Below are 55,525 nucleotides of genomic sequence, written 5' to 3'. Positions count from 1 at the left end.
TGGCTTCCAGCAATACCGGTTTTACAACAACGCCGACATCACGGCGCTGCTCTACAAGCTGGTGCGCATCGGTTTCGACTCGTCGCGCAACAAGGATATTCTGGCCGACCTCACGGTGAAGGAGCTGGTGCTGCGCCTCATGCAAACCCAGAGCCTGCACGAGCTGGAAACCCAGGGCCCGGCGCTGGCCACGTCCAACCGCTTTGCCCACATTTTGCAGTACATTAAGGAGCATATTGCCGAAAAAATCAGCATTACTGCCCTCAGCGAGCGCGTGCACATGAGCCAGGCCAGTTTCCACCGGGCCTTCCGGCAGGAGTTTGGCCTGTCGCCGCTGGAGTATATTATTAAGGAGCGGATGCGCCTGGCCAAGCAGTGCCTGCAAAACCCGGCGCTCAGCATCACGGAAATCTGCTTCCGGGCGGGGTTCAACAACCAGGCGTATTTCACCCGCATGTTCCGCCAAATGGAAGGCATGACGCCCACCGACTACCGCGCCCTGGCCACCGCCTAGCCCGCCCGCTACCGAAAGGCCACCGGCGTGGCCAGCGCCAGGCCAGCAGCCCTAGCCCCACCAGGCCCCAGGCCACGCGGGTGGGGTAGTCCCAGCGGCCCGGCACGTAGGCTCGCCGCGCCATAAGCATCTGCGCCGCCTGGTCGATGAAATTGACGACGAGCCAGGCCAGCAGGTAGCAGGCCGTGGCGTTGAGAAAGAGCTTGCTAAACTTGCCCCGCGCGCTCGGGCTGGTGGCAGGGGAGGTATGGGGCAGGGCAGGGGGCATGGTGGGAAAAGGAAGGGGTAGGGCGCACCCCAAACATACGTGCCGCCGCAAAACGGCCGTATCTTCGCAGTGCTAAAAACCGCCCTCCGTTGAAGAATATTCGTAATTTTTGCATCATTGCCCACATCGACCACGGTAAAAGCACCCTGGCCGACCGGCTCCTCGAGTTCACGAGCACCGTGGCCAAGCGCGACATGCAGGCCCAGCTGCTCGATAACATGGACCTGGAACGCGAGCGCGGCATCACCATCAAGAGCCACGCCATCCAGATGCAGTTTCCCTACAAAGGGGAAACCTACACGCTGAACCTGATTGACACCCCCGGCCACGTTGACTTCAGCTACGAAGTAAGCCGCAGCATCGCCGCCTGCGAGGGCGCGCTGCTCATTGTGGATGCGTCGCAAGGTATTGAGGCCCAGACGATTTCCAACCTGTACCTCGCCATCGGGGCCGACCTGGAAATTATTCCGGTGCTCAATAAAATCGACCTGCCGCACGCCATGCCGGAGGAAGTGACCGACGAGATTGTGGACCTCATCGGCTGCAAGCCGGAGGACATTATCCACGCCTCGGGCAAGGCCGGCATCGGCATTGAGGCTATTTTGAACGCCATCTGTGAGCGGATTCCGGCGCCGGTAGGCGACCCCGAGGCGCCGTTGCAAGCGTTGATTTTTGACTCGGTTTTCAATTCTTACCGGGGCATTGAAGTCCTGTTCCGCATCAAAAACGGCACCATGCGCAAGGGCGACAAGGTGAAGTTTATGGCCACGGGCAAGGAGTACGGCGCCGACGAAATCGGTATCCTGGGCCTCAACCAGGAGCCGCGCCAGGTGATGAGTGCCGGCAACGTGGGCTACCTCATCTCGGGCATTAAGGAAGCGCGCGAGGTGAAGGTGGGCGACACCATCACGCACGTGCACAACCCCACGGCCGAGGCCATTCAGGGCTTTGCCGACGTGAAACCGATGGTATTTGCCGGCATCTACCCGGTCGATACCACCGAGTACGAGGAGCTGCGCAGCAGTATGGAAAAGCTGCAGCTCAACGATGCCTCGCTGGTTTGGGAGCCCGAAACCAGCGTGGCGCTGGGCTTCGGTTTCCGCTGCGGCTTTTTGGGCATGCTGCACATGGAAATCGTGCAGGAGCGCCTGGAGCGCGAGTTCAACATGACGGTGATTACCACCGTACCGAGCGTGCAGTTTCACGCCACCGGCACTAAGGACCAGCTGCTGACCATCAACGCGCCGAGCGAAATGCCCGAGCCGAACCTGATTAAGCACATCGAGGAACCCTACATTAAAGCGCAGATTATCACCGCCTCCGAGTACGTGGGGCCGATTATCACGCTCTGTATGGAGAAGCGCGGCATCATCAAGGGCCAGAGCTACCTCACCAGCGAGCGCGTGGAGATGAGTTTCGAGCTGCCGCTGTCCGAAATCGTGTTCGACTTCTTCGATAAGCTCAAAACCATCAGCCGCGGCTATGCCTCGCTTGATTATGAGTTGATTGGCTTCCGCGAGTCGGACATGGTGAAGCTCGACGTGATGCTGAACGGCGAGAAGGTAGATGCTCTCTCGGCCATCGTGCACCGCTCGAAAAGCTACGAATGGGGCCGCCGCCTCTGCGAAAAGCTGCGCGAGCTGCTACCCCGCCAGATGTTCGACATCGCCATTCAGGCCAGCATCGGGCAAAAAATCATTGCCCGCGAAACCATCAAGGCGCTGCGCAAAAACGTGATTGCCAAGTGCTACGGCGGCGACATCAGCCGCAAGCGCAAACTGCTCGAAAAGCAGAAGGAGGGCAAAAAACGGATGCGTACCGTGGGCTCGGTGGAAATCCCGCAGGAAGCGTTTCTGGCGGTGCTTAAAATTGACTGATACTAAAAGCGCGGCTCCGAAAGGGGCCGCGCTTTTTGGTGAAATAGTCAGTGAGAAAGTGCCCGACGTCAATGCTTCTTGAAGCCTGTTAGCGTTGGGGGTGGAAATTATAGGCGTTGGCACCTTTGCTGCCTGGAAAACAGGCCAGCAGGTGGCTATAAACCGGAATTAAGGCATAAATACCGTATTTCCCTAAGTCATGCATTCTGCGCATTCCAACGGCCAAGCCTGGTAAAAACATGGCTACCGCATAAGTTATAACAATGAAATGGGTATGCACGCGGGCTTCAATAATTGCCAGAATAAAAGATACGATATAATTAAAAAGCAGAAAATTCCAGTATTCGGCCCGGCTGGCTCTTCCTTCGACGCTTGCGTATTTTCTTAGGACAGTAAAGTAGTGCTTCATAGAGAGTAAAAGGGTAGTCAAAATTGCTGGCTAAGATACTGTTTCATCTAAAGACTTTGAATGCGTTTATCAGTTTTTGCCTTGCGTTTTCGGTTGCTGCTGGCGTGCTTACTACTGAGCCAGGTAGGGGTAAGGGCAGTAGCGCAGGCCCCGGCGCGGGCCGCCGCCCGCACTAAAGCACGCCCTACCCCCCCCGTGCTGCCCGATTCGCTGGCCCAGCGCATAGAGAAAGCCTATTTCACGCTGAGCCGCATCAACGGGGCGGCCCGCCGCAACGCCGATACCCAGGACCTGAGCGACGACCTGCCCCAGGTGGAGGAAAACCTCGAAATCATCCGCCAGAATTTCGAGCAGTACGCCGACGTGGTGGACGTGAAGCAGCTGCAGATGTACCGCGTGCTGCTGGCCGATATGCAGGAGCAGCTCGGCGCCTGGCGCACGGCCCTGGCCGCCAGCAGCCAGCAGCTAATCGCCACGCAGGCCCGGCTCGATACGCTGGCCACCCAGCTGCCGCCCACCGCCGCCCTACCCCCCGCTACCACGGCCATCGGCCGGGCGCTGGCCCGCCTGCGCACTAAGCAAACCCGCGCCACCGAGCTGCTGGCCCGCCGCCGCCATACCGTAACGGGCCTGCAAACGCGGGTATCGGAGGCCTACATCCAGGGCCTGGAGCTGCAAGACGTGCTGCGCGAGCAAATGGGCCGCTTCAACCGCGCCAACCGCCAGGCCGAGCTGCCGCCGCTGTGGCAGCCCGGCCGCATCGTGGCCGATGAGCAGACGAGCGCCCTGGTGCGGCAGTCGTACGCCGCCCAGCGCTCGCTGGTGGGCTACTACTTTGCCGAGCACTGGGATTACTGGGTCTGGATGGTGGTGCTGTTCGGCGGGTTCTTCGGCTGGGTTTTTCGCAACTTCCGGGCCCTGCGGCCGGCCGCCGCCGAGGGGGTAGGGAACGCCGCCGTAGCCCCCGTGCCGCTGGTGCTGCCCGAGCACCGCCTGCACTACCTGCGGCCGGTGCCGGTGGCGGCGGCGCTGCTGGTGGTGTTCAGCCTGGCCCCGTTTTTTGACTTGCAGCCGCCCGCTACTTACACCGATTTGCTGCAGCTACTGCTGCTCGTGACGCTCACGGTGCTGGGCTGGCGCAGCTGGCCGCGGCCATTGTTCTGGTACTGGGTGGCCATTGTGGTGGCGTTTTTTGTGCTCAACGTGACCTATGCCCAGCGGGCGCCGGGGCTGGGCGTGCGCTGGGCCATGCTGCTGCTCAACGCGGGCGCGGTGGCATTGGGCTGGCGCTTCTGGCGCTACCTGCGGGCGCACCGGGTGCTGGCGGGCTTCGTGCAGCCCGTGGCGCTGCTCTTCATGGGCCTGAACGCGCTGGCCGGCCTGGCCGATGCCTACGGCCGCGTGAGCCTGGCCAAGATGTTTACCACCACGGCCATCTTTGGCCTCACGCAGGTGGTGGCGCTGTCGGCCTTCGTACGCATCGTTACGGAGGCGTTTTACCTGCAAGTGCAGCGCAGCCGCACGGCCGGCGCCGCGAGCGGCCGGTTGGGCTTCGATAAAATCGAGAGCGGCCTGCGCAAGAGCCTCACCGTAGTAGTGGGCGTGCTCTGGCTGATGCTGTTCACGGCCAACCTCAACCTCTACAACCTCTTCTACCGCCTCATCGAGCGCACGCTCACAACCCCGCACCTGCTGGGCAGCACCACGTTCACGCTGGGCAGCATCCTGCTGTTTGTGGGCATCATCTTCCTCACTATTCAGCTTCAGAAATACGTGGGCTATTTCTTTGGGGAGGCCGACGACGAATTCAACACCGAAGCTGATTACAAGGGCTCCTGGATGGTAGCCATCCGGCTGGCTATTCTGGCGGTAGGGCTGTTTCTGGCCACGCTGGCCTCGGGCCTGCCAGTCGATAAAATTGCCATCGTGCTGGGTGCCTTAGGTGTTGGTATCGGCCTGGGCTTGCAGAATATTATCAACAACCTGGTGTCGGGCGTGATTCTCATCTTCGAGCGGCCATTTCAGGTGGGCGACTATATCGAGGTGAAGGGCCAGACGGGCCGCGTGAAGGACATTGGCATCCGCGCCAGCAAGCTTATCTCGCAGGCCGGCTCCGAAATCATCCTGCCCAACGGCGACCTGCTCAGCAACCACGTCATCAACTGGACGCTCAGCAACAACCACATCCGCACCGAGTTGGCCCTCAACCTCGGCCCCGACATCGACCTCACCGAAGCCCGCCGCCTCATCAGCGAGGAGATTTTACAAAACCCCAACACCCTGCACAAAGTCGCCCCCGAAATCCTGCTCAGCAACGTCACCACCACCGGCTACGACCTCAAGGCGCTGTTCTGGATAAATAACATCCGCCAGGAGCAAGCCCTGAAAAGCGAGCTGCTGGCCGGCATTTACCAACGCCTCACCCAGGCCGGCATCGCCATGCGGTAGGGCAGTAGCGCGAACTTTGTAGTTCGCGTTTCCGCGCTGCTGTGGTCGTTCTGGGCCGCGAACTACAAAGTTCGCGCTACTACCTACTCGTCATTTCCCTAATCTTCCCCATGCCCCAGACTGCCCCGCACCTCATTGACGGCAAGCAAACCGCCGAAGAAATCAAAGTTGAAATCGCCGCCGAAGTGGAGGCGCTGAAAGCCGCCGGCCGCAAGGTGCCGCATCTGGCCGCCGTGCTCGTGGGCCACGACGGCGGCTCCGAAACCTACGTGCGCAACAAGGTGCTCGCCTGCGAGCGCGTGGGCTACGCCAGCACCCTGTTGCGCTTCGAAGACGACATCACCGAGGCCGAGCTGCTGGCCGTGGTGCAGCGCCTGAACGAAGACGCCGACATCGACGGCTTCATCGTGCAGCTGCCGTTACCCAAGCATATCGACGCAGAAAAGGTCATCGAAGCCATCCGGCCCGAGAAGGACGTGGACGGCTTTCACCCCATGAACCTGGGCCGCATGGTGGCCGGCCTGCCCGCGCTGCTGCCCGCTACCCCCTCCGGCATCGTGGAGCTGCTGGCCCGGCAGGGCATCAAAACCAGCGGCCAGCACTGCGTGGTTATCGGCCGCTCAAACATTGTGGGTACGCCAGTTAGCATCTTGCTGGCCAAGAACTTGGAAACGGCTAATTGCACTGTTACTTTATGCCATTCCCGTACTAAGAACCTGCCCGAAATCGTGCGCCAGGCCGACATCATCGTGGCCGCCATTGGCCGCCCCGAGTTCGTGACGGCCGACATGGTGAAGCCGGGTGCGGTGGTTATCGACGTGGGCACGACCCGCGTCACGGATGCCAATAAGAAGAGTGGCTACAGCCTGAAGGGCGACGTCAACTTTGCCGAGGTGGCGCCGCTGGCTTCGCGCATTACGCCCGTGCCGGGGGGGGTAGGCCCCATGACCATCGCCATGCTGCTGCTGAACACGCTGCGCGCCGCCAAGGGCACGGTGTATCCCAAGTAGTAGCGCGAACTCTGTAGTTCGCGGCCCCGCGCCGCTAAGGTCGTTCTGGGTCGCGAACTACAAAGTTCGCGCTACTCTATTCTCTTCGTAAATTTGAGTGACCGGAACCCCCGGTCACGCCTCGGGCGTTGACGTAAGTCGCGCCCTTTTTTATGTTGCTTATGTCTGCTGTGTCTGATTTTTTAACGGCTCTACCCGTCCTCTCTTCGCCCAAGAGTGATTCAATGCTTCCTGTAATGGAGCAGTTTTATACTATTCAAGGAGAAGGGTTTAATACGGGCCGGGCAGCCTACTTCATCCGCCTAGGCGGCTGCGATGTGGGCTGCGTGTGGTGCGACGTGAAGGAGTCGTGGGACGCCGACGCGCACCCCCGCCAGCAGGTGGCCGACTTGGTGGCCGCCGCCAGCGAGTACCCCGGCCGCCACGTCGTCATCACCGGGGGCGAGCCGCTGATGCACGACTGCCTACCCCTAACCAAAGCCCTGCAAGCGGCCGGCTTCCAGACCTGGATTGAAACCAGCGGCGCGCACCCGCTCTCCGGCAACTGGGACTGGATTTGCGTATCGCCCAAAAAATTCAAAGCCCCGCGCCCCGACGTGCTGGCCCACGCCGACGAGCTAAAAATCATCGTCTTCAACGACAGTGACTTTGCCTGGGCCGAGGAGCACGCCGCGCTGGTGCCGCCCACCACCCGCCTCTACTTGCAGCCCGAATGGAGCCGCGCCGCCCGCATGACGCCCGCGCTCATCGACTACGTGAAAGCCCACCCGCGCTGGCAGGTATCCTTGCAAACCCACAAATACCTCGACATTCCGTAGCCTGGGCCGGTACTATGCCGGTAAAAGGTAGGAGATAAAGACTAAAAACCCCGATTTCAGCACGAAATCGGGGTTTTTGCGTGTTAGGGCGTAGCTTTTGCCTGCTAATTTACCTGCGTCGGGCGCGCGGGCCGCCGCTGAGTGCCGGCTTCCCGCCCTACCAGCGCCCGCAATCAGCCCGCGCTTCTCTTTGCTTATGTTGCCCAAATCCCTGCTTCCCGCCACCTTGCTCTTCGCGCTGGCTACCGCGCCCACCCTGGCCCAGCAAGCCCCGCCGTCCATCACCGATAGCAAGGCGCGCAGCCTCTACGAGAAGGCCCAGAGCCTGTACTACCAGGACCGCCAGACCCAGCAGGCGCTCCTGGTATGGCAGCAGCTCATCGATAGATTCCCGGACTACGGCGAGCCGTATCTGCGCAAAGCCTCGTTGCAGCTTACCCTCGGCGACCATCCCAACGCGCTGCAAGCCTACAAGCTGGGCCTGAGCAAGCTGCCCGTGGAGGCCGCGCGCGGCGGCGATTACCTCATCCTGGGTAAGCTGGCCGGTGAGGTGGGCGACTACGCCACCATGCGCCTGGCCTACACCAATTACCTCAGCACCAACCCCACCAGCAAAACCCAGGTGGCGCTGGCCAAGCTGCAATTGCAAAACTGCGACTTTGCGGCCGAGGCCATGGCGCACCCCACCGGCACCGCCCCCGAGCGCCTGGCCGCCCCGCTCAACCAGTTTCGAGACCAGTACTTCCCGGTGCTGACGGCCGATAATAAGTCGCTCATTTTCACGGTGCAGCGCAACCCCGAGAAGCTGGGCCAGGAAAACGAGGACGTGTTCATTAGCGCGCTCACGGCCGAGGGCACGTTTGGGGCGCCGCAGTCTATTTCACAAAATATCAATTCGCGTGAGAACGAGGGCACGGCTACCATCTCAGGCGATGGCAACACGCTGGTATTCACGAGCTGCGGTCGGCCGGGGGGGGTAGGAAATTGCGACCTCTACATCTCGCACCGCCGCGGCAAGCAGTGGACCGCCCCGCGCAACCTGGGCCTGCTAGTCAACTCCAAAGCCTGGGACTCGCAGCCCTCGCTCTCGGCCGACGGGCGCACGCTCTACTTCTCGTCGCAGCGCGGCGGGGGGGTAGGCGGCTACGACATCTACGTGACCACGCTGGGCCCCGACAATACCTGGACCCAGGCCCGCAACCTGGGCGCACCCATCAACACGCCCGGCGACGACCTGGCGCCCTTCATTCACGCCAGCGGCACCACGCTCTACTACGCCACCAACGGCCTGGTGGGCCTGGGCAGCAGTGACATCTTTCGCGCCGAGCTCGACGCCAAAGGACAGTGGGGCGCCCCGCGCAACCTGGGCTACCCCCTCAATACCTTCGCCAACGAGGCCTCGCTATTTATCTCTTCCGACAATAAGCGCCTCTACTGCACCCGCGCCGAGCCGCCCCGGCCCGGCGACCCGGCCAGCATGGCCCCGCCCATCCTGCTCTACGGCAGCGAAGTGCCCACCAGCGTGCGCGCCCGCGAAACCAGCACCTACACCCAGGGCCGGGTGTTCGACGCCGTGACGAAGAAGCCCCTCAACGCAATGGTGCAGCTATTTGACCTCAGCACTAACGCCCTCACCCAGCAAGTGTATTCCGATGCTGAAACCGGCGAATACACCGCCGTGCTCAACGAGGGGCGCGCCTACGCCATGTACGCCGCCGCGCCCGGCTACCTGCTCAAAAGCCTCAATTTCGACTATTCGGCCCCGCATAGCTTCGACCCGCTCACGCTCGATATTTACCTCGACCCGGCCAAAAGCGGCCGCAGCGCGGTGCTGAACAACCTGTTTTTCGATTCCAACCAAGCCGTGCTCAAGTCGCGCTCGCGCACCGAGCTCGACCGCCTGGTGGAATTTCTCCGCCAGGACCCCAATCTGCGCGTGGAAGTAGCCGGCCACACCGACAACGTGGGCACCCCCGCCAGTAACCTCACGCTTTCGCAGCGCCGGGCCCAGGCCGTGCTCACCTACCTCAGCGGCCACGGCGTGCCCGCCACCCGCCTGCGCGCCAAGGGCTACGGCGCAACTAAGCCGCTCGCTACCAACGACTCGGAGGCCCACCGCGCCCAGAACCGCCGCATCGAGCTGCGCATCCTCTAGCGCCCGTCCTAAAGTTGAGCGCCGTGCTTGTCGCCGTTAGTAGCGCGAACTTTGTAGTTCGCGTCGCCGCGTCGTTCGAATGGTTTTAACGGCGCGGGGACGCGAACTACAAAGTTCGCGCTATTACCTCTGCGCAATAGCTGTTACCACGGAGAAACACCGTGCGAATAGCTTTAACCGCTTTGCCAGCAACCCACTGATTTCAGTACCTTTTCCTACCCCCTCACTGCTAACCTAAGTCGAAGCTTGCAGCATTACCTTATCTAAGATAATTTACTTTAAGTAAGGCTTTAAAGAAGTGAAAATTTCGTAGGATTATTCAAATAAAATGAATTGCCCGCCTAAGCGCGGGCTTTTTTTTATCCTGTAGTAAAGCTTTTGATAAGACTCATAAAATACTGTAAATGAAGGTTAATTGATATTAAAGTAGAATGTGGCAATCAGAAAAGTACCACGTTCACAAGGTTTTGTTCAAAAAATAAAAAGCGTGTAGGTTTGGACCAATTCCGGCAGCCGCTGCTAGGCCAGCAGAGAGGACGCCGGTCATACCTGCCTTTTTTTCACCCAAAATCTTTTTTAACCCATGAAGAACCTGTTAGCTGCCGCCTGCCTCCTGACCAGCCTCACGAGTGCTACCCCCGCCCACAGCCCCGGCGACGAGCCCAAGGCGTATACTCGCTCAGTGGCTGCCCATGCTACCACGCTGACCCAGGCCCTGGCCCGGCGCATTCACTGCAATGAGGGGCAGTACCTGGCCATTAAGAAGCTGCACCTGCACTACCTGGAGCAGCGCCGCCAGCTCGTATTTGAGCAAAGTATTATCAACGCTCCTGCCGCCGAGCGCGACGAGCAGCTAGCCTCGTCGCAGCGCAGCTACGAGCAAGCCCTCAACAGTATTCTCGACCCCCAGCAGCGCCTGGCCTATCAGCAGCTGCGCGCCTCGTTCACGGCGCACCGGCTATAATGCATTTCGGTCGCCGCCGATGCAGGAGTGGCCTGCGTCGGCGGCAACCGAAATGGCTTGTCGAAATTTAGGAAGCACATGAAAAAGTTTGAATACCTCCTGCTGGATACTGTAAGCGGCTTCTTTAGCGGCATTGATTACCAGGAATTGACGAACCGGCTCAATCAGCTAGGTAGCCAGGGCTGGGAGGTGGTATCGGTGGTCGATACCATCTTCACTCATAATATGGTGCGTGGCCTGCTTTTCACCCTTAAGCGCGAAGTGGGGGGGTAGGGAAGGGGCCAAAAAAAGTCAGCCCACCAAAGGCGGGCTGACTCTAAAAAATCGTGAGCTGAAAAAAGCTTACTTGCGCTCGCTGATGGCTACGTAGTCGCGCTCGGTTTCGCCCACGTAAATCTGGCGGGGGCGGCCGATGGGCTCCTTGTTTTCGCGCATCTCTTTCCACTGGGCAATCCAACCAGGGAGGCGGCCTAGGGCAAACATCACGGTGAACATCTCGGTAGGGATGCCCAGCGCCTTGTAGATGATGCCCGAGTAGAAGTCCACGTTCGGGTACAGCTTGCGCTCGATGAAGTACTGGTCGGTGAGGGCGGCCTGCTCCAACTCAGTAGCAATTTTCAGCAGCGGGCTATCCTGCATGCCCAGGGCTTGCAGTACCTCGTCGGCGGCTACTTTGATGATTTTAGCGCGCGGGTCGAAGTTTTTGTACACCCGGTGGCCAAAGCCCATCAGGCGGAAGCCGCTGTTCTTATCCTTGGCTTTTTCTACCCATTTCTGGGTGTCGCCGCCATCACGCTCGATAGATTCGAGCATCTCGATTACCTCCTGGTTGGCGCCGCCGTGCAGCGGGCCCCACAGTGCGTTGATACCCGCCGAAACCGAGCCATACAGGCTGGCATTGGCCGAGCCCACGAGGCGCACGGTGCTGGTCGAGCAGTTCTGCTCGTGGTCGGCGTGCAGGATAAGCAGCTTGTTGAGTGCCTTAACAATCACCTGGTTGACTTCATACTTCTCAGTCGGGAAGCTGAACATCATGTATAGGAAATTGGCGCAATAGTCGAGGTCGTTGCGCGGGTAGTTGAGCGGGTGGCCCACCGAGTTTTTGTACGTCCAGGCCGCGATGGTGCTCATCTTGGCCATCAGGCGCACAATGGTCAGGTCGATGGCCTCGGGCGACTGGTTGGGGCTGATGCTTTCGGGGTAGAAGCCGGTGAGCGCGCAGGTGAGGCTGCTCAGGATGGCCATCGGGTGCGTGCTGCTCGGGAAGCCGTCAAAAATCTTGCGGATATCCTCGTGCACCAGCGTGTGCTTGGTGATGTGGCCGCTAAACTCCTTCAGCTCCGATTCGGAGGGTAGGTGCCCGTAAATCAGCAGGTAGGCTACTTCCAGGAAGCTCGACTTCTCGGCCAGCTGCTCGATAGGGTAGCCCCGGTAGCGCAAAATGCCTTCCTCGCCGTCGAGAAAAGTGATGGCGCTTTTGGTAGCGCCGGTGTTTTTGTAGCCCGAATCGAGGGTAACGTAGCCCGTAGTGTCGCGCAGCTTGCCGATATCAAAGGCTTTTTCGTGCTCGGTGCCCTCGAAGATGGGCAGGCTAATGGACTGTCCGCCCGGTAGGTTAAGTTCAGCAGTTTCTGCCATTGGTTGGGTAGGAAGAGGATGTAAAGTAGCCGCCTATTTCGGGCGCGAAGCTACGGCCCAGGCGGTGCGCCGGGCAACTTTTATTTGGCTAATGCCTCCTGTAGTACAACGCAAACCCCGCTCGGGTTTCCGTAAGTGGCACAGATTGGGGCTGCAAAGCGCATTGGTAACGTTTGCAATGATTTTTGGCCAGCTGCTTTATTTTCCAATACAAAATTGGGTAAAGATGCTCGTGAGCAGGTCATCTGAGGAAATTTCACCCGTTATCTCACCCAGCGCGCCCAGCGCATGGCGCAGGTCGGCGGCCAATAGCTCGGTGCCCCGGCCCTCGGCCAGGCCCTGGCGCACGGCGGCCAGGTGCTGCGCCGCCACCTCCAAGGCACGGGCGTGCCGCACGTTTGTGACGATGGTGGCCGTGCCGGTAGTGGCTAGCCCCGCCCCGCGCACCTGCGTCAGCAAGGCCGCTTGCAGCTCCTCCAGCCCCTGCTTTTGGGCCGCCGAGATGAAGACGAACGCACGCTTAGCGTCAGAATCCCCACTACCAGAAATTTCTACTTGATAATTGCTCACTGATACTTGCGAAGCTAAGTCGCGCTTGTTGCCCACGGCCAGCACCGGAAGCAGGGGTAGGGCAGCGGTTAGCTCCGCGATGTCGGCCTGCACCTCGGCGGGCGACAGCTCGGTGAGGTCGAAGAGATAAAGCAGCAGCGCCGCCTGGCCGATACGCTCGCGGGTGCGGCGCACGCCGATGGCCTCTACCTCGTCGGCAGGGTTGTCGCGCAGGCCGGCCGTGTCCACGAAGCGGAACCGCAGGCCGTCGATACTTACTTCATCCTCAATAAAATCGCGGGTAGTGCCCGGAATGGCCGATACAATGGCCCGCTCCTCGCGCAGCAGCGCGTTGAGCAGCGTCGATTTGCCGGCGTTGGGCCGGCCGGCAATCACGGTCGTGATGCCGTTCTTAATCACGTTGCCTAGCTCAAACGAGCGTAGCAGGCCGGTTACTACCCCCTCCACTTCGGCCAGGAGCCGCGCCAGCCCGGTGCGGTCGGCAAACTCCACGTCTTCTTCGCCAAAGTCCAGCTCCAGCTCCAGCAGCGCGGCAAATTTGATGAGCTGGGCCCGCAGGTCGCGCAGCTCATCGGAGAAGCCGCCGCGCAGCTGGTTGAGCGCCACTTGGTGGCTCAGCGCCGAATCGGCGGCGATGAGGTCGGCCACGGCTTCGGCCTGGGCCAGGTCGAGGGCGCCGTTGAGAAAGGCGCGCTTGGTAAACTCGCCGGCCTCGGCCAGGCGCGCGCCCTGGCGCAGCAGCGCGGCCAGAATCTGGCGCACGATAAAGTCGGAGCCGTGGCCCGAAATCTCCACCACATCTTCGCGGGTGTAGGAGCGCGGGCCGCGGTAAAGCGCCACCACCACCTCGTCGAGCACCTGGCCGGTGGCGGGGTCGCGCAGCGTGCCGTAGTGCAGGGTGTGGCCGGGCTGGGCGGCCAGGTTTCGTTTCGAAAACAGCGCCTGCGTGATGCTCACCGCCTCGGGGCCCGACAGGCGCACCACGGCCAGCGCCCCCACGCCGGGCGGGGTCGAGAGCGCCACAATGGTATCAGAATAAGCAAAAGCGGTCATCAGGCAGTAAATAAATTGCGCCCGACTTCGGCCGAAATGACGACGGTGCGCTCGTCGTTTATCTGCACCTCTAGGGAATTATCGAAGGCAATTTTTTCGAGAATGCGCACCCGCGCGCCCAGCGGCAGGCCCATTTTGTCGAGGTATTGCAGGAAGGGCGCGGAGGTATCTTTCACCGAAGCCAGTGTGCCGCACTCGCCTACCCCCAGCTCGGCCAGCAAGCGGTGAGCAGGCCGGCGTACGGCCCCGTTTTCGGCCGGGATGGGGTCGCCGTGCGGGTCGAGGGTAGGGAAGTTCAGGAACTCGTCAAGCCGCCGCATCAACAGCGGCGACTGCACGTGCTCCAGCTCCTCGGCCACGTCGTGCACCTCGTCCCAGTTGAAGCCCAGCTGCTGCACCAAGAATACCTCCCAGAGCCGGTGCTTGCGCACGGTGAGCAGCGCCAGCCGCCGGCCCTCGGGCGTGAGGCGCACGCCCCGGTACTTCTCATATTCAAGTAGCTGCTTGTCGGCTAGGCGGCGCAGCATGTCCGTGACGGAGGCGGCGCGCGTTGTCAGCGCCGCCGCAATGCGGTTGGTGCTCACATCCTGCCCCGGCTCCTCTTCGGCCAGCTTGTAAATGGCTTTTAAATAATTTTCCTCGGTAATCGTCATTTCAATTATCAGTCATCAGTTATCAAACGGCAATTATCTTGGAGTTATCAATGGTCGCAGGCGTCAGCTAACCTCTTGGAAGCCAAATGAAGTGATGACTGATACTTGATGACTGCTAACTGAAAAATTACCACTTAATGAGTGCCGAGGCCCAGGTGAAGCCCGAGCCGAAAGCGGCCAGGCACACGAGGTCGCCGCGCTTGATGCGGCCTTGCGCCACGGCTTCGCTCAGGGCGATGGGGATGCTGGCGGCGGTAGTGTTGCCGTAGCGCTGAATGTTGCTGAAAACCTTATCGTCGGCCAGGCCCATTTTCTGCTGCACGTACTGCGTAATGCGCAGGTTGGCCTGGTGCGGAATGAGCAGGTCGATATCGGCCGGCTGGTAGTTGTTCTGGTCCAGTGCCTCTTTAATAACCTGCGGGAAGCGCACCACGGCGTGCTTAAACACGTTCTGGCCGTTCATGTAGGGGTACATATCCTGCTCGTTGGCAATGGCGTAATTCACGCGGTCCTCGCGGTTCGAGCCCGGCTCCTTCACGATTAATTCTTCGGCAAACTCGCCCTGCGCGTGCAGGTGCGTGCTCAGAATGCCATTGCCTTCGGTGCGCGCCGGGCGCAGCACCACGGCGCCCGCGCCATCGCCGAAGATGACCGAAACGGCCCTACCCCGCTGGGTTTTGTCGAGGCCCGAGGAATGGATTTCGGAGCCCACCACCAGCACCGTATCGTACATGCCGGTGCGCACAAACTGGTCGGCCACCGACAGCCCGTAGATGAAGCCCGAGCACTGGTTGCGCACGTCGAGGGCCGGCACGTTGCCGGTCATGCCCAGTTCGCGCTGCATGAGCACGCCCGAGCCGGGAAAGAAGTAATCGGGTGATAGCGTGGCAAATACGATGAGCTGCACATCGTCCACGGTCAGGCCGGCATTAGCCAGGGCGCGGCGGGCAGCTTCGGCGCCCATGCCGGCGGTCGTGTCCTTGCCTTCCTCAAACCAGCGCCGCTCCTGAATGCCGGTGCGCTCCTGAATCCAGGCGTCGGTGGTAGACATCATTTCTTCCAGCTCGGCATTTTTAACAACGCGGTCGGGAACGTAGTGGCCAACGCCGGCAATTTCGGCGTGGCGCAAAGTGGTCGGAGAAGCCATGAGACAGGATGGGTAAGGGGTGGGAGGGTAGGGCGAAGGCACGCAAAAGCAGCCGCGTACCGACCTGCAAGTAAGAAAAAATTACCCGGACTACGGCCGGGCTCACGCGCGCGCCCCAGCCCAGTTAGGCCAACGGGGCCGCAAAGGTCGGGCCCAGCCCCAGGCTTTCCAGCAAATCCCCTAATTTTTTGCCTTCGCCCGCCCACAGCACCGGGCCCGCCGGCACGCCCGCCGGGTAAAACTGCGCCGTGGGCAGCGTTGCCGCCACGGCCGCCGCCGCCCGCCCCGGCTCGGCAAAATCTACCACCAGCCCCGCGCCGTGCGCTTGCACCACGCTGGACCAGAGCGGGTTGTCGGGCACCAGTACGGGCAACCCGTGGGCGAGGTACTCAAATAGCTTGGTGGGCCGGCAGCGGGCCGTGCTGGGGTGCGGCCGGTAGGGCAGCAGGCCCAGGTGGCTGCGCCCCATCGCGGCCACAATGCGGGCGTGCGGCACCAGTGCAGCCCCGCCTTCCAGTGTGAGCCAGGCGCTGTCGGCCGCCGCCGTGGCTTGCAGCTCGCGCAGTAAATCGGGCTGTTGGCAAAAACCGATGATGGTCAGCGTGGCTTCGCCGGGCCACGCCGCCCGTAGTGCCCGCGTCAGGGCAATGGCTTCCCACACCCCGTTTAGCGCTGAGATGGTACCCGAAAACAGCAGCCGCAGCGGCTCGGTGGCGGCGGGCATGGGCCGCGCCGAGGGGGGTAGGGATTCGCCGGAGGCGGGCTGGTACTTGTTTTCGAGCAACAATACCCGGCCGGGGGGTAGGGAGTGTAAAAACGGCAGCTCGTCGGCGTAGCTGGCTTCAGCTAGTAGCACGGCCGCCGCGCGCCGCGCCGCCGCGCCTTCCACCCAGCGCAGGCCCGCCGCCAGCGTGCGCTTCGTTAGCCCGCGGTACACTTGCTGCGTGCCCACGTTGAGCGCGTAGTTTTCGCGGATATCATACATGAACTGCCTACCCCCCCCCAGCGCCCGCCACAGCAGCGTAAGCGGCAGCAGCTCGGGCGCGTGCACGATGACCAAGTCGGGCCGCAGGTGGCGCAGCAAACGCCAGTAGCGCGCCTGCGCCAGCAGCCTCCCCAGGCTCAGCCGCGCACCGCTAAAAATGGGGTGCAGCGTGATGCCCGCGCCCGGCCACGCCGCCGCGCTAGCCTGCCCCGCCACGGCCACCCGCACGCCCAAGCCGGCCAGGGTGCGGGCAAACTTGCCTAGCATCCGCGTATCATCGACGGGCTTGAGCACTGAGGCGAGCAGAACGAGGGTAGCGGCCGGGTTAGGACTTGGCATGAGGTAAGTAGCGCCGGGGCAGAGTTGCCCACGCGAAGGGGGTAGGGGCCAAACGAACAGCTTCGTAACTCGCCCCAACCAGGGCGTGCCGCGCGGCCGGTAGCCTTTTCCACCCCTAAAGATGCTAGTTTTGCGCCCAATTCTATTTTACTCCTTCTCATGGACACCACCATCAACCACAGCCCCGTGCTCGACCGCTTTGCCGCCCAGGAGGCCATTGAAGCCGCCTGGACCGACCGCACGCTGCTCGACCAGCCTGAAACCAAAACCGCCATTGAGCACACTATCGAAGAGCTTGATAAAGGCCACCTGCGCGTGGCTGAGCCGCCCACTGAGGAAGGCGGCGAGTGGAAAATCAACGAGTGGGTGAAGAAGGCCGTTATCCTCTACTTTCCGCTGCGCCAGATGAGCACCCAGGAAGTCGGCCCCTTCGAGTACCACGACAAAATGGCCCTCAAAACCGACTACGCCGGCCAGAAAGTGCGCGTGGTGCCGCCCGCCGTGGCCCGCTACGGCGCCTACCTGGCCCCCGGCGTCATCCTGATGCCCAGCTACACCAACATCGGCGCCTACGTGGGCGAGGGCACGATGGTCGACACCTGGGCCACCGTGGGCTCATGTGCCCAGGTGGGCAAGCACGTGCACCTGAGTGGGGGGGTAGGCCTCGGCGGCGTGCTGGAGCCCGTGCAGGCTGCGCCCGTCATCATCGAAGACGGCGCCTTTATCGGCTCGCGCTGCATCCTGGTTGAAGGCTGCCGCATCGGTAAGGAGGCCGTAATTGGCGCCGGCGTCACCATCACCGGCAGCACCAAAATCATCGACGTGACCGGCGCCGAACCCAAGGAATATAAAGGCTACGTGCCGCCGCGCTCGGTGGTCATTCCGGGTACTATTCCCAAGCAGTTTCCGGCCGGCGAATACCAGGTGCCCTGCGCGCTGATTATCGGTCAGCGCAAGCCCAGCACCGACTTGAAAACGAGCCTGAACGATGCGCTGCGCGAGCATAACGTATCTGTCTGAACCGCGGATTTATCGGATTCTTCGGATTAGTCGGATTTTGTTGACGATTTCTTCTTTCCTTTAAATTAAAAAAGGCTGTCCATTTGGACAGCCTTTTTTAATTCTAGTCGGAGTACTTTTCCTCGTGTTAATCGTCAACAAAATCCGATTAATCCGAAGAATCCGATAAATCCGCGGTTCAGACAGTTTCCTTTAATTTCTCCCCAAATAGCGCCTTCACCTTATCTACTTTGGGCTTAGCCACAAACTGGCAGTAGGGCTCGTGGCCGTGCATGTTGAAGTAATTCTGGTGGTAATCTTCGGCCGGGTAAAACTCGGGCGCCGCCATAATTTCCGTCACCACGGGGTCGGGGAAGGCGTGGCCGTCGTTGAGCTTCTTTTTGTATTCTTCGGCAAGCTTTTTTTGCTCGTCGTTGTAATAATAAACGCCCGAGCGGTACTGAGTGCCCGCATCGTTGCCCTGACGATTGAGCGTCGTCGGGTCGTGGGTTTTCCAGAAGATTTCCAGCAGCTCTTTGTAGCTAATCACGGCCGGGTCGAAGGTGATGTTAATCACCTCGTTGTGGCCCGTCATGCCGCTGCACACTTCGCGGTAGGTGGGATTTTTGATGCGGCCACCGGCATAGCCGGAAACCACTTTCTCTACCCCCTTTAAATTTTGAAAAACGGCCTCGACGCACCAAAAGCAGCCGGCCCCAAACAATGCATATTCCATAAAATCGCAGATTTGCGCAGATTAAACTGATTGCGCTGATTCTGACGTCAGCGTGCTTGGTTAACGAAGTTTGGGGTAATACCGTTCGGTGAAATGAGGCGTGGCGAAACGGCTCTACTTGCGGAAGTGGCTGGCCACCACCAGGTCTTTCGAGCCGGCCGTGTACTGATAAAAGCCCTCGCCCGACTTCACGCCCAGGCGGCCGGCCATCACCATATTCACCAGCAGCGGGCAGGGCGCGTACTTGGGGTTGCCGAGGCCCTCGTGCAGCACCCGCAGGATGGCCAGGCACACGTCGAGCCCAATGAAATCGGCCAACTGCAACGGGCCCATCGGGTGGGCCATGCCGAGCTTCATCACCGTGTCGATTTCTTCGACGCCCGCTACCCCCTCAAACAGGCTGATAATGGCCTCGTTAATCATGGGCATGAGAATGCGGTTGGCCACGAAGCCGGGGTAGTCGTTGACCTCAGTGGGCGTTTTGCCGAGCTGGCGCGACAGGTCCATCACGCGCTGCGTCACCTCATCGGAGGTAGCGTAGCCGCGAATTACCTCCACCAGCTTCATTACCGGCACAGGGTTCATAAAGTGCATCCCGATTACCTGGATAGGGCGCTTGGTAACGGCCGCGATTTTGGTAATCGAAATCGACGACGTGTTACTGGCCAGGATGGCCCCGGCCGGCGCGTACTGGTCGAGGTCGCGAAAAATCTGAAGCTTGAGGTCCACATTTTCGGTGGCGGCCTCTACTACTAGCTCGGCGTTGGCTACGCCCTCGGCCAGGCTCGTGAAGGTGCGCAGGCGGCCCAGGGTGGTGGTTTTGTCCTCCTCGCTCAGCGTGGCTTTGGCTACCTGGCGGTAGAGGTTTTTGGTGATGGTGCCCAGCGCCCGGTCGAGGGCCGGCTGGTTGATATCAATGAGGGCCACGGAAAATCCGTGCTGGGCAAAAACGTGGGCAATACCATTGCCCATCGTGCCCGAGCCAATAACGGCAACGTGCATAGGGTGGGAGAAAAAGGGGGGTAGGGAAAACGGCCGGCTGGGGGCCTTCACCGCTCCGCAAAGTTACTGAAACCGGCAGGCAGAAGCCGTCAGGCGAATTTTTTTAGCATCAACTTCATCCTTTTTCCAGCCACACCGTACAAAGCCCTACCAAGCCGTAAAGGTTTGTTTCCATCCCTTTCACCACTCTTCTTTCTTTTTTCACTCATGGGCAATTTGTTGTATATCATCGCCGTAGTTCTCATCCTCATTTGGGCCCTCGGCTTCTTCGGCATCTTAGGTGCTGGTCTGGCAGGCAACAACCTGCTGCACATCCTGCTGGTGATTGCCATTATTGCCATTTTGTTGCGCGTTATCAGCGGCCGTAACCCCGTATAGTCAGGGCTACCTGCTTGCACATAAAAAACCCCCGCCGTTCTTACGGCGGGGGTTTTCTTTTGTCAACACTCAGCAATTACTTGCCGATATTAAACAGGAAATTAAAGCGAATTACCGGGTTGGGATAAATGCTGTTGTAATTATCCTGAAAATTATAGAGCAGCACAATATCAGCGGCTGCGCGGTTGCTGATTTGCGAGCGGTAGCCGATGCCGGCCAGCGGCGTCTGCACCGAGCGGTTGATGGTGCTGAAATTACCGTAATTATCCTGCGCCAGCAGCTGCGCCTTCGTCACCTCATACTCGGCGTGCAGGAAGAAATTATTATACACCATGAACTGGGCAAAGCCCTTCACGCCAAAGCTGCTGGTGCTGAAATTAGTGCTGCTGTTGGTGTTGTAGCCGTTGCTGATGCCGTAGTTGCTATACGCGTAGCTGATGCCGGGCCCAATGGAGAGCCGGTCGTTTACGCGGTAGCCAATGGCCGGCGAAATGCTGAAGTTGAACTGGCTGTAGCCCGCGTAGGAGCTATAGCCCAGGCCAAAGCCCGAGTACACAAACAGCTTGGTATACTGCTCAGCGTGCTGCTGCGCGGCCTTGCGCGCCTGCTCACGGCCCGGCAGCTCAAAGCCCGAAGGGCTGTCCTGGCTGGGGGGGGGGAGGGCCTCAGCCTGCTGGGGTTGGGCCGGCGGCTGAGGCGTTGCTGCAGGTGCGGTGGCCGGCGTGTACACCGGAATAGTAGGCGCCACGTTGGTCGTGTCGGCCGCCGGGCGCGGGGTAGCTACCGGGGCCGGCCGCACGGGGGGCACCGAGCCAGGAGGCGCGGTATTAAGCGCGGGCTTGTTCTGGGCCAGGCTGCGGCCAGGGGCCAGCAGGGCCACGGCCCCTAGTAAAACTGGAAAAAGCAGACGTTTCATGAAGGGAAATTAGCGGCGCGGCAGGTAGAGATAATGAAGAAGCCCGGCTTACTAGAACAAACCCCAGAATGAGTCTGCTTAATTCCTGATTTTAAGCCAGCTGGTACATTTTCTGGCGCTGAGCCTTCAATGTTTCATCGGCTAGGTACTCTTCGTAGTTCATGCGGCGGTCGATGATGCCTTCGGGCGTGAGCTCAATGATGCGGTTGGCTACCGTCTCGATGAATTGCAAGTCGTGCGAGGCGAAGATGAGCGAGCCGGTGAAGTCTTTGAGGCCGTTGTTCAGGGCCTGAATGCTTTCGAGGTCCAAGTGGTTCGTGGGGTCGTCCATTACCAGCACGTTGCCGCTTTCGAGCATCATCTTGCTCAGCATGCAGCGCACTTTTTCGCCGCCGCTCAGCACGTTGGGCTTCTTCTGCGACTCCTCACCCGAGAACAGCATGCGGCCCAGCCAGCCGCGCACGAAGCTCTCGTCCTTGTCGGTCGAGTACTGGCGCAGCCAGTCCACCAGGTTCATGTTGTCGGCCTGGAAGAAATTGCTGTTTTCCTTCGGAAAGTAGCTGGGCGTGATGGTGGTGCCCCAGTCGGCCTTGCCCTTATCAGCTTGGGCTTCCTTGAATAAAATATCGAACAGCAGTGAAGCCGCACGGTCGTCGCGGCCCACAATGGCGATTTTATCACCTTTGTCGAGCGTGAACGACACGTTTTTGAGCACCGAGTGGCCATCCACCGATTTGCTCACGCCTTCCACCGTCAGCAGCTGGTTGCCGGCTTCGCGCTCGGGCTTGAAAGCGATGTAGGGGTAGCGGCGCGATGAGGGCTTGATTTCTTCCAGGGTCAACTTTTGCAGCAGCTTCTGGCGGCTGGTGGCCTGCTTTGATTTCGAGGCGTTGGCCGAGAAGCGGCGCACAAACTCTTCGAGTTCTTTGCGCTTGTCTTCGGTTTTCTTGTTCACGTCCTGGCGCTGGCGCAGAGCCAGCTGGCTGCTCTCGTACCAGAAGCCGTAGTTGCCGGGGTACATCGTGATTTTCGAGAAGTCCAGGTCGGCCATGTAGTTGCACACGGCGTCGAGGAAGTGGCGGTCGTGGCTCACCACAATCACCGTATTCTGAAACGAGTCGAGGAAGTTTTCGAGCCAGAGCACGCTCTCGGCGTCAAGGTTGTTGGTCGGCTCGTCGAGCAGCAGCACGTCGGGGTTGCCAAACAGGGCCTGCGCGAGCAGCACGCGCACTTTTTCCGAAGCGCCGAGGTCCGACATCACACTGTAGTGCTTGTCTTCGGTAATGCCCAGGCCGCTGAGCAGCTCGGCGGCCTCGTAGTCGGCGTTCCAGCCTTCGAGGTCAGCAAAATCACCTTCCAGAATAGCCGCGCGCTCGCCGTCGGCGTCCGAAAAGTCGGCCTTGGCGTAGAGCGCGTCCTTTTCGCTCATCACCGCCCACAGGCGCTGGTGGCCCTGAATCACTGTCTGGAGCACCTGCTGGTCATCGTAGGCAAACTGGTTCTGCTTGAGCACGGCTAGGCGCTGGCCGGCGGGCAGCTCTACCGAGCCGGTGTTGGGCTCCAGCTCACCGGACAAAATCTTGAGAAAAGTCGATTTGCCGGCGCCGTTGGCCCCAATGAGGCCATAGCAGTTGCCGGGCAAAAACTTCACCGTTACGTCTTCAAACAGCACCCGCTTGCCATAGCGCAAGCTCACGTTGGTCGTGGAAATCATCTAAACCGGAATAAAAAACCAAAAAATCTTTGCAAAAATACGCCACCGCTCCTCCTTAGCCTACCCCAACACGGGCGGGCGCCGATTTGTGCCCTCAGCAATTGGCACAACATCCGGCCGCCAAATGCAGTATAGCTTAATCAGCTGGCCTTTTGCGTCACTTTTCTGCCTTTCTTCTCCCCACAATACTTCCTTTCCTTTATGGCTGCCCGCTCCACATCCGCATCTGCCGGACCCACGCTTACCCCCGAACGAAATGGCTTTCGCTTTGGCATGATGACGGCGGTCGTCCTCTGCATCTACACACTGGCAGCGGCGCTGATGGGCTTTTTCTCGCGCATCGAGGCCGGCAGCCTCGACGTGCTCATCCTCATCCTGGGCTCGGTGCTGGCTATCCGCAACTTGCGCCAGGTGCGCGGCGAGCAAATGCCCTACCTGGGCGGCTACGGCACGGGTATCGTAACGGCGCTAGTGGCCTCGGTGGTGCTGGGCCTGTTCTTTATTATTCTTACCGTTGTCATTCCGAAATCGCTGGACCTCACGCAGGTAGAGAATCTGTTTGGCTTCGAGCTGTCGGTGGTCGTCGCTTTTCCGGCCATTATTCTCATGGGTAGTATGACGGGCGTTATCACCTCGCTCATTGCCATGCAGTATTTCAAGGCAGACCCCATCGACCCATTGAAAGTGATGGAGTAAAGCCTTGGCATAGCTACGCAAAAGCCCCCTGGTTCAGCCGAGCCAGGGGGCTTTTGCGTTATGGCCCGGCCCGCTACGCCGGTTTGGGAGGGGGTAGGGCAAAGGGCACGAACTGCGCCGCGTCGCCGCCGTAGCGGTGAATGTCGCGCACGATGGTGCTGCTGATGGCGGCCAGCGTGGGCGCCGTGAGCAGCGCCACCGTTTCCAGCTCGGGGTAGAGCAGGCGGTTGGCCTGGCCGATGCTGTTTTCGTATTCAAAATCGAGCGTGTTGCGCAGGCCGCGCAGCAGGTAGCGCGCGCCGGTGGCGCGGGCAAACTCCACCGTGAGGCCCTGGTAGCTGCGCACCGACACGCGCGGCTCGTCCTGAAACAGCGCTTCGAGCTGCGCCAGCATCCAGTCGAGGGGTAGGTAGCGCTGCTTGCTGCTGTTGGTGCCCAGGGCAATAATGACCTCATCGAATAGCCCCGCGCCGCGCCGCACAATGTCGAGGTGGCCGTTGGTAAACGGGTCGAAAGAACCGGGAAAAAGGGCGATTTTTTTCATGTATCTAGGGCGCCGCCGCGTCCCGAGTCAAAAACTATTCGCAATAAACCAGGCTGAACAAGTCAAAATGCCGGTAGTCGGCCACTTCATTCAGGTAATAAAAGTACTGCACCCCAAAGGGCCGCGCCCCGAAGCGCAGCTGGCGCACGTAGGTGCTAAGCAGCGCGAACGTGGCCGAGTCGCCGGTAAGCTCACCCCAGATGGTCACCGGGTCACGTTCGGGGTTCAGGCCCAGCTCCTGCATCACCAGGATAGTGTAGTAGGCCACGTCCTCGGCCGTGCTCACGGCAAAGGTGTTGCAAAACTCCAGCCGCGCGCCCAGCACCACGGCCGTGAGCTCCTGCTCGGCCAGGCTCAGATAAAGCTGGCGCGGCGTGGTGCCGCGCTGGTGCAGCAGGCCCGCTAATAGGGCGCTGGTGGCGGGCAGCAGCCGCGCGCTGGGCCCGTGCACCGTGTAGAGCCAGTGCGACAAATCGTGGCGTGCCGCAAAAATGCTCACGATGTCGGTGGCCGGCGCGGGCAGGGGTAGGGCGTAGGCCAGGGCCTCCTCGGTGGGGGCCAGCGTGTGGTGGGGGCGCAGGTAGGCGTTTTCATCGCCGGGCCGATACAGGGGCGCAGGTAGCAGCGTGCTGGTCGTGCCCGCCAGCGCCAGCCGCAGCCGCGCCCAGCCGGCGTGGCCCAGCAGCGGGTGGGCAGCGGCGGCGGCGGGCAGGTCGGCCAGGCCCGCGAGCGGGTGGTCGTCGAAAGCCACTATTTTTTGCCGGGCCACCTCCAGCGCCGCCACGCGCAGCCGGGTAGGCCCGGCCAGGGCATAGAGCTGGTAGGCCGTGGGATTTGCTAGGTCGAAGGTGTCGTCGCGTAGGCTTACCGCGGCGGTAGCGGATAGGGTAGGGGTAGTAGGCACGGCCGGCAAAGATAAGTTTTGGGGGCCAGGATGGCGGCCAACGGTTTCGCTTTTAGCTATCCGATGAAGTAATTGCTTGAAAACCAAGTGCCAGCATACGGCTGGCGGTGCCGCTCCAAAGGCGCTGGGCCAGCCCTACCCCCGGTGCGGGCCTCGAAGGCCCTACCCTGCGCAGCCAGTCAGGTACTTAGCAGCACCTGGGGCACAAATACGTCGTCGGTGCTCAGCAGCCCGCGCAGTATGGGGTGCACGTGGGCGGGCGGCAGGGCCAGCAGCTGGCGCGGCGTGAGCCAGGCCAACTCGCTGAGCAACTGGTTGTCGGGGCTATGCTCGGGGTCGTGGCCCAGGCGGGGGGTAGCGGTGTCATCCTCGGCCGTGACTTCGAAGAATATCTCCAGCGCCTGCAGCGCATCGCGCCGAAACTCGTGCAGGTGCAGCTGCCGGCCCACGCGCACGGCCAGCCCGGTTTCTTCTTGAAACTCGCGCACCAGCGCCTGTTTTAAGCTCTCGCCGAAGGCCCAGCCCCCGCCCGGCGGCGACCAGAACGTAGCCCCGTTGGGCAGCAAGCCCCGGTGGGCCGCCAGCAAAATAGCGCCTTTGCGCACCAGCAGGCCTCCCACGCGCACGCGCACCAGCCCATTATAAGGAGTTAGCAAAGAGCTGCTTGAGTCAGATTCGGCACCGGGCATAAAGACGTTATTGGTTCAGGTATACGGTTGTCTTTACGCAAACCCGCCGGGCGTGGGTGTCGCCGCTGGCCCGCCTACCCCCACTTGCCGGCCCAGCGCCCGCCGCTGCTGCCAGCGCCGCAGCCGGCTCGCCAGAAACACCAGCAGCCCCAGCACCAGCCCCGCCGCCACCAGCGGCAGCAGCAGCGTGAGTAGCGTGCCGGCTATCGCCAACGTGTTTTCCAGGGTGGCAAACAGCGGGTTAGCCAGCCCGCCGGTGGTGGCCGTGGAGCCCGCCCGCAGCAGCGCCGTGCTGCCCTGCACCAGCCCCGCCGCGCCCCCGCCCACCAAAATACCGAGCGTCCAGCGCAGCGTCGGGTCGAGGTGGATGAGCGAAGAGGTCATGAGCAGCGTGCCCGCGATAAAGGAGGCGGGCGTGGTCAGCGTATCGAGCAAATGGTCGAAGAGGGGCACGTAGTAGCCCACCAGCTCGGCCACGGTGGCGGTGGCTAGCACCACCAGGGCCGTCCAGCTGCTGAGCCAGTCGAAGCCCGGCGAGCTGGGCAGCCAGCCCACCCGGTGCGCCACACTGGCCGCCAGCAGCGGCACAAATACCCGAAAGCCGCTGCACGCGGCCAGCCCCAGGCCCAGCGCGCCGGCCACGAGGTACTGCATAGTCGAAACGTGTTCCATCAGCAAGAGGGGGATAGGGTCCGGAAGTGCTGTAAGGTACGCCCGCCGGTATCTTTGAGCGACTTATGCCAGCTGCTACCCCTCTCCCCGCCACCGACCTCGAAACCTGCATTCGCGAAAAGCTCAAGGGCCAGCACTTTATGCACCTCATCGGGGCCGACCTCACCCGCATCGAGCCCGGCCGCATTGAGGCCGAGCTGACTTTGGGCCAGCACCACCAGCAGCAGCGCGGCTTTGCCCACGGCGGTCTGGTGGCCACCATGGCCGACCTGGTAGCCGGCTTTGCCGCCATTACGCTCGTGCCCGAGGGGGTAGGGGTGGTGACTTCGGACCTGAAAGTGAGCTACCTAAACCCCGGTGTGGGCCAACGCATCCGAGCCATCGGCTGGGTGCTGAAAGCCGGGCGGCGCCTGCACTTCTGCGAAGCAGAAGTGTGGTGCGACGACGTGCTGATTGCGAAAGCGTCGGCCACGATGGCGGTGCTGGAGCCGGCATGAGTGTCTCAAACCCACCCCCAAGTCCTGGTTATACCCGCTTATTTGAAAACCCCACTGGGGGTTTTGTGGATATACACGAAAACCATGGCAAGCAAGAAAGCCGGGGCAACCTGCCCATTGCGCTATTTCTGGCGCAGCAGGGTGAGTGTGTGTGCTTACTAGGGATAGTGGATAAACCGAACGTAAAATCGCCCGATGCAACCCGTAATGGTGTGATATGGGAATTTAAAATTCCCCAAGGCCGCACAGAAAATGCCATTGATAAGGCCTTGCGCGATGGTAGCCGGCAAGCCAGCCATATCCTCCTTCAATTACCCGCCGACTTCAACCGTAATTTTCTGGAGGGTGGTATCTATAACCGCACGCAACGTACCGAGGCCATCGCAGAAGTAGCAGTGTTAATGGATGAGGATTTGTACACTTTCGGTCGCGAAATGATAATTACTAATGCTTTTCGCGGAGTAATACCCTAAAAAAAATAGGGATGTCTCGTGCACGAGACATCCCTTGATAGGGCCCGGGCTTGCACCCAGGCCTAAGACGCAGCCAGTAGCTTTGTCCTGCACAAATATACATAATGCCGGCGTGTTAAGTTCGCTGGCAAAAGCAGGCTAATTTTACCTGAGTTCACCATTCCTGCCGTTCATTGCTCACTACCCGATTCCCTTCCGTTCGCGACTACTTCCCCTTTGAGCCGACCGACGACCAGGCTACGCTGTTCGTGCAGCTCGATGAGTTTTTGCGCGACCAGCTGCCAGGGCGCAAAGTGTTTGTGCTGCGCGGCTACGCGGGCACCGGCAAAACCACCGTGGTGAGCGCCCTCGTGCAGTGGTTGGGCCGCATGCAGCGCCGCTACGCGCTGATGGCGCCTACCGGCCGCGCCGCGAAGGTGATGAGCGCCTACGCGGGCGTGCCAGCCAGCACTATCCACAAAAAAATATACCGCCAAACCAGCGGCGCGCCCAGCGAGCGCCTCAGCTTCACGCGCCAGCCCAATCGCCAAGAGGAAATGCTTTTTATTGTGGATGAGGCGTCCATGATTTCCGACGAGAAAGCCTTTGGCGAAAACGGCCTGCTCGACGACCTTATGGGCTTCGTGTTTGAGAAGAGCACCAACCGGCTGCTGCTCATCGGCGATACGGCGCAGCTGCCGCCGGTGGGCCAGCTCCTGAGCCCCGCCCTCGACCCCGAGTTGCTGGCCCACCGCTTCCGGGCCCGCGTGGAGGGGGTAGAGCTGCGCCAGGTGATGCGCCAGGCCGAGGCCTCGGGCATCCTGGTGAATGCCACCGAGTTGCGCGAAGAATTGCGGCAGGAAGCGCCCAATATCCAGCTGCACACTAAGGGCTTCAAGGACATGTTTAAGATGGGCGGCGACAAGCTGGAGGACGGCCTGCGCTGGGCCTACCGCAACTTCGGCCATGAGAACACGACCATCATTTGCCGCTCGAACCGCAACGCCAACCAGTACAACCAGCTCATCCGGCGCACGCTGTTTGATGCCGAGGAAGAGATTGAGGCCGGCGACTACATCATGGTGGTGCGCAACAACTATTTCTGGCTGCCTAAAGATTCGGAAATCGGCTTCCTGGCGAATGGCGACTTCTTGGAAATCACCAAGATAATCCGGCGCGAGGAGGTATTTGGCTGCCGCTTTGCCCAGGCCCGGGTGCGGCTCGTGGACTACCCCGACGAGCCCGAGTTGGAAGTAAAGCTGCTGCTCGACACGCTGCACACCGAAAGCCCGTCGCTACCGCGCGACCAAAACGAGAAGATGTACCAGGAAATCCTGGCCGACTATTCTCACCTCACCAAAAAGGCCGAGCGCAACGCCGAAATGCGCAAAGACCCGTACCTCAACGCCTTGCAAATAAAATTTGCCTACGCCCTTACGTGCCATAAGGCGCAGGGCGGCCAGTGGCAGGCCGTATTCGTGGACCACGGCTTCATCAAGCCCGACGAGCCGGTGGGCGGCGAGTTTGCGCGCTGGCTCTACACGGCCATCACGCGGGCGTCGGAGCGGCTGTTTCTGCTCAATTTTCAGCGGCGCCTGCTGGCCAGCGGCGAGGTGGTGGAGGAAGAGTAGCCGCGCTAAAAAAACGGGGGTAGGGAATTGAAATGCTGCCACTTGGGTTTGCCCGGCAGTGAGCTTCACCCGGCCGCCAGCCAGTGGCGCTAGTTTGGCCGTAGTTTTGCCAACGCTGCCTCGGCACGTAAATTTGTTACAATCTTTCAACCCATTCTTACACACTGTCATGACGAAAATGCTGCTGCTGGCCATGGGCCTCACGTTTGCGGGCACCGCTGCCCACGCCCAGGCCACCAAGCCTGCCAACGCCACCGCCAAGCCGGCCGGCCCCCAGATTGAGTTTATGGAAGTGAAATACGACTTCGGCTCCATCAAGCAGGGTGATATCGTGGACCACGTATTTAAGTTTAAGAACACCGGCACCCAGCCGCTCGTGATTTCCAACATCGGCGTAAGCTGCGGCTGCACCACGCCTTCGTGGACCAAGGAGCCCGTGCAGCCCGGCAAAACCGGCACCATCTCGGCCAAATTCAACTCGGCTGGCAAAATGGGCATGCAGACCAAAGTCCTGACCATCGACTCGAACTCGGCCGCTGGCAGCGCCACCGTTTCGCTGGTGGGCGAGGTGAAAGAAGCTGCTACGGCTTCGAACAAGTAAGCCCTACCCCCTCTAAAAAAGGCGAGCCGACCTCTATTGTCGGCTCGCCTTTTTTGTGGATTTTTGCGAAGTAAAAGCTACAGCTTACCCACCGCAAAGAGCAGCCGCGCCCAGCCGGCAATGAGCAGCAGCCCGCCTAGCGGCGCCACCGCCCCAAATTTGGTGATGCCCGTGAAGCAGATGGCGTAGAGCGAGCCGCTGAAAATGACGATGCCCGTGGTCCAGAGCAGCGCCGCCGTGTCGAGGCCGCGCAGGTCGGGCCGGGCCACGGCCAGCACGCCTACCGCCAGCAGCGCCAGCAGGTGGTAAAACTGGTAGCGCACAGCCGTTTCGAAAGTTTCGAGGCGGCCGCTGGCTTCGAGCATAGGCCGCAGCGCGTGCGCCCCAAAAGCCCCAATGGCCACGGTAAGCGCGCCCAATACGGCGGCAAGTTGTAGGATAAGACGAGCAGACATTGGCGGAAGTGGAAGTTGTAAAACGACCACAAAGAACGTCATGCTGAGCTTGTCGAAGCATCTCGCTCGCGCCAGTTAGTTAGTAACCCCAACGAGGCGGCCAAGATGCTTCGACAAGCTCAGCATGACGTTCTTTTAGCTTGCCGATAATGCTAGCTCACCTCACGCTCGCGGCGGCAGGGCCTCGGCCGAGAAGTGAAACGGCAGCAGGTCGGCCAGCCGCTCAAAGCGCAGGATGGTACCGTCTACGCTGGGCAGCAGCAGCCAGATGGGCTGGCCCTGGCGCAGCTCATACTCCAGCATTACCTGGCGGCAGGCGCCGCAGGGCAGCGCGGGGCAGAAATCGCCGGTGGCCGGCCGGCCGGCTACCGACATGCCCACAATGCGCGGTGGGGGGGTAGGGCGGCCGCCCGCCAGCCCAAACAGCGCCGTGCGCTCGGCGCACAGGCCGGAGGGGTAGGCGGCATTTTCCTGGTTGGTGCCCTGCACCAGGGTATCGTCGGCCAGCAGCAGCGCCGCTCCCACGTGAAAATGCGAGTACGGCGCGTAGGAATGGTCGGTGGCGGCGCGGGCGGCGTCCCACACCCGGCGCTCGGTGGGCGAGAGCTGGTTGGGCGTGGCCAGCTCCTCGTAGCTCAGGCTTAGGTGGCGGCGGATGGTTGGGTCAGAAGAAGCGGTAGCCATTGCGGCGGGAATAAAAATGGGGCGACAAAGAAAGGGAGAAATCAGGCAAGAATAGGAGAATCTGGCATTTAAAAGGAAAAAGAAGGAAGTTTATCCCGCAATATTCTTTCTTCCCGCTTCTACATCTCTCCGCGGCTACTTTTGCCCGCATGACTCCTCCTACCCGCCTCTTACTGCTCGGGGCCGGCCGCTCGGCCTCGGTGCTGATGCAGTACCTGCTGCGCCACGCGCCGGCCGAGCGCTGGTTTTTGACCGTGGCCGACGCGATGCCTGCGCACCTGGCCCCCGTGCTGGCCGCGCACTCGCAGTACGCCCGCGCCGTGCCCTTCGATGTGCAGAACGCCGCCCAGCTCGACCACTTAGTAGCCGAGGCCGACCTGGTGATTTCGATGCTGCCGGCCGCGTTTCACCCGCTGGTGGCCCGCGCCTGCCTGCGCCACCGCCGCCACCTGGCCACGGCCAGCTACGTGAGCCCCGAAATACGCGCCCTGCACAACGAGGCCGCCGCCGCGGGCCTGGTCTTTTTGATGGAATGCGGCCTCGACCCCGGCCTCGACCATATGTCGGCCATGCGGGCCATCGAGCAGATTCGTGGGCAAGGCGGGCGGCTGACGAGCTTCACATCGTATTGTGGCGGCCTGCTCGACCCCGCCTCGGAGGGCGATAACCCCTGGCGCTACAAGTTTACCTGGAACCCGCGCAACGTGGTGCTGGCCGGCCAGGGCGGCCCGGCCCGGTACCTCGAAAACGGCCACGAAAAGCTTCTGCCCTATGAAGAGCTGTTTGGCCGGGCCGAAACGCTGCTGGTGCCCGGCCACGGCCACTTCGAAGGCTACGCCAACCGCGACTCGCTCACCTACCGCGAGGTATATGGGCTGGCCGATATCCAGACCATGCTGCGCGGCACCCTGCGGCGCCCCGGCTACTGCGGGGCCTGGCAGGCGCTCGTAACGCTGGGCCTCACCGACGATAGCACGCCGCTGGGCAACCCCGCCGAGCAGCCCTGGCAGGAGCTAGTAGCCAAGCACTTGCCTACCCCCCCTCCGCCGGCCGACGTAGCCGCCGCCGTGGCCCAGCAGCTGGGCCTCGACCCCCACGGCCCCGCGCTAACGCGCCTGGCCTGGCTGGGCCTCTTCACCGAGCGCCCCGTGGGCATCGCCAACGCCACGGCTGCCCAGCTCCTGGAGCACCTGCTGGCCGAAAAATGGCAGCTCCAGCCCCACGACCGCGACATGATAGTGATGCAGCACCAGTTTGATTATGAACGGGAAGGGAGCAGTTACCAGTTAATTTCCTCCTTGGTGGTGACGGGCGACGATGCAACCCACACCGCGATGGCCAAAACCGTGGGCCTGCCGCTGGGCATGGCCGTGCGCCGCCTGGCGCGGGGCGAGGTTGCCGGCCGCGGAGTAGTCATCCCCACTACGCCCGACCTCTACGAGCCGATTTTGCAAGAGTTGGCCGCTGATTACGACATTGTTTTCACGGAAGCGGAAGTGTAGGGTAAGCGTTAGCTTGCCGTAATTTCTGGCCGCTGACTACGGCAATTTTAAGCTTGCCCTACACTTCTGCAATGCCACCTGCTGCCCCTCTGCGCGCCTACCTCACGCTGCGCCTGCGCCTACTGGGCCGGCTACTGCGCGAAATCGGGTGGCTGCGGCTGGCGCTGGTGGTGCCCCTGCTTAGCCTGGGGCTGCTGCAAGCGCTGGCTGCACTGCGGGGCCAGCCACGGGCTGCCTGGCTGGCCCCGCTGCTGGTGGCCTGGTCACTGCTGGGAGCTCACCGCCAGCGGGCCGATGCGCAGTTTTTGGCCACTACCGCGCCGGGCTTTCGGCCGTGGGTGGCCGTTGAGTATGGGCTGCTGATGCTGCCGGCGGCGCTGGGGCTGCTGGCGGTGCGGGCGGCGGGTCCGGCCGGGCTCCTGCTGGGGCTGGCGGCGCTGGTGGCCTGGGTGCCCCCGGCCCGCGCCGATAGCCCTACCCAGCACCGCTGGCGCAGCTTGTTTCGGAGCGAGGCGTTTGAGTGGGTGAGCGGGATGCGGGCGAGCAAAGGGTTGGTAATCTGGCCGGTTCTGGTCGGGTTGGCCATCTGGCAGCGCGCCGCGCCGGTGGCCCCGGTGGCGGCGCTGGTGGCGTGGCTGCTGGTGGTGCTGGCCTGCTACGGCGAGCCCGAGCCGGTGACCATGCTGGCGCTGGCGGCCCGCACGCCCGAGCAGTTTTTGCGGCGGCGGCTGGCACTGGGGCTGGGCTATGCGGCGGCCACGGCGGCACCGTTCTGGGTGCTACTGGGGGTAGGGCCGGCGGGCGGCGGCGCGGCGCTGGCCGTGGCGCTATTTTGGCTGGCGCTGGTGGCATTGTTGATTTTGACCAAATACGCATTTTATCCCAATGCTACCCACATACGCACTACGCAGGGGTTGGTGCTGGGCATCATCCTGGGTGGGGCCTGGCACCCCGCCTACCCCCCGCTGATGCTGGCAATCGTTGGGGGCCTGGTGTGGCAAAGCCGCCGCCGCCTGCGGGCAATAGTGGGAACTGAATAATTACCTATGCTCGAAATTCTCGACCTCCACAAAGCTTACGGCCGCCACGAGGTGCTGCGCGGCGTGAGCCTGGCCCTGCGGCCGGGCAGCATTCACGGCCTCGTGGGAGCCAATGGCGCGGGCAAAACGACGCTCATCAACTGCCTCTACGGCCTGGAAAGCGGCTATACGGGTACCGTGCGCGCCCCCGGCCCGGTGCGCGATATCACCGGCCTGCTGCCCTACGAGCCGTACTTCTACCCCCGCCTCACGGGGCGCGAGTACGTCGCGTTCTGCCTGCAAGCGAGGGGTAGGGTTGTGCCCGACTTACGACCCTGGAACCAGCTGCTGGAGCTGCCCCTCGACCAATATGCCACCGACTACTCGGCCGGTATGAAGAAGAAACTGGCCCTGCTGGCGCTGCTGGTTCAGGATTTTGCCTTCCTCATTCTCGACGAGCCCTTCAACGGCCTCGACCTCGAAGCCAACCTGCTGCTCAAAGAAATGCTCAAGCGCCTGCGCGACCGCGGCACCGGCATCCTGCTCACCTCGCACATCCTGGGTACGCTCACCGAAATCGCCGACGAGGCTACCGTGCTGGTGGGCGGCCGCGTGCAGCGCCACTACCCGGCCGCCGAGTTTGGCACCCTCGAAGCCGACCTACTGGCCGCCCTGCACGGCGAAAAACTAAGCCAGCTGAATGCCCTGCTGTAGCGCGGATTCTGCGAATCCGCGCGTGCGCCGTTCGGCTATCGTTCTACGCGCGGAATCGCAGAGTTTACGCTATAGCCCCAAATAAAAGCGCGCCAGCAGCGCCCGAAACGCCACCGAATACGCGCCATCCGCTTCCTGAATAAGCAGGTTGGTTTCCCTTTCCGCCGCCTCGCGCCCAAACTGCCCGATAACCCGCGTAATGCGCCCGCCCGGCCGGTGCCGCACCACCAGCTGCGCCTGGGGGGGTAGGCCCGCCGCCCGCGCCGCCCGCACAAAATGCGCCATCTCGGGTGGCGGCAGCAGCAGCGTGAGCGTGCCCGCCGGCGCCAAAAACGCCGCTGCAAACGCCGCGATTTCGGCAAACGTGAGCGAGCCCTCGCCCGCGTGGCGCGCCGTAGCGCGGGCCGCATCGGGCGGGGCCAGGCTGTGCCGAAAAAACGGCGGGTTGCAGATAATGTGGCTGAAAACGGGGGGTAGGGCCGCCGCATAAGCCGCCAGGCTCAACGGCCGCACCCGGATGCGGCCGGCCCAGGGGCTCGCCGCCACGTTGGCCGCCGCCTGGGCAGCGGCGGCGGCGTCAATCTCAATCGCCTCGATAGTCGCCTGCGGCGCCCGCTGCGCCACCATGAGGGCCAGCAGCCCGGTGCCGGTGCCCACGTCCAGCACGCGGGTGGCGCCGGTGAGGTCGGCCACCGCGCCCAGCAGGCAGGCGTCGGTACTCACCTTCTGGGCGCAGTCACCTTGGTCGATACGGAACTGCTGAAACTGAAAATAAGCGTTGGGCATAAGCTTAGGAATGAATTACCTGCCAACGTCATCGAGTCCGGACAACTTTGGTTTAATCGGAATCCATATTTCTTCCTCAGATGCCGGGTCTTCATTTTTGTAGTTCTTTCCCAGTACTTCGAAGTGAGGCCGGTCATCTAGCAAATAGGCCGAAGTTGGAAGCCATTCCAGCAGGATGTAGCGAAACGTGGTCGAACCAGCGCTGGCGGGGCCTCGGTGCAAGAACACGGCGTAGAGCCCGCCGGGCAGAGTAAGAGTTTCTAAATCGGCCGCAACGTCGTGTAGCAGTGTCTCCTCCACGGCCGCCCACTTCTCAAAAGTAGCCTCGGCTCGAAAAGCCTGAAAGTAACCCGGGGGATAAATTTGCAGTGAATACCGCTCCTCGCTGCTTGCAAAGGGCTGTGCTTTCAGCCACAGCATAAAGCGCCTCCACAGTTCGGCTGTGGTATTGGCGAGCAGCGACATTTGCTGGTGCTGTCCTACTAGCTTTTTCTCGACTAGCATTTCAATCCGGGGCTCCATACCAGCTCGTTGTCTACTATTGCTCACCCCAGCGCCTCATATCCCTCATCCACCAGCAGGCCTTTGCCGAGGGCGCTTTGCACGGCCAGCACGTCACAACGCTCATTTTCGGCGTGGCCGGCGTGGCCTTTTATCCACTTGAATGACACCTTGCGCTGCTCGTAGATGCGCAGGAAGCGCCGCCATAGGTCCTCGTTGGCCTTTTTGCCAAAGTCGGGTTTTTTTACCCAGTTGAAGACCCACTTCTTCTCCACCGAATCGACCACGTACTTGGAGTCGGAGATGACCAGAATCGGGATTTCGGGGCGCGTCACGGCTTCCAAGCCCACAATCACGGCCAGCAGCTCCATGCGGTTGTTGGTGGTGCGGCGGAAGCCCTGGGTCAGCTCCTTTTCGTGGGGGCCGTAGCGCAGGATGGTGCCGTAGCCGCCGGGGCCAGGGTTGCCGCGGCTCGACCCATCGGTATAGAGCGTTATCATGCCCGGATGCTCTCAAAAAACCGCACCAGCGCCTCAAAAGCCGCGTCGGGCACGGCCGGGAAGTTGGCGATGCGCAGGCTGGTGGCCTTGTGGTCGCCGTAGCCCGAGCCCAGCTGCAAGCCGGCCTCGTCGCGGGCGCGGCGCTTCACTTCTTCAATGACCGCGGGCGGCCCTTGCAGGCTAATAACGGTGGTCGAGCGCGCCTCGGGGTTTTCGATGAGCGGGCGCAGGCCCAGCGGCTGCACCTGCTCGAAGTAGTCATAGAGCTTCTGGGCGCGCTCGTTGAGGTGCGGGGCGATGACTTTGATGGGCTCGCGGGCTTGCAGCACCCGGCTCAATAGGTAGATGCCCAGCACGTTGGGGGTGTGCGTGGTCTGGTAGTTGAGCATTTGCTTCACCATGCCGTTGATGCTGTTGTAGTGGGCGTTGTCGCCCACCTCGCGGGCGCGGGCCACGGCGCGCGGCGACAGCACCATGATGCCCAGGCCGGCCGGCAGGCCCAGGCACTTCTGCACCGAGCCGTACCACACGTCGGCCTTGATAAACTTAAGCGCTACCCCCCCCAGCGACGACGTCGCATCGACGGCCAGCAGTGCCGGCCCCAGGCGGTTAAACGTGTTGAGAATGAAGTTATCGCGCAGCTGCGTGGCGGTGCTCGTCTCGTTTTGGGTGAGGCACACGAGGTCGGTTTCCTCGGGGTTAAAAGGCAGGGTAGCCGGGTCGGGCACGTCGTTGATGTCAAACTTTAACCCGGTGCAGCCGGGCCGCAGGGCGCGGGCGTAGTCAAACCACTTCTGCCCAAACGAGCCGTTGTAGAGGTGAAACGAGCGGCGCGGCGTCAGGCTCTGGGTCAGGATTTCCCAGCACTCGGTAGCCGACGAGGTGAACAGGATGGTATAGTCTTGCGGGATGTTGAGCTTGAGGCGGGCCTGCTCCAGGCACAGGCGCACGAGGGCCGTGAAGCGCTCGGAGCGGTGCGGTGCCGACAGCCAGCCTTCCTCAAAAGCGTCGGCCAGGTACTGGCGCACGTCGGGGTACACGGCCGAAGGGCCGGGGTTGAAAGTATAGGTCGGAAGGGTTGCCATGCGGCAAAGGTAGGGGTAGGGCGGGGCCGTTGCCGCCCTTTTTCCGCCTTATTGCACCACCAAACGCAGGTGGCCGCGCCCCGCGCCGCCGTCCCACTCCACTACGTAGAGGCCGGCGGGCACCCCGGCCAGCGGCAGGTCAAACGCCGCCTGGCCCATGGGGCCGGTGGCGCTGGCCACGCAGCGGCCGGTGGCATCGAGCAGCCGCACCTGCGCGGGAGCGCCAGTAGCCAGCGGGCCGCTCAGGTGCACGAGGCGGGCGGCCGGGTTGGGGTAGGCGGCCAATTCGGCCGCGGTGGCGGCCGTTACGGCGGCTACCGGCGAGTAGGCCACGCGGCCATCGAGGTCCACCTGGCGCAGGCGGTAGTAGCGGGTGCCGGCCAGCGGGCGCGCATCGAGGCTGGCGTATTGGCGGGGGGTAGGGCTAGTGCCGGCGGCGGCTACGCGCGCTACTTCCTGCCAGGCGCTGGCCGCCAGGTCGTCCTGGCTTTCTACTACAAAGGCTAGGCTGCCGGCTTCCGACGCGGTGGCCCAGCTCAGGCGCGTGCCCTGGCCCGGCTGGTAGCGCGCGGCAAAGGCCGTGAGCACCACCGGCAGCGGGGTGCTGCTGGTATTATATGCCTGGTAGTAGTTGTTGCACAAATCAGTGGCTGTGGCCCCAACGCTGTAATTGATAACATCTCTGGCCGCCGCGATGTCGGTTGGATAGTCGAGGGTACGCTTCGCCTCGCCATTCGCAATAGAGAAATTCATGACGCCCATTGGCGAGATAATGTGCGTTAACTGTGCCCCGTGCCCTTGCTCGTGCAGCGCAATGCTCTCGAAGTCATACTCGGTACGATTCACGGAAGCGTCGGTGGAGTAATGCCAGGTATAGCCCGCAACGGGAGTAGTGGCAAAAGCATAATCGCTTTCCACAACCTGAAAGCTGGGCGGGTTGCTGGCGTCCGAGCAATAAGTAGAGTAGGAGTAGGTGGCACCCAGTACGTTGGCGCCGAGGTCGGCGGAGAAAAGCACCGCGCTAACGCCATCGGCGCTGATGGCATCAACGGAAGTGGGCGCACCCACCGTTCGGTTCACGCCCGCCTCGTAGCGCCAGTTGGTCAGCGCTCGCTCAAATGGTGCCTGGGCCGCGGCCGGAAAGCTCGGGCTATAGTGCAGGGTGTAGCCCCCTTTGCCATCTTGGCTGATGAGGTGTGGGCGGTAGGTCTGGTCATTTAAAATGGTAGTAGCCAGAGCATACATCACGGTCAGGGCGGTGGCGCTGGTGGTAGAGTTGCCGCCGTCGTCGGTTACCTGAAACTGGCCGGTACCCACCGCATTGCCCGTTTGGCTATACGACGGCACGCGCACCTGAATCTGCGTATCGCTCCAGCTGAGGTAGTCGCTGGGCAGGGGCTGGGTGAAGTTGGGGGCTGCATCGGAGCCGGGGGCATCGGCGTTGCGAAACTGCACAAACCCCTGGCCCTGCGTGGCGCCAAATCCCGTGCCCACAATGGTAAGCACCCCATCGGCGCTGGTGGTAGTGGTGGTAGCGGTGCCCGCCGTAACCGTAGCCGGCGAAAAGCTACTGATGGTGGGAGTCACGGTCAGCGGGCCGACGGCGGTGCGGCGCGTGGTGCGCGCCGTGGCCGCCAGCAGGTCGGCGTTGGGGCGCAGCTCGCGGTAGGGCGTGCCCCGGCCCGCCGCCAGCGCCGGGTACAGGGCCGCCCCAATATTGGCATAGCGCCCAAAAGGCTCGCTGGCCGACAGGGTAGCCAGGTCGTAGTGAATAAAGCCCTGGGGCCCGGCATAGAGCCGCCACTCGCCCGGCTGGGTCGGGTCGGCCTCCAGTAAAAATACTCCCTGCATGCCGGTAAGTATGGTGGGGCTGCTACTCACTTTTTCTTGCTCCGGGCCCAGCGTGCCGCCGGCGGTGCGCACGCTCAGGGTGCCAGTGGGTAGGATTCCGGTAAATACTTTGAAGACTTCGAGGGTGTGGCGCGTAAAAATATGCCGCCCCACCCCGCGCTCGGCCTGCTGGCTCAGCACGCGGGCCTCTACCAGCAAAGTGGCCCCCTGTAGGCGCTGGCTCAAAGGCATTGGTACCAGCATGCAGCTTGCCTGAGCTTGCAATTTGATTGGTACGGCTGTTAATAGCAAAAAACTTATAGCAATTGGTAAAATAAGTAAATGACGTAACATAAAATAGAAATTAATAAAGGGGAGTCGGCAAATATAATTGTCGGTCCTTCACTATTTCATACTACTGGCGTCATTTTTTTTGCGCAGCTGCCTACCCCCCCTCAGCGCCTGAAGCCCACCGGCCGAGGCCGCTGGCTGAGCAGGTAGTGCAGGGCCAGCCGGTAGCTTTCGAGCCCAAAGCCCGCGATGCTGCCCACGCAATGTTTGCCGATGTAGCTCTTGTGGCGAAAATCTTCGCGCCCCGCCAGGTTGCTCAGGTGCACCTCGATAACGGGCACGCCCGCGCCGGCCACGGCGGCCACGGCGTCGCCCAGGGCCACGCTGGTGTGCGTGAAGCCGCCCGCGTTCAGCACCACGGCCTGGCTGGCGGCCTCGCTACCCCCCTCGCCCCAGCCGGCAGCCGCGTGCAGGCGGTCGAGCAGGGCGCCCTCGTGGTTGCTCTGGAAGGCGCTGAGACTGAGCTCGGGAAAGCTACCCTGAAGCTCAGGCAGAAAATCGTCGAACGAGCGCGTGCCGTAGATGTGCGGCTCGCGGCGGCCCAGTAGGTTGAGGTTGGGGCCGTTGAGAATAAGAATGTTCATGTACAGTGAGCAATTAATAGTGAGCAGTGAGCAATGGCTAAGCAGCCTACCCGCGAGTGCAGCTACATCAAGCGGCAAAAAGCTACCCTTAACGGCCGTGCCCGTTCTTTGTGAGCGCAAACTACGGCGCGCTCTTGCGGACCAAGCTGCCTAGCCACTGCTCACTGCTCACTGCTCACTGCATATGACCTGGCCGCAAGCTATTAAACAATTTGATGGCTACCTGCGCCTGGAAAAGTCGCTTTCGCCCAACTCGGTGGAGGCCTACCGGCGCGATGTGCGCAAGCTGCACCAGTGGCTGGAGCTGGAAAACCTCAAAGCCAACCCGCTGCAAGTGACCACCCGGCTGCTGCGCGATTTTCTGGCGACGCTCACCGAGCTGGGGCTGTCGAGCACCTCGCAGGCGCGCACCTTGTCGGGCATCAAGGCTTTCTACGAGTTTCTCATCATGGAAGACCTGCTCAAAATTGACCCCACCGACACGCTGGAGTCGCCCAAGGCCGGCCGCCACTTGCCCGATACGCTGGCCTACCCCGATATTGAGAACCTACTGGCTGCTATCGACCTGAGCACCAGCGAAGGCCTGCGCAGCCGCGCCGTGCTGGAGGTGCTGTACTCGTCGGGCCTGCGCGTGAGCGAGCTGTGCGATTTGAAGCTCTCGAACCTTTACTTCGAGCAGGGCTTTATGCGCGTGCTGGGTAAGGGCAACAAGGAGCGGCTGGTGCCCATTGGGCGCGAGGCCGTGAAGCACCTGCACTTTTACCTGGGCGGCGTGCGCCAGCACCTCACGGTGCAGCCGGGCGCCGAGGACCTGGTATTTCTGAGTATGCGGGGCCGGCAGCTGTCGCGCATCACGGTTTTTACGGCCATCAAGAAGCTGGCCGAGCTGGCGGGCCTGCGCCAGACCATCAGCCCGCACACGCTGCGGCATTCCTTCGCTACCCACCTGCTGGAGGGCGGCGCCGACCTGCGCGCCGTGCAGGAAATGCTGGGCCACGTGTCCATCACCACCACCGAGATTTATACGCATCTCGACCGCGACTACCTGCGGCAGGTTATCACGGAGTTTCACCCGCGTAGCTAGTGAGTAGGTGGGCTAACTAAATGAAAGTCCGAGCGTATAATTAGGATTTTATCGCTTTCTTTGAGGGATGATAAAATCGTTTACTCTAGGAAGGTGGTTGGCAAGCGGTATACTGCTACTGACTCTGTTACTGGGCAGCCGGCCGGCCGCACAGGCGCAGGATGTGCCAATTATGCCCACTATAGGGCTCGATAGCGTGCAGGTGGCCCCGCAGGCCGTGGATATTTCGGGCTGGCTCCTCCTCGACAAAGACATTCAGCTGGAGCTGGAGGGCGCGGTGCAGAATATGTACAATTTCAAGTTTGATAAGGCTAATAAACAGTTTCGCTCGTTGCGCCGGCGCTACCCGCAGCACCCGATGGCGTATTTTCTGCTGGGCATGAGCACTTGGTGGAAAATAATGCCCAACAGCGTTACCGACACCCGCTACGACAAAACCTTCCTGGCCTACATGGACACGGCCCAGACCAAGGCCGAAGCCCTCTACAAAGCCGACGCGCATAATTATGAAGCCTGCTTTTTTCTGGCGGGAGCCTATGGGCAGGAGGCACGCCTGCACGCCGAGCGCCACGACTGGCGCAAGGCTACGGTGGCCAGCCGCCGCTCGCTCAACTACTTGCAGAAGAGCCAGGAGGCCAACGGCTTGAGTAGTGAATTCCTGCTTGGGCAGGGCCTGTTTAATTACTACGCCGATTGGATAAGCGACGAGCACCCCTGGCTGCGGCCGGTACTGTTTTTCTTCCCGAAGGGCAACCGCGAGCGCGGGCTGGCCCAGCTGCGGAAAGTCAGCCAAACGGCTTTCTACACCGGCAATGAGGCGAAGGTGTACTTGATAGATATTATGAGCGGCGAGCGCGAAAAGCAGTCGGCGGCGGCCTGCGAGCTGGCCCGGCAGCTGAGTGCGCAGTTTCCGGATAATGCCTATTTCCAGCTCCGCTATGCCCGGCTGGCGTTCGAGCTGGGCCGGCTTGAGGAAAGCGAGGTCGCCTGCCGGTCGGTGCTAAACAAGTACGCCAGTGGCCAGGTGGGCTACGAGGCCTATAGCTGCCGGCCGGCGGCCTATATTCTGGGCTACCTGATGCAGCATAAATACCACGACCTGGCCCAGGCCAAGGACTATTACCAGCGTTGCGCGGTGTACTCCGAGCAGGTAGGCATGACCAAGCGCGGCTACTACATTTTCGCCCAAAGCAGGCTGGCCAGCCTGGCCGTGCGCGAACAGGATGTGCCCGCCGCCCACCGCTACTACCGCCTCATTGTGGAGCAGGCCGACACCGGCGAGCAGGAGTACAAAGAGGCCCGCGCCTGGCTGCGGGCTCATCGGCAGTAAGTAGCGCGAACCGGAAAGTTCGCGCGCGCATCGTCGGGCGCATCGTGCGGCTCCGCCTGCTCGCTGGCGCTCGCGCACGAAGCTGGAAAGTTCGTGCTGCTTGCCGTTTACTTTGCGCCCCGTATTTAGCCCACGCTGTTGAAACCACTTCGCCTTGCCCTGCTGGGGCTACTGCTGTTTATGCTGCTGCTGGTGGCACTGGGGCCGCGCACGTTCATCATTTTGCACGACAACCTGGAGGCCGAGGTGGTGTACGCCTACCTGCTGGCCAAGCTGCACCTCACGCTGGCTGGCGGCCCCGGCGTAGTAATGCCGCCCATTATGGATGGCCTGCCGCGCGATGCTATGCGCTCGGGATTGAGCATGACGTTGCTCATTTTTAATATATTGCGCGATTCACCGCTGGCGGCCTACCTGCTGCACGAGGCACTGGTGCGGGTGGTGGCGCTGCTGGGCATGTACTGGCTGCTGCGTCGCTACGGCCTGTCGCAGCCCGCGCAGCGGGGGCTGGCGGCGGCCGTGGCGCTGCTGTGGGCCGTGCTGCCGGCCTACAGTATTTTTGGGCTGAGCGTGCTGGGCCAGCCGCTGCTGCTGCGCGCCGCCCTGGATTTGCGCCGGGGGCTGTCGCGCCGGCTGGCGTGGGCCGTGTGCGCGGCGTTTCCGTGGTGGTCGGCGCTGGTGCTGGTGGGGCCGTTTATCGCGGCGGCGTGGGGGGTAGGGCTACTGCTCGACCTGGCGCGCCGCGGCCGCGCCGCCTGGCCGGCCACCTGGCGGGGGGTAGGCGGCCTGGCGCTGCTACTGGCCAGCTACGCGCTGGTAGAGTGGCGCATGGTTGATAGCCTACTGGTAGCCAAGGAGTTTGTAGCGCACCGCGAAGAATTTGACCTAGGCCGGCTTTCGCCGCTGGGAGTGGGGGTAGGGCTGCGCGAGGCGGGGCAGCTGTTCTGGCTGGGGCATTACCACGCCAGCCCGTTTTTCAAAGGCGGCATCGTGCTGGCGGCGCTGGTGGCGCTGGCGCAGGTGGTGGGGCCAGCGCGGCGGCGTCTGGTGCGGCAGGGTGCGGCGGTGCTGGTGAGCGTAGCGGCGCTGTGCGGGCTGGCGGCCTTGCTGCCTCAACTGTCTATTTACTGGCAGCGGCAGCTGCCGCTGCTGCACGCGTTTTCGCTGGGGCGGTTCTACTTTTTGCTGGCGCTGCCCTGGGTGCTGGTGCTGGTGCTGGCGGTGCGGCAGCTGCCGGCCGGCCGGCTGGCCTACGCGCTGGTGGCGCTGCAAGTGCCGTTTGCGCTGGCCGCCAACCCCGAGTTTACCAACAACCTGCGCGCCCTGGCTGGCCACCCGCGGCCCAACGCGCCGGGCTACGCGGCCTACGTGGCGCCGGGCCTGCTGCGACAGGTGCGGACTTTTATCGCCACCCGCACCGGGCAGCTGCCGCCTGCCTACCGGGTGGCCTGCCTGGGCCTGCCGCCCGCCGTGGCGCAGCTCAACGGCTTCTATACCCTCGACTCGTACCAGACTATTTATCCCCTGGCCTACAAGCACGCCTTCCGGCCCATTATTGCCGGTGAGCTGGCCAAGAGTCCGGCCCTGGCCACCTACTTCGACGCCTGGGGCAACCGCTGCTACTTGCTGTCGGCCGAGCTGGGCCGCCAGTTTGCCATTGGCAAGCAGCCGGCCCGCCAGGTGCAGCACCTGGCCTTCGACGCGGCAGCTTTTCAGCGGCTGGGGGGACGCTACGTGCTTTCGGCCGTGCGCTTGGCCCACCCGGCCGAAAGTGGCCTACACCTGCTGGGCGTGTTCGATGACTCGCAAGCCTACTGGAGGGTATACCTGTACGGGGTAGGGTAGGGGTAGGAATTAAAAACCCGACTATCAAATTGTTAATTCCTACCCCGGATTTCTTGCCAAAGAATGTTTTATGCGGCTGCCGAGCGGCCGGTGCGTTGCTGCTGGGCGTCGCGGCGCTGGCATTCGTGTAGCCAGACGGCGGCTTCCTCTACGGTTGTAAAAAGCTGTAATTCAAATTTATCTGCAAAGGGGTCTTTTGTCAATAAAGAGCTCAGGTCTGCCTCGGTGTGGGGCTGAAGCACGTGGGCTATGTAGCGCAGCCCCAGGTGCGTGGCCTGCGGCGCCCACATCCGCTGCAACCAGTCGACCGAATCAAACCATGGCCCCCTAATCTGGCTATTATCGTTGAGCAGGTACGGCGAAGGCATCTGGCGCAGGGCCTCCAGCGCGCCGGCCGCGCCTTGTTCCGCATGAGCGGGAGCTACAAAACCCTGCCAGGTAGTGCGCAGCCAGCACTCGGCGGGTATATATTCGGTAAGGCAAAAGGCGTGGTCAGCAAAGTGGCGGATAACAGAAACCGACATGAACAAGTAGTAAAAAGTTGGGAGATAGTAGGAGGAAGAATCAATAAAATAGAGATAGCTGCAAAATTAGAAACAGAATCAGTCTCTGAGCGCCCCCGTCGCCCCATTGGCTCGTGGCGGCCCAGCGACGGCGCTTTCCGCGTGGGCAAGCCCCACCCAAAAGCGCCGTCGCTGGCGTAGATTTGACCTTTTCGTTTGCCCGTGCATGGCTTCTAATAATTTCCGAAATCCAACTGGTGGCCCGGCGGCCACCAATCGGCCGGGGCCTGCGCCAGCCGACAATGCCGCGCGCCCGCCGCGTGGCAACACGCCGCGCTCTGCCCCCGAGAATGGGGCCGGGGCAGGCCGCGCGGCAGCGCCCGCGGCAAAGTCGCGGCCTGCCCCAGCGCAGCCCCGCGCCCCGCGGCGGCCGCTGCCCGGCCTGGGCCAGCTCACGGCTTTTTTGCGCGACCGGCGTTTTCACCTGCTCATCGGCTTCGGGCTGCTGCTCGGCTCGCTGTACCTCACCATTGCTTTCACCTCGTTTCTGCTCAGCGGGCGCGCCGACCAGAGCGTGGTGGCTGCCCTGGGTACCGTACCGGTGAAGGAAGCCGGTCAGGAAACCGGCAACTGGCTGGGCCTGCTTGGGGCCTGGCTGGCCGAAAAATTCATCTACCGGGGCTTTGGCCTAGCCTCGTATGCACTCATTCCGATAGTCTTTTTTCTGGGCTATAAAATCGTGTTTCGGAAGGCCGCTGGCTCGGTGAGCTACGTGCTGGCCCTAGGCCTGTTTACGATGCTTTGGACGAGCACCCTGCTGGGCTACGTAGTGGTGCAGCTGGCCGTGCCCGCCGCCAACCTGCCCGCGCCCGACCCCACCCAGGCGCACCGCCTCGACTGGCTCAGCGGCGGCGCTGGCTACGAGCTGGCGCTGTGGCTCGACTCGCTTATTGGCTGGGGCACGGTGCTGCTGCTGGCTTTCGGGCTCATCATGTTCGTAGTGTTCTTCTTCAATATTACTACCTTAAATCTCAACCTGGGTGGTGCCGATGACGAAGAAGAGGAAGCCGCAGCCGAAACCGCCGCGCCCGTAGCTGCCGCCCGGCCCGCCAAGATGGGCGAAAACCGCGCCGCCGCGCCCATCCCTACCCCCCTGCCCGAGCGCGAACCCGAGTTTGAGCCCGCCCCCATTCCCGCGCCGCGCCCCAGTGCCCTCAAGGCGCCGGTGCTCACCAGCACCAGTCTGGAGGTAGCCCCGGCCGCGGCAGAAGAAGTGGAGATGGAGCCCGCCCCAGCGCCCACTGCTGGGGTAGAAAGCCTGCAGGCCGCGCCTGCTACGCCGCCCGCCGCCAGCGGCCCCGCATTCTCCTTCGAGCTGCCTGCCTCGGAACCCGAAGTGGCTCCTGCGGCGGCCGTGGCTGCCAGCATCCCTACCCCCCTCTCGCTGGCCGACCTGGCTGATAGCCCGCTACCGGCTCCCAACCCCAAGCTTCAGGCGCCCGGCCCCAAAAACCTGGAAATCACCGTGCCCAGCCGCGACGACCTTGACCCCAACGCCGGGGCCGACATCGCGGCCGTGTCCGACGAAGACGAGCTGGCGGACCAGATGCCGGACGTGAACTACGACCCCACGCTGGACCTTTCGCGCTACCAGTTCCCTACCCTGGAGTTGCTCAACGACTACGGCGTGGCCAAAGCCCAGGTAACCAAGGAGGAGTTGGAGGCCAACAAGGACCGCATTGTGGAAACGCTGGGGCACTACGGCATCACCATCGCCAGCATCAAGGCCACTATCGGGCCCACGGTTACGCTCTACGAGATTGTGCCCGAGGCCGGGGTGCGCATCTCCAAAATCAAGAGTCTGGAAGACGATATTGCCCTGAGTCTGGCCGCGTTGGGTATTCGTATCATCGCCCCCATTCCGGGCAAGGGCACCATCGGCATTGAGGTGCCGAATGCCAAAAAGGAGATGGTGAGCATCCGCTCGGTGCTGGGTAGCGAGAAGTTTGCCCGCACCGAGATGGACCTGCCCATCGCCTTCGGCCGCACCATCACCAACGAAGTATTCGTGGCCGACCTGGCCAAAATGCCCCACTTGCTGATGGCCGGCGCCACGGGCCAGGGCAAGTCGGTGGGCCTGAACGTGATATTGGCCTCGTTGCTCTACAAGCGCCACCCGGCCCAGCTCAAGTTCGTGCTGGTGGACCCCAAGAAGGTGGAACTGAGTATCTTCAACAAGATTGAGCGCCACTTCCTGGCCAAGCTGCCCGACACGGAGGAGGCCATCATCACCGATACCAAGAAGGTGGTGAACACGCTCAACTCGCTGTGCATGGAGATGGACCGGCGCTACGATTTGCTGAAGGAAGCCGGCTGCCGCAACCTGAAGGAGTACAACCTCAAGTTTGTGGAGCGCCGCCTGAACCCGCGCAAGGGCCACCGCTTCCTACCCTTCATCGTGCTGGTAATTGACGAGCTGGCCGACCTGATGATGACGGCCGGTAAGGAAGTCGAAACGCCCATTGCGCGCCTCGCGCAGCTGGCCCGTGCCATTGGTATTCACCTCATTGTGGCTACGCAACGGCCGAGCGTGAACGTGATTACGGGCATCATCAAGGCCAACTTCCCGTGCCGGATTTCTTTTAAAGTGACCAGCAAAATTGACTCGCGCACCATCCTGGACACCGGCGGGGCCGACCAGCTCATCGGGCAGGGCGACATGCTGTTTTCGGCCGGCTCGGACCTGATTCGGGTGCAGTGCGCCTTCATTGACACGCCCGAGGTGGACCGCCTTTGCGACTACATCGGCGAGCAGCAGGGCTACGCCGACGCCTACCTGCTGCCCGAGGTGGCCGGCGCCGACGGCGACGAGGGAAGCGGCAACGAGGAACTGGACCCCAGCGAGCGCGACTCGATGTTTGCCGAAGCTGCCCGCTGCATCGTGCTGCACCAGCAGGGCTCTACTTCGCTCATTCAGCGCAAGTTGAAGCTGGGCTACAACCGCTCGGGCCGCCTCATGGACCAGCTACAGCAGGCCGGCGTGGTAGGGCCATTCGAGGGTAGCAAGGCGCGGGCCGTGCTCATTCCTGATGAGTACCAACTGGAGCAGCTGCTGGCTACGCTGCCGAAATAAGAGCTGTGCGGTAAGCTTTAGCTTGCCGGGCGTAAGGCTCGGGTGCTAAAACGGCAAGCTAAAGCTTACCCTACACTCTCCCGGCAAGCTAAAGCTTACCCTACAAATTACCAATCATTCCTGGATAATTGACTTTGGCCGACCTTTTGCATACGTTTTACCGTATCAAGCTCGCCCTACCCCACTAAGCTGGGCCTTTACCTTCCCCATGACCAAGCAATTAGCTCTATTCGCCCTGGCTGCTACCCTGGCCTTGCCCGCCGCCGCGCAGCAAGACCCCAAAGCGGGCAAAATCCTCGACGCGGTGAGCGCCAAGTACACGGCGCTCAAGTCGTTCCAGGCCGCTTTTACCCAAACGCTGGAAAACCCCGCTGCCAAGCTCAAGCAGAATATAACCGGCGAAGTGACCGTGAGCGACCAGAAATACCACCTCGCCACCGGCGGCCAGGAAGTCATCAACGACGGCAAGACTACTTGGACCTACCTCAAGAACGAGAATGAGGTAAATATCTCGGAGTCAGACCCGTCGAACCAGGATATGTCGCCGGCCCAGATGTACAGCATGTACAAAAAGGGCTATAAATACACCTATGTGAAGTCGCTCAAGGACGGCGGCGTAACCAGCGACCTCCTTGAGCTGACGCCCGAAGACCGCAAGAACGACGTGTTCAAAGTGCAGCTCATTGTGGGCACGGCCGACCACGCCATCCACAGTGTGAAAACGTTCAAGAAGAACGGCACCCGGACTACGTTCTCCCTCAAGAACTTCAAGCCCAACGTAGCCGTGACGCCCAGCACCTTTGCCTTCGACAAGGCCGCCCACAAAGGCGTGAAAGTGGTGGACTTGCGATAAGTGCAGGGTAAGCTTCAGCTTGCCGTAGAGCACTTATATAGTAGTAATCTACTGAATTTAAATAGAACGGCCTGCTTCTCACGGAGCAGGCCGTTCTATTTTTACATAATTTTTTGAAGTGATAAAATAGGAATTGCCCGACTCCCGGCAAGATAAAGCTTACCCTACTCTGTGATGCGCGAAGATTTTCTCCACTACGTCTGGCAGCACCAGTACTTCGACAAGGCTGACCTGCGCACCACGGCCGGCGAGGAAATCCAGGTGCTGCGCCCCGGCCAGCGCAACGCTGATGCCGGCCCCGATTTTCTAAACGCCCGCCTGCGTCTGGGCGAGGTGGAGTGGAACGGCGCGGTGGAGATTCACCTGCGCGCTTCGGATTGGCAACGGCATAATCACCAGGTAGATAAAAAATATGACCAGGTAGTACTGCACGTAGTACTTACTGCTGACGCCGACGTGCACCGTACCAACGCCAGCCTGATTCCGGCGCTGGCGCTGGCCCCGCGCCTGGCCCCCGACCTGCTGGCCCGCTACGAGGCGCTGGTGGCCGCGCCGCCCGCCGCCCCGCTGCCCTGCGCGCCGCTGCTACCCCAGGTGTCGCAGCTGGTGCGCACGATGATGACCGAGCGCGCCTTGCTGGAGCGCGTGGAGCACAAGGCTGATACCATTGCCGAGCTACACGCGCACCTCGGCGACGACTGGGAGGCGACCGCCTACCACGCGCTGATGGCCGCCTTCGGCTTCCAGAAAAACAGTGAGCCGCTGGCCCGCCTGGCCAAGGCTGTGCCGCTGGCCGTGCTGCGCCGCCATCGCCACGACCCGCGGCAGCTGGAGGCGCTGCTGTTTGGGCAGGCCGGCTTGCTGGTGGAGAATACCGAAACGGCGGCCGACGACTACATCCGCGACCGGCGGCAGGAGCACGAGTTTTTGCGGCACAAATACGGGCTGGGCGAGGCCGCGCTAGCTGCCCACGAGTGGAACTACCTGCGCCTGCGGCCGGCCAATTTTCCGGCCGTGCGGCTGGGGCAGCTGGTGGGGCTGCTGCACCGCCGCCCGGCGCTGTTCGACGCCTTGCTCACGGCCCAGAGCGTGGCGGCGCTCACCGAGTTTTTTGCCGGCGCGCCGGCGCCCGACTACTGGCGGGCGCACTTCCGGCCCGGTCGGGGGGGTAAGGTGCCCAGCCTCGGCAAAAGCAGCATAGAATTGCTCATTACCAATGTGGTAGTGCCGCTGCGCGTGGCCTATGCCCGCCACACGGGCCAGCCCACACTGGTCGAGAGTAGCATTTCCTTGCTCACCGAGCTGCCCGCCGAGCACAACCAATATACCGACCTCTACCAGGAATTAGGCTTTGAGCACCGCACGGCCGCCGACTCGCAGGGCTTGCTGGCCTTGCACAAGGGCTACTGCGCGCCCCGGCGCTGCCTGCACTGCGCCATTGGGGCGCGGCTGGTGGGCGGGGGTAGCGAAGCGCGCCTGCGCCTCAACCGATGAGGCTGGCCCTGGCTATACTGCTGAATCTGGGGCTGCTGACCGGCCTGGGAATCTGGCTGCGTGCGGCTTACCGCGCGGCGGCGCCCCGGCTGCGCCGCTGGCTGCTGCCGGCCCTGGCCTGGCGGCTGCTGCTCACGGCCATCGGCACCCAGTTTCCGGAATCGGACATGGTGTATGCGGTTATTAATAGTAAATTGATAGCTAGCGTCCTATGGGAGCAGCCGGCTCGGGCGCTGGTCGTTTTGCAAAATGCCAGCTTCACGTGGCAAGGCGCACACTTCCACATGTATGCGTGGTCCAATACGTTGTTTTGGTACAAAATAATCGCGTTGCTGAGTTTGGCTACGGGTGGCCAGCTCTGGCTCGACGCGCTTTACCTCAGCATCGGTTGTTTTATAGGCTGTTGGTACCTGGTGCGGGCGCTGGCGCAAACGCTGCCCGCCACGCCGGCCGGGGCTGGCCTGGTAGCGTTTCTGCTGTGGCCCACCTTGGTGTGGTGGACCAACGGCCTGACCAAGGAGACGCTGCTCGTTGGCACCGGGGCCGGCTTCGTGGCGCTGGCCTTGCCGGTGCTGTACGGCAGCGGCCTACCCCGGCGGTTTTGGCTGGCGGTAGGGCAGCTAGTGGGCGGCCTGCTGCTGGCCTGGGTAATGGTGCGGATGCGCTATTACTTCGCCCTACCCCTGGTGGGCGGCGTGCTGGCGCTGGCGGCCGTGCGCCGGGCCACGCGGCGCGGCTGGCTGCGGCCGGCGGCCGGGCCGCAAGTGGGCGCCCTGCTGCTGCTGCTTACTCTGGCCGGCGCAGTGGCCGGCGCGCTGGGAGGCGAGCAAATGGAGCTGACCTACTTCAGCCACGAAGTCGATGCCAACTACCACCACGGCCTGCTGACTTCCCCCAACCGGCCCCACGTTACCTACGCCGACTGGGACCCTACCCCCCTCGGCCTGCTGCGGCACGCGCCGCTGGCGGCCGCGCAGGTGCTGGTGCGGCCCTGGCTGGGCGAGTCGGCACTGCCGCTCTATGTAGGCGCGGCCCTGGAAAATGCGCTGCTGCTGGCTCTGGTGCTGCTGGCGCTGGTGGCCGCCGGGCAGGGTAGGGGTGGCCGCCTGCCCGTGGCATTGACCGTGTTGCTGCTGGTGTATTGCCTGCTGCTGGCGGCCTTCATCGGCCTCAGCACCCCCAACTTCGGTACGCTGAGCCGCTACCGCGCCGGCCTGCTGCCTTGGCTGCTGCTGCTGCTGCTCCAAAACGACTACGCCCGGCAGGTGCTGAAGCGGCTCGTCTGAGCCAGGCCGCGGCGCGGGCGAAAGGTCTTCCTTATTCGCAGTTGTAACTTTGCCTGCTTATGGAAAACCCCGTTATCATTCTCGGCGCGCAGGCCGTGGGCACCGCCGCGCTGGATGCTTTTCTGTCAAACGACGTTGTGGTGTACTGCATCCTCGACGACGACCCCAAGCTGCACAACACCGAGCTGCTCGACGTGCCCGTGATGGGCAACACCGACGACGGCGAGCTGCTGAAGCTGCTGGGTAAAAAATGCGAAGTCTTCGTAGCCACCGAGGATGCCGCCAGCCGCCGCAGCCTCACCCAAATGCTGCACGATGAGTACGAGGTAGTGCCGGTCAATAGCATTCACCAACGGTCCAGCGTGTCGGTGCACGCCGAAATTGGCCACGGCAACTATTTTGGTGCCAACGCGGTAATTGCCGCCACGGCTAAGGTTGGCGCGGGTGTGCTGGTCGGCCCCAACGCCGTAGTGGAAGGCCTGGCCAGCGTGGGCGACTACGCGCAGCTGGGCTCGGGCGCCCAGGTGGGGGTAGGGGCCACGGTGGGCGCCGGCGCCTTCATTGGCGCGGGTGCCGTGCTGGTAGCCGGCGTAAAAGTGGGCGACAAAGCCCGCGTGGGCGCCGGCTCGGTAGTAGTGGCCGACGTGCCCAACGGCCAAACGGTATTCGGCAACCCGGCAGTTAAAGTTTAGTTTTAATAGAAAAACAGACCGTCACGCTCATCTAGCGTCCGCTTGCCGAAGTATCTCGCTTGGGGAAGTAACCTCAATCATCGGCAACGGTGCGAGCAAGATGCTTTGGCAAGCGGACGCTAGATGAGCATGATGTTCTTATTAGTGCTAAGTGATTATGTATCAAGTCCTTCTATACTACTGCTATACGCCCATCGAAAACCCCGAGCAGTTTCGCGACGAGCACCATCGCCTGTGCCTCGACCTGGATTTGCGCGGGCGCATTGTTGTGGCGGCCGAGGGGCTGAACGGCACCGTGTCGGGCACCCGTGAAGCCTGCGCGGCCTACATGGCCGCCGTGAAGGCCGACCCGCGCTTCGCTACACTCGAATTCAAGGTGGATGAGGTTGAAAGTCACACCTTTCAGAAGCTGCACGTGCGCGTGAAGTCCGAAATCGTGCACAGTAGCCTGCACCACGTGCGGCCCCACGAAAAGACGGGCCAGCACCTTAGTCCGCAGGAATTCAAGGCGTTGAAAGACCGCGACGACGTGGTGGTGGTTGATGTGCGCTCGGATTACGAGTACAACCTGGGCCGCTTCAAAAACGCCGTGACGCTCGATATCGAGAACTTCCGCGACTTTCCCGAGCGCGTCGAGCGCCTGGAGCAGTTCAGGGACAAGAAAATCCTGACTTACTGCACCGGCGGCGTTAAGTGCGAAAAGGCCACCGCTTTTTTATTGGAGCAGGGTTTTGAGAACGTGTACCAGCTGCACGGAGGCATCATCAAGTATGGCATTGAGGCCGGCGGCGAAGATTTTGAGGGCCAGTGCTACGTCTTCGACGGCCGTGTGGCCGTGGATGTCAATAGCGTGAACCCCAGCGTTATCTCGCGCTGCCACCATTGCCAGCAGCCCTCGGCCCGCCTCATCAACTGCGCCAACCCGCACTGCAATGCCCACCTGCCGCTGTGTGAAAGCTGCGGCGAAACGCTGCAAGGCGCCTGCTCCGAGGCCTGCGCCACCCACCCCGATAAACGGCCGTATGATGGCACGGGCACGTATCCCAAGCAAAGCAACCATTATACCCCCGCGCAGGGTCTGGCTTCGTACCGGGGGTAGGGCGAGCTTTCGCTTGCAGTTTTAGCGCTTGGTCAATAGCCGGCAAGCCGAAGTTTGCCGTACATATCCCTTTTTATTTTCCGGCAAGCTGAAGCTTACCCTACACTGCTATGATTCCCGAATCTGAACTCATTCTGAATCCCGACGGCACGATTTATCACCTCAATCTGCTGCCCGACCATATTTCTGATACCATCCTGACGGTGGGCGACCCGGCGCGGGTGGCGCAGGTGAGCCGGCACTTCGACTCCATCGAGTTTGAGGGCACGCACCGCGAGTTTGTGACGCACGTGGGCTACTACCGCGGCAAGCGCCTGACGGTGCTGAGCACCGGCATGGGCACGGATAACATTGATATTGTGATGAATGAGCTGGATGCGCTCGTCAATATCGACTTCCTGTCGCGCACCGTACGGCCGGTGGAGGAGCGCCTGAACCTGCGCATTATCCGGCTGGGCACTAGCGGTAGCTTGCAGGCCGACGTGCCGGTGGGCTCGCTGCTGGCTACCCAGCACGCCATAGGCCTCGATTCGCTGATGCAGTTCTACCTCTTCTTCGAAACCGGCCTCGAAACGCAGGTTGCCCAGGATTTGCAGCAGCACCTGGGCCTACCCTTCGCGCCCTACGTGGTGCGCGGCTCCGACCTGCTGCGCGAGCAGCTAGCCGCCGACCTGCTCATCGGCAACACCGTGACGTGCCCTGGCTTCTACGGCCCGCAGGGCCGCCGCCTGCGCCTCGACCTGCGCTCGGCCGATTACATGCAGCGCCTGCAAAACTTTCGCCACCAGAGCCCCGAGGGTGATTTCCGCCTCAGCAACTTCGAGATGGAAACGGCCGGCTACTATGCCCTGGGTCAGCTGCTAGGCCACGAGGTGCTGAGCCTCAATGCGATAGTAGCCAACCGCGCCACCGGCGAGTTTGCCAAAGACGCCGGCGACATCGTGGACCGCCTCATCGCCCGCACGCTAGCCCTCCTCTAAATCACGGACTACGCGGATTTCACGGATTTTGTGAACGATTCATGCCTATCACGCAAACAGCAAGGGCCACCCATTTGGGTGGCCCTTGCTGTTTGATTCAGAAGCAGTAACTGATAAAAATCAGCGACGGTGCAAATCGTCCACAAAATCCGTGAAATACGCTAAAATCCGTGCTAATTAGTGGTTAGACTTCAAAGCCCAGCACGGCGCGCAGGGGTAGCATCATCTCGTCTTTGAGGGTCAGGTACTCGGTGTGGGCCGCCAGCACGTGGGCGCGCACGCGCTTGGTCTGGCCGTCGGCGGCGCGGAAAAAAATAGTGGCTTTGGTCTGGTGCGTATTGGCCAGCACGGCAGCGCGGCGGGCTTCGGCGCTCCGAATCTTCTGCGCCGCCGCGTCGTCGGCCAGCACATCGTCGAGATAAAATTCTATCTTGGGAAGCTGCTTGCGGTCAATGGTTTCAACGTCTTGGTCGGTGGGCGGGCGGAACATAGGAAGCGAGGATAAAAAGTTGGAAGGGGTAGCAAGCTGGCTGGCTAAGCGAGACAATACTGTAGCATACTTCGGAGCAGGGTAGTTGGGTTACAGTTCGGTCGCCAAAAATTCCATGGTATCGATGCCGTCGGCGTAGTCGCTCACGGCGGGGCTCTGGGCGCGGCCCAGCGGGAAGGAGCCGGGGTAGCGCCCGCCCGCCGACACGAGGCACTGGGTCTGGGCGGCCACGTCGGTGAGCTGGTCGAGCAGGTCGATTTCCTGGGTATACGTACTGTAGTGCACCACCGAGATGGGCGATACCAGCGCCGCGCTCTCGGTCAGCAGCAGGAAGCCGTTGTCGAAATGCGGCACCGCGTTCACCAGCATAATGCTCTTGTTGTAGTCGTAGTTGTTCTGGTACTTGTGGTGGTTGAGCACTGGGTGCCAGATTTGCAGCGCATCGAGCAGGGGCACGAAATTGTAGCCTGCGGGCACGTAGAGCTTGCTCACGTTGCGGCAGCCCAGGCCGTAATACTGGAAAATATCGGGGCCCAGCGCGGTCATTTCCTCGGCCGTTTCGTTGCCGGTGAGGATGGCCAGGCTGGTGCGGTTGCGTCGAATAAGGTGCGGCCTACCCTTAAAATAAAACTCAAAGTAGCGCGCCGTATTGTCCGAGCCGGTGGCGATGAAGGCATCGGCTGCGTTGAGGCGCTCCACAAACTGCACGCGCTCGGTGAAGGCGGGCTCGATGTCGGTCAGTTCCTGGGCAATCCAGTCCATGAGCACGGTATCGTCCTTGCTTAGCTTGGCCAGCAGGGTGTGGCCGCTTAGCAGCACGCACAGCATATCATGGAAGCCCACGAGCGGGATATTACCGGCCATTACTACCCCCACCTGGCGGGGCGAAGCCGGCTCGGCGGGGTAGCGCCCGGCCCACTGGCTGAGCGCCGGCTCGGCCAGCATGTGGGCGATGCCCGTGATGGCCGCCGCCACGTTGGGCTGGTCAAACCAGGCGTTGCGGTTGCGGGCGCGGGCCGCGATATCGGTGATTTCGTCTTCGGAAAGGGAGGCGAGGCGGCGGCCCAGGGCCGCAAAAGCCGCGAGGCGGGTGGCGTGATTCAGCATAAAAGGGGTAGCAGGAAGGCGGAATGAGCCGTACTTTTGAGGGTCCAAACCAGCCTGGGTCGGCGTTTTTACGTACAGCCGGCAGCTTTGAACAGCAAAATTACTCACTAGTATAAGGAGACGACGGCAATGGCCATCATGATAACCGACGAGTGCATCAACTGTGGTGCCTGCGAACCGGAATGCCCCAACACCGCCATCTACGAGGGCGGCGCCCAGTGGCGCTGGGCCGATGGCACGACGCTAAAAGCGGTGCAAACCATTGACGGCAAACAAGCTGGCGGCACCGACCCTCAGCGCCCGGTATCCAACGAGTACTACTACATCGTGACCGATAAA

Annotated in this window: 55 protein-coding genes (2 of these 55 only partly in view); 29 read left to right on the top strand and 26 right to left on the bottom strand. The window is 61.9% G+C overall.

Translation table 11 applies throughout. The features are described from left to right. Window positions 1–514, top strand: partial view of an AraC family transcriptional regulator gene (locus E4631_RS11710; RefSeq protein ID WP_133655229.1) — the 3' portion only. Its footprint begins 407 nt before the window's first position; the window shows 514 of its 921 coding nt (coding positions 408–921); the start codon falls outside the window, past its left edge; the stop codon is at window positions 512–514. On the opposite strand, the gene E4631_RS11705 is transcribed toward E4631_RS11710, so the two are convergent. Continuing rightward, the gene (locus E4631_RS11705) at window positions 447–782 is read right to left on the bottom strand and encodes a hypothetical protein (protein ID WP_135318607.1); all 336 of its coding nucleotides are present in this window, start codon (window positions 780–782) and stop codon (window positions 447–449) included. The two genes, E4631_RS11710 and E4631_RS11705, sit on opposite strands and share 68 nt — an antisense overlap. A gap of 89 nt (window positions 783–871) precedes the next feature. On the opposite strand from E4631_RS11705, the gene lepA reads away from it, so the two are divergent. Continuing rightward, window positions 872–2,659 carry a translation elongation factor 4 gene (gene lepA, locus E4631_RS11700; protein WP_133655230.1) on the top strand — a complete coding sequence of 596 codons (1,788 nt, stop codon included), beginning with the start codon at window positions 872–874 and terminating at the stop codon, window positions 2,657–2,659. 88 nt (window positions 2,660–2,747) lie between these two features. On the opposite strand, the gene E4631_RS11695 is transcribed toward lepA, so the two are convergent. Beyond that, window positions 2,748–3,068 carry a DUF805 domain-containing protein gene (locus tag E4631_RS11695; protein WP_133655231.1) on the bottom strand — a complete coding sequence of 107 codons (321 nt, stop codon included), beginning with the start codon at window positions 3,066–3,068 and terminating at the stop codon, window positions 2,748–2,750. 81 nt (window positions 3,069–3,149) lie between these two features. On the opposite strand from E4631_RS11695, the gene E4631_RS11690 reads away from it, so the two are divergent. From E4631_RS11690 to E4631_RS11665, 6 genes are all read left to right on the top strand, one after another. Beyond that, a complete protein-coding gene (locus tag E4631_RS11690; RefSeq protein WP_133655232.1) occupies window positions 3,150–5,516 on the top strand; it encodes a mechanosensitive ion channel domain-containing protein in 2,367 nt (788 codons plus the stop codon). 110 nt (window positions 5,517–5,626) lie between these two features. Next, window positions 5,627–6,526 carry a bifunctional methylenetetrahydrofolate dehydrogenase/methenyltetrahydrofolate cyclohydrolase FolD gene (gene folD, locus E4631_RS11685; protein ID WP_133655233.1) on the top strand — a complete coding sequence of 300 codons (900 nt, stop codon included), beginning with the start codon at window positions 5,627–5,629 and terminating at the stop codon, window positions 6,524–6,526. Between the two features lie 236 nt (window positions 6,527–6,762). Next, window positions 6,763–7,344, top strand: a complete 582-nt coding sequence (locus E4631_RS11680; protein ID WP_133655234.1) for a 7-carboxy-7-deazaguanine synthase QueE — start codon at window positions 6,763–6,765, stop codon at window positions 7,342–7,344. A gap of 196 nt (window positions 7,345–7,540) precedes the next feature. Next, complete coding sequence (locus E4631_RS11675) at window positions 7,541–9,499, top strand: OmpA family protein (protein ID WP_133655235.1); 1,959 nt, start codon at window positions 7,541–7,543, stop codon at window positions 9,497–9,499. Between the two features lie 583 nt (window positions 9,500–10,082). Beyond that, window positions 10,083–10,463 carry a hypothetical protein gene (locus tag E4631_RS11670; RefSeq protein ID WP_133655236.1) on the top strand — a complete coding sequence of 127 codons (381 nt, stop codon included), beginning with the start codon at window positions 10,083–10,085 and terminating at the stop codon, window positions 10,461–10,463. Between the two features lie 78 nt (window positions 10,464–10,541). After that, on the top strand, window positions 10,542–10,736 hold the full coding sequence (locus E4631_RS11665) for a DUF4177 domain-containing protein (protein WP_133655237.1): 195 nt from the start codon (window positions 10,542–10,544) through the stop codon (window positions 10,734–10,736). 69 nt (window positions 10,737–10,805) lie between these two features. Here the strand turns inward: E4631_RS11665 and E4631_RS11660 are convergent, their stop codons facing one another. The 5 genes from E4631_RS11660 to E4631_RS11640 all read right to left on the bottom strand — a co-directional run bounded on the left by E4631_RS11660 (window position 10,806) and on the right by E4631_RS11640 (window position 16,848). Further along, window positions 10,806–12,101 carry a citrate synthase gene (locus E4631_RS11660; RefSeq protein ID WP_133655238.1) on the bottom strand — a complete coding sequence of 432 codons (1,296 nt, stop codon included), beginning with the start codon at window positions 12,099–12,101 and terminating at the stop codon, window positions 10,806–10,808. 198 nt (window positions 12,102–12,299) lie between these two features. Next, window positions 12,300–13,724 (bottom strand): tRNA uridine-5-carboxymethylaminomethyl(34) synthesis GTPase MnmE, encoded by a 1,425-nt coding sequence (gene mnmE, locus E4631_RS11655; protein WP_133655239.1) that lies wholly within the window; start codon window positions 13,722–13,724, stop codon window positions 12,300–12,302. Next, window positions 13,724–14,377, bottom strand: coding sequence for a metal-dependent transcriptional regulator (locus tag E4631_RS11650; RefSeq protein ID WP_133655240.1), 654 nt, complete (start codon window positions 14,375–14,377; stop codon window positions 13,724–13,726). The genes mnmE and E4631_RS11650 overlap by 1 nt, the downstream gene beginning before the upstream one ends. Before the next feature lie 127 nt (window positions 14,378–14,504). Next, window positions 14,505–15,524, bottom strand: a complete 1,020-nt coding sequence (locus E4631_RS11645) for a 3-oxoacyl-ACP synthase III family protein (RefSeq protein WP_133655241.1) — start codon at window positions 15,522–15,524, stop codon at window positions 14,505–14,507. Window positions 15,525–15,648: 124 nt separating this feature from the next. Then, the gene (locus E4631_RS11640; protein WP_133655242.1) at window positions 15,649–16,848 is read right to left on the bottom strand and encodes a glycosyltransferase; all 1,200 of its coding nucleotides are present in this window, start codon (window positions 16,846–16,848) and stop codon (window positions 15,649–15,651) included. Window positions 16,849–17,007: 159 nt separating this feature from the next. Between E4631_RS11640 and E4631_RS11635 the strand changes: the two genes are divergently transcribed. Next, window positions 17,008–17,868: a 2,3,4,5-tetrahydropyridine-2,6-dicarboxylate N-succinyltransferase gene (locus E4631_RS11635; protein ID WP_133655243.1), complete on the top strand. Its 861-nt coding sequence runs from the start codon at window positions 17,008–17,010 to the stop codon at window positions 17,866–17,868. Window positions 17,869–18,046: 178 nt separating this feature from the next. On the opposite strand, the gene msrA is transcribed toward E4631_RS11635, so the two are convergent. Together msrA and E4631_RS11625 are read right to left on the bottom strand one after the other, a co-directional pair. Next, window positions 18,047–18,583, bottom strand: coding sequence for a peptide-methionine (S)-S-oxide reductase MsrA (gene msrA, locus E4631_RS11630; RefSeq protein WP_133655244.1), 537 nt, complete (start codon window positions 18,581–18,583; stop codon window positions 18,047–18,049). A gap of 114 nt (window positions 18,584–18,697) precedes the next feature. Beyond that, window positions 18,698–19,585, bottom strand: a complete 888-nt coding sequence (locus E4631_RS11625; RefSeq protein WP_133655245.1) for a 3-hydroxybutyryl-CoA dehydrogenase — start codon at window positions 19,583–19,585, stop codon at window positions 18,698–18,700. A gap of 207 nt (window positions 19,586–19,792) precedes the next feature. On the opposite strand from E4631_RS11625, the gene E4631_RS11620 reads away from it, so the two are divergent. Beyond that, the gene (locus E4631_RS11620; RefSeq protein WP_133655246.1) at window positions 19,793–19,963 is read left to right on the top strand and encodes a lmo0937 family membrane protein; all 171 of its coding nucleotides are present in this window, start codon (window positions 19,793–19,795) and stop codon (window positions 19,961–19,963) included. Window positions 19,964–20,039: 76 nt separating this feature from the next. Here the strand turns inward: E4631_RS11620 and E4631_RS11615 are convergent, their stop codons facing one another. Together E4631_RS11615 and E4631_RS11610 are read right to left on the bottom strand one after the other, a co-directional pair. Next, window positions 20,040–20,879, bottom strand: coding sequence for a hypothetical protein (locus tag E4631_RS11615; RefSeq protein ID WP_133655247.1), 840 nt, complete (start codon window positions 20,877–20,879; stop codon window positions 20,040–20,042). A gap of 91 nt (window positions 20,880–20,970) precedes the next feature. After that, on the bottom strand, window positions 20,971–22,593 hold the full coding sequence (locus tag E4631_RS11610) for an ABC-F family ATP-binding cassette domain-containing protein (protein ID WP_133655248.1): 1,623 nt from the start codon (window positions 22,591–22,593) through the stop codon (window positions 20,971–20,973). A gap of 201 nt (window positions 22,594–22,794) precedes the next feature. Between E4631_RS11610 and E4631_RS11605 the strand changes: the two genes are divergently transcribed. Next, on the top strand, window positions 22,795–23,289 hold the full coding sequence (locus E4631_RS11605; RefSeq protein WP_133655249.1) for a hypothetical protein: 495 nt from the start codon (window positions 22,795–22,797) through the stop codon (window positions 23,287–23,289). 73 nt (window positions 23,290–23,362) lie between these two features. Here the strand turns inward: E4631_RS11605 and coaD are convergent, their stop codons facing one another. From coaD to E4631_RS11585, 4 genes are all read right to left on the bottom strand, one after another. After that, the gene (gene coaD, locus E4631_RS11600) at window positions 23,363–23,833 is read right to left on the bottom strand and encodes a pantetheine-phosphate adenylyltransferase (protein WP_133655250.1); all 471 of its coding nucleotides are present in this window, start codon (window positions 23,831–23,833) and stop codon (window positions 23,363–23,365) included. A gap of 34 nt (window positions 23,834–23,867) precedes the next feature. After that, window positions 23,868–24,737 (bottom strand): DUF3822 family protein, encoded by an 870-nt coding sequence (locus E4631_RS11595; protein WP_166647904.1) that lies wholly within the window; start codon window positions 24,735–24,737, stop codon window positions 23,868–23,870. A gap of 179 nt (window positions 24,738–24,916) precedes the next feature. Then, window positions 24,917–25,393, bottom strand: coding sequence for an NUDIX domain-containing protein (locus tag E4631_RS11590; RefSeq protein ID WP_166647905.1), 477 nt, complete (start codon window positions 25,391–25,393; stop codon window positions 24,917–24,919). A 66-nt stretch (window positions 25,394–25,459) separates the two neighbouring features. After that, window positions 25,460–26,098, bottom strand: coding sequence for a DUF4126 domain-containing protein (locus tag E4631_RS11585; RefSeq protein ID WP_133655253.1), 639 nt, complete (start codon window positions 26,096–26,098; stop codon window positions 25,460–25,462). 65 nt (window positions 26,099–26,163) lie between these two features. Between E4631_RS11585 and E4631_RS11580 the strand changes: the two genes are divergently transcribed. From E4631_RS11580 to E4631_RS11565, 4 genes are all read left to right on the top strand, one after another. Continuing rightward, on the top strand, window positions 26,164–26,595 hold the full coding sequence (locus E4631_RS11580; RefSeq protein WP_133655254.1) for a PaaI family thioesterase: 432 nt from the start codon (window positions 26,164–26,166) through the stop codon (window positions 26,593–26,595). Between the two features lie 65 nt (window positions 26,596–26,660). Continuing rightward, window positions 26,661–27,068 carry a hypothetical protein gene (locus E4631_RS11575; protein WP_133655255.1) on the top strand — a complete coding sequence of 136 codons (408 nt, stop codon included), beginning with the start codon at window positions 26,661–26,663 and terminating at the stop codon, window positions 27,066–27,068. 173 nt (window positions 27,069–27,241) lie between these two features. Further along, window positions 27,242–28,678, top strand: a complete 1,437-nt coding sequence (locus tag E4631_RS11570; protein WP_133655256.1) for an ATP-dependent RecD-like DNA helicase — start codon at window positions 27,242–27,244, stop codon at window positions 28,676–28,678. A gap of 169 nt (window positions 28,679–28,847) precedes the next feature. Then, entirely contained in the window at window positions 28,848–29,279 is a 432-nt protein-coding gene (locus E4631_RS11565) for a DUF1573 domain-containing protein (RefSeq protein WP_133655257.1), read from the top strand. A gap of 77 nt (window positions 29,280–29,356) precedes the next feature. Here the strand turns inward: E4631_RS11565 and E4631_RS11560 are convergent, their stop codons facing one another. Both E4631_RS11560 and E4631_RS11555 read right to left on the bottom strand, forming a co-directional pair. Next, complete coding sequence (locus E4631_RS11560) at window positions 29,357–29,734, bottom strand: DUF423 domain-containing protein (RefSeq protein ID WP_133655258.1); 378 nt, start codon at window positions 29,732–29,734, stop codon at window positions 29,357–29,359. Window positions 29,735–29,896: 162 nt separating this feature from the next. Then, a complete protein-coding gene (locus tag E4631_RS11555; RefSeq protein ID WP_133655259.1) occupies window positions 29,897–30,418 on the bottom strand; it encodes a cytidine deaminase in 522 nt (173 codons plus the stop codon). A 149-nt stretch (window positions 30,419–30,567) separates the two neighbouring features. On the opposite strand from E4631_RS11555, the gene E4631_RS11550 reads away from it, so the two are divergent. The 3 genes from E4631_RS11550 to E4631_RS11540 all read left to right on the top strand — a co-directional run bounded on the left by E4631_RS11550 (window position 30,568) and on the right by E4631_RS11540 (window position 33,653). After that, complete coding sequence (locus E4631_RS11550; RefSeq protein WP_133655260.1) at window positions 30,568–31,920, top strand: saccharopine dehydrogenase C-terminal domain-containing protein; 1,353 nt, start codon at window positions 30,568–30,570, stop codon at window positions 31,918–31,920. Between the two features lie 71 nt (window positions 31,921–31,991). Further along, window positions 31,992–32,960: a hypothetical protein gene (locus E4631_RS11545; protein WP_133655261.1), complete on the top strand. Its 969-nt coding sequence runs from the start codon at window positions 31,992–31,994 to the stop codon at window positions 32,958–32,960. A 6-nt stretch (window positions 32,961–32,966) separates the two neighbouring features. Next, a complete protein-coding gene (locus E4631_RS11540; protein WP_133655262.1) occupies window positions 32,967–33,653 on the top strand; it encodes an ATP-binding cassette domain-containing protein in 687 nt (228 codons plus the stop codon). Between the two features lie 69 nt (window positions 33,654–33,722). Here E4631_RS11540 and E4631_RS11535 read toward each other — a convergent pair whose 3' ends face one another. From E4631_RS11535 to E4631_RS11510, 6 genes are all read right to left on the bottom strand, one after another. Continuing rightward, window positions 33,723–34,439, bottom strand: a complete 717-nt coding sequence (locus tag E4631_RS11535) for a tRNA1(Val) (adenine(37)-N6)-methyltransferase (protein ID WP_133655263.1) — start codon at window positions 34,437–34,439, stop codon at window positions 33,723–33,725. A gap of 15 nt (window positions 34,440–34,454) precedes the next feature. Further along, window positions 34,455–34,961, bottom strand: coding sequence for a GyrI-like domain-containing protein (locus E4631_RS11530; RefSeq protein WP_133655264.1), 507 nt, complete (start codon window positions 34,959–34,961; stop codon window positions 34,455–34,457). Between the two features lie 23 nt (window positions 34,962–34,984). Further along, window positions 34,985–35,440: a ribonuclease H gene (locus E4631_RS11525; RefSeq protein ID WP_133655265.1), complete on the bottom strand. Its 456-nt coding sequence runs from the start codon at window positions 35,438–35,440 to the stop codon at window positions 34,985–34,987. Continuing rightward, on the bottom strand, window positions 35,437–36,525 hold the full coding sequence (locus tag E4631_RS11520; protein ID WP_133655266.1) for an aminotransferase class V-fold PLP-dependent enzyme: 1,089 nt from the start codon (window positions 36,523–36,525) through the stop codon (window positions 35,437–35,439). The genes E4631_RS11525 and E4631_RS11520 overlap by 4 nt, the downstream gene beginning before the upstream one ends. A gap of 48 nt (window positions 36,526–36,573) precedes the next feature. Continuing rightward, window positions 36,574–38,601: an IPT/TIG domain-containing protein gene (locus E4631_RS11515; RefSeq protein WP_166647906.1), complete on the bottom strand. Its 2,028-nt coding sequence runs from the start codon at window positions 38,599–38,601 to the stop codon at window positions 36,574–36,576. 209 nt (window positions 38,602–38,810) lie between these two features. Then, window positions 38,811–39,290 (bottom strand): type II 3-dehydroquinate dehydratase, encoded by a 480-nt coding sequence (locus tag E4631_RS11510; protein ID WP_133655268.1) that lies wholly within the window; start codon window positions 39,288–39,290, stop codon window positions 38,811–38,813. 184 nt (window positions 39,291–39,474) lie between these two features. Between E4631_RS11510 and xerD the strand changes: the two genes are divergently transcribed. The 3 genes from xerD (at window position 39,475) to E4631_RS11495 (ending at window position 43,549) form a co-directional block, all read left to right on the top strand. Beyond that, complete coding sequence (gene xerD, locus E4631_RS11505; protein WP_133655269.1) at window positions 39,475–40,374, top strand: site-specific tyrosine recombinase XerD; 900 nt, start codon at window positions 39,475–39,477, stop codon at window positions 40,372–40,374. Between the two features lie 172 nt (window positions 40,375–40,546). Beyond that, window positions 40,547–41,704 carry a lipopolysaccharide assembly protein LapB gene (locus tag E4631_RS11500; RefSeq protein WP_133655270.1) on the top strand — a complete coding sequence of 386 codons (1,158 nt, stop codon included), beginning with the start codon at window positions 40,547–40,549 and terminating at the stop codon, window positions 41,702–41,704. A 138-nt stretch (window positions 41,705–41,842) separates the two neighbouring features. Then, window positions 41,843–43,549: a DUF6044 family protein gene (locus E4631_RS11495; protein WP_133655271.1), complete on the top strand. Its 1,707-nt coding sequence runs from the start codon at window positions 41,843–41,845 to the stop codon at window positions 43,547–43,549. A 68-nt stretch (window positions 43,550–43,617) separates the two neighbouring features. Here the strand turns inward: E4631_RS11495 and E4631_RS11490 are convergent, their stop codons facing one another. Further along, window positions 43,618–44,073: a hypothetical protein gene (locus E4631_RS11490; protein WP_133655272.1), complete on the bottom strand. Its 456-nt coding sequence runs from the start codon at window positions 44,071–44,073 to the stop codon at window positions 43,618–43,620. Between the two features lie 205 nt (window positions 44,074–44,278). Here E4631_RS11490 and E4631_RS11485 point away from each other — a divergent pair, with 205 nt between their 5' ends. The 7 genes from E4631_RS11485 (at window position 44,279) to E4631_RS11455 (ending at window position 53,589) form a co-directional block, all read left to right on the top strand. After that, on the top strand, window positions 44,279–47,185 hold the full coding sequence (locus tag E4631_RS11485) for a DNA translocase FtsK (RefSeq protein ID WP_133655273.1): 2,907 nt from the start codon (window positions 44,279–44,281) through the stop codon (window positions 47,183–47,185). Between the two features lie 208 nt (window positions 47,186–47,393). Next, the gene (locus E4631_RS11480) at window positions 47,394–48,038 is read left to right on the top strand and encodes an outer membrane lipoprotein carrier protein LolA (protein WP_133655274.1); all 645 of its coding nucleotides are present in this window, start codon (window positions 47,394–47,396) and stop codon (window positions 48,036–48,038) included. 174 nt (window positions 48,039–48,212) lie between these two features. Further along, window positions 48,213–49,532: a DUF2851 family protein gene (locus E4631_RS11475; protein ID WP_133655275.1), complete on the top strand. Its 1,320-nt coding sequence runs from the start codon at window positions 48,213–48,215 to the stop codon at window positions 49,530–49,532. Beyond that, entirely contained in the window at window positions 49,529–50,818 is a 1,290-nt protein-coding gene (locus E4631_RS11470; protein ID WP_133655276.1) for a hypothetical protein, read from the top strand. The genes E4631_RS11475 and E4631_RS11470 overlap by 4 nt, the downstream gene beginning before the upstream one ends. Window positions 50,819–50,877: 59 nt before the next feature. Continuing rightward, window positions 50,878–51,510: a DapH/DapD/GlmU-related protein gene (locus tag E4631_RS11465; RefSeq protein WP_133655277.1), complete on the top strand. Its 633-nt coding sequence runs from the start codon at window positions 50,878–50,880 to the stop codon at window positions 51,508–51,510. 157 nt (window positions 51,511–51,667) lie between these two features. Next, window positions 51,668–52,609, top strand: a complete 942-nt coding sequence (locus tag E4631_RS11460) for a rhodanese-related sulfurtransferase (protein ID WP_133655278.1) — start codon at window positions 51,668–51,670, stop codon at window positions 52,607–52,609. 110 nt (window positions 52,610–52,719) lie between these two features. Continuing rightward, complete coding sequence (locus tag E4631_RS11455) at window positions 52,720–53,589, top strand: nucleoside phosphorylase (protein ID WP_133655279.1); 870 nt, start codon at window positions 52,720–52,722, stop codon at window positions 53,587–53,589. 184 nt (window positions 53,590–53,773) lie between these two features. Here E4631_RS11455 and E4631_RS11450 read toward each other — a convergent pair whose 3' ends face one another. Together E4631_RS11450 and E4631_RS11445 are read right to left on the bottom strand one after the other, a co-directional pair. Beyond that, entirely contained in the window at window positions 53,774–54,079 is a 306-nt protein-coding gene (locus E4631_RS11450; RefSeq protein WP_133655280.1) for a hypothetical protein, read from the bottom strand. Window positions 54,080–54,169: 90 nt separating this feature from the next. Further along, window positions 54,170–55,186 (bottom strand): acyl-CoA reductase, encoded by a 1,017-nt coding sequence (locus E4631_RS11445; protein WP_133655281.1) that lies wholly within the window; start codon window positions 55,184–55,186, stop codon window positions 54,170–54,172. Between the two features lie 129 nt (window positions 55,187–55,315). Here E4631_RS11445 and E4631_RS11440 point away from each other — a divergent pair, with 129 nt between their 5' ends. Beyond that, window positions 55,316–55,525 carry the 5' portion of a 4Fe-4S dicluster domain-containing protein gene (locus E4631_RS11440; protein ID WP_133655282.1) on the top strand. Its footprint extends 141 nt past the window's final position, so only the first 210 of its 351 coding nucleotides appear in the window; its start codon is at window positions 55,316–55,318; its stop codon lies off the right edge, out of view.

It is taken from the genome of Hymenobacter sp. UV11 (genome assembly GCF_004684095.1).
Taxonomy (GTDB): Bacteria; Bacteroidota; Bacteroidia; order Cytophagales; family Hymenobacteraceae; genus Hymenobacter.
This window is presented reverse-complemented; position numbering and strand designations above follow the sequence as displayed.

Excerpts from the sequence above, each read along its gene's own strand:
- E4631_RS11645 (WP_133655241.1), bottom strand. The coding sequence starts at position 15,524 with ATGGCTTCTCCGACCACTTTGCGCCACGCCGAAATTGCCGGCGTTGGC.
- E4631_RS11695 (WP_133655231.1), bottom strand. The coding sequence starts at position 3,068 with ATGAAGCACTACTTTACTGTCCTAAGAAAATACGCAAGCGTCGAAGGA.
- E4631_RS11625 (WP_133655245.1), bottom strand. The coding sequence starts at position 19,585 with ATGCACGTTGCCGTTATTGGCTCGGGCACGATGGGCAATGGTATTGCC.
- E4631_RS11640 (WP_133655242.1), bottom strand. The coding sequence starts at position 16,848 with ATGCCAAGTCCTAACCCGGCCGCTACCCTCGTTCTGCTCGCCTCAGTG.
- E4631_RS11635 (WP_133655243.1), top strand. The coding sequence starts at position 17,008 with ATGGACACCACCATCAACCACAGCCCCGTGCTCGACCGCTTTGCCGCC.
- E4631_RS11660 (WP_133655238.1), bottom strand. The coding sequence starts at position 12,101 with ATGGCAGAAACTGCTGAACTTAACCTACCGGGCGGACAGTCCATTAGC.
- E4631_RS11580 (WP_133655254.1), top strand. The coding sequence starts at position 26,164 with ATGCCAGCTGCTACCCCTCTCCCCGCCACCGACCTCGAAACCTGCATT.
- E4631_RS11475 (WP_133655275.1), top strand. The coding sequence starts at position 48,213 with ATGCGCGAAGATTTTCTCCACTACGTCTGGCAGCACCAGTACTTCGAC.
- E4631_RS11485 (WP_133655273.1), top strand. The coding sequence starts at position 44,279 with ATGGCTTCTAATAATTTCCGAAATCCAACTGGTGGCCCGGCGGCCACC.
- E4631_RS11610 (WP_133655248.1), bottom strand. The coding sequence starts at position 22,593 with ATGATTTCCACGACCAACGTGAGCTTGCGCTATGGCAAGCGGGTGCTG.
- E4631_RS11465 (WP_133655277.1), top strand. The coding sequence starts at position 50,878 with ATGGAAAACCCCGTTATCATTCTCGGCGCGCAGGCCGTGGGCACCGCC.
- E4631_RS11665 (WP_133655237.1), top strand. The coding sequence starts at position 10,542 with ATGAAAAAGTTTGAATACCTCCTGCTGGATACTGTAAGCGGCTTCTTT.
- E4631_RS11675 (WP_133655235.1), top strand. The coding sequence starts at position 7,541 with ATGTTGCCCAAATCCCTGCTTCCCGCCACCTTGCTCTTCGCGCTGGCT.
- E4631_RS11525 (WP_133655265.1), bottom strand. The coding sequence starts at position 35,440 with ATGATAACGCTCTATACCGATGGGTCGAGCCGCGGCAACCCTGGCCCC.
- msrA (WP_133655244.1), bottom strand. The coding sequence starts at position 18,583 with ATGGAATATGCATTGTTTGGGGCCGGCTGCTTTTGGTGCGTCGAGGCC.
- E4631_RS11455 (WP_133655279.1), top strand. The coding sequence starts at position 52,720 with ATGATTCCCGAATCTGAACTCATTCTGAATCCCGACGGCACGATTTAT.
- E4631_RS11615 (WP_133655247.1), bottom strand. The coding sequence starts at position 20,879 with ATGAAACGTCTGCTTTTTCCAGTTTTACTAGGGGCCGTGGCCCTGCTG.
- E4631_RS11680 (WP_133655234.1), top strand. The coding sequence starts at position 6,763 with ATGGAGCAGTTTTATACTATTCAAGGAGAAGGGTTTAATACGGGCCGG.
- E4631_RS11705 (WP_135318607.1), bottom strand. The coding sequence starts at position 782 with ATGCCCCCTGCCCTGCCCCATACCTCCCCTGCCACCAGCCCGAGCGCG.
- E4631_RS11490 (WP_133655272.1), bottom strand. The coding sequence starts at position 44,073 with ATGTCGGTTTCTGTTATCCGCCACTTTGCTGACCACGCCTTTTGCCTT.
- E4631_RS11555 (WP_133655259.1), bottom strand. The coding sequence starts at position 30,418 with ATGGCTACCGCTTCTTCTGACCCAACCATCCGCCGCCACCTAAGCCTG.
- E4631_RS11605 (WP_133655249.1), top strand. The coding sequence starts at position 22,795 with ATGGCTGCCCGCTCCACATCCGCATCTGCCGGACCCACGCTTACCCCC.
- E4631_RS11530 (WP_133655264.1), bottom strand. The coding sequence starts at position 34,961 with ATGGAGCCCCGGATTGAAATGCTAGTCGAGAAAAAGCTAGTAGGACAG.
- xerD (WP_133655269.1), top strand. The coding sequence starts at position 39,475 with ATGACCTGGCCGCAAGCTATTAAACAATTTGATGGCTACCTGCGCCTG.
- E4631_RS11535 (WP_133655263.1), bottom strand. The coding sequence starts at position 34,439 with ATGCCCAACGCTTATTTTCAGTTTCAGCAGTTCCGTATCGACCAAGGT.
- E4631_RS11520 (WP_133655266.1), bottom strand. The coding sequence starts at position 36,525 with ATGGCAACCCTTCCGACCTATACTTTCAACCCCGGCCCTTCGGCCGTG.
- E4631_RS11585 (WP_133655253.1), bottom strand. The coding sequence starts at position 26,098 with ATGGAACACGTTTCGACTATGCAGTACCTCGTGGCCGGCGCGCTGGGC.
- E4631_RS11540 (WP_133655262.1), top strand. The coding sequence starts at position 32,967 with ATGCTCGAAATTCTCGACCTCCACAAAGCTTACGGCCGCCACGAGGTG.
- E4631_RS11470 (WP_133655276.1), top strand. The coding sequence starts at position 49,529 with ATGAGGCTGGCCCTGGCTATACTGCTGAATCTGGGGCTGCTGACCGGC.
- E4631_RS11670 (WP_133655236.1), top strand. The coding sequence starts at position 10,083 with ATGAAGAACCTGTTAGCTGCCGCCTGCCTCCTGACCAGCCTCACGAGT.
- E4631_RS11650 (WP_133655240.1), bottom strand. The coding sequence starts at position 14,377 with ATGACGATTACCGAGGAAAATTATTTAAAAGCCATTTACAAGCTGGCC.
- E4631_RS11500 (WP_133655270.1), top strand. The coding sequence starts at position 40,547 with ATGCCCACTATAGGGCTCGATAGCGTGCAGGTGGCCCCGCAGGCCGTG.
- E4631_RS11460 (WP_133655278.1), top strand. The coding sequence starts at position 51,668 with ATGTATCAAGTCCTTCTATACTACTGCTATACGCCCATCGAAAACCCC.
- E4631_RS11560 (WP_133655258.1), bottom strand. The coding sequence starts at position 29,734 with ATGTCTGCTCGTCTTATCCTACAACTTGCCGCCGTATTGGGCGCGCTT.
- mnmE (WP_133655239.1), bottom strand. The coding sequence starts at position 13,724 with ATGACCGCTTTTGCTTATTCTGATACCATTGTGGCGCTCTCGACCCCG.
- coaD (WP_133655250.1), bottom strand. The coding sequence starts at position 23,833 with ATGAAAAAAATCGCCCTTTTTCCCGGTTCTTTCGACCCGTTTACCAAC.
- E4631_RS11445 (WP_133655281.1), bottom strand. The coding sequence starts at position 55,186 with ATGCTGAATCACGCCACCCGCCTCGCGGCTTTTGCGGCCCTGGGCCGC.
- E4631_RS11550 (WP_133655260.1), top strand. The coding sequence starts at position 30,568 with ATGACTCCTCCTACCCGCCTCTTACTGCTCGGGGCCGGCCGCTCGGCC.
- E4631_RS11565 (WP_133655257.1), top strand. The coding sequence starts at position 28,848 with ATGACGAAAATGCTGCTGCTGGCCATGGGCCTCACGTTTGCGGGCACC.
- E4631_RS11510 (WP_133655268.1), bottom strand. The coding sequence starts at position 39,290 with ATGAACATTCTTATTCTCAACGGCCCCAACCTCAACCTACTGGGCCGC.
- E4631_RS11545 (WP_133655261.1), top strand. The coding sequence starts at position 31,992 with ATGCCACCTGCTGCCCCTCTGCGCGCCTACCTCACGCTGCGCCTGCGC.
- E4631_RS11480 (WP_133655274.1), top strand. The coding sequence starts at position 47,394 with ATGACCAAGCAATTAGCTCTATTCGCCCTGGCTGCTACCCTGGCCTTG.
- E4631_RS11620 (WP_133655246.1), top strand. The coding sequence starts at position 19,793 with ATGGGCAATTTGTTGTATATCATCGCCGTAGTTCTCATCCTCATTTGG.
- folD (WP_133655233.1), top strand. The coding sequence starts at position 5,627 with ATGCCCCAGACTGCCCCGCACCTCATTGACGGCAAGCAAACCGCCGAA.
- E4631_RS11450 (WP_133655280.1), bottom strand. The coding sequence starts at position 54,079 with ATGTTCCGCCCGCCCACCGACCAAGACGTTGAAACCATTGACCGCAAG.